Source organism: Pelagerythrobacter sp. Soil_C_18, from assembly GCF_057657235.1.
Genome location: NZ_JBDGIU010000001.1, coordinates 444,980 through 497,166 on the forward strand (window position 1 = coordinate 444,980; position 52,187 = coordinate 497,166).

Consider the following 52,187-nt stretch of genomic DNA (forward strand, 5'->3'; position numbering starts at 1 on the left):
CTTTTGGCAGAGGGAAATACGGCCGGATACGAAGAGAAATTCGGCAAGCTCTGACAAACACGAGAATGCGGCCTGGGAACGATTGGGTCTGCGACAGGTTAATTCGGTCAAATCCGGGCCTGCAGGACATCATGATGAATCATCCGCGTATTCTGGTTGCCGAGGACGAGTTCATCGTCGCGTTCGACTTGTGCGACACGGTCCAGGAGGCGGGCTACGAAGTAGAAGGTCCGCATTCGGAAATCTCCACGGCCATGCTTGCCGTCCAGAAGACTCGACCCGACCTCGCCATCCTCGACGTCGAGCTCGAGGATGGCGACGCCTTCCCGCTCGCGGAAGCCTTGATGGCGGAGGACGTGCCCATCATCTTCCACTCGGGCCAGTTCACGCCCGAGGAGGTCCGCAGGCGTTATCCGACAGCGATCGCCTGTTCCAAGCCCTGCCCTCCCAGCGTCATGCTTGCCAAGGTTCAGAAGGCGCTCGGCGTACACTGAGGCCGTTTCCCAAGGACAGCTAAGATCGGTGCCGCACGCGGCATCCTCTGCATTCTCCGCCTCGCATGCACGGTCGCTCGCGCCGGGCTTGCCGCTGCCGCGCAACCCTGCAAAGGGGAATGCGACAGTTACAGGAGAAACCATGGCCGGGATGGTGCCGTTCAGCTGGGAAGACCCGTTCGATCTCGACGGGCAGTTGACCGAAGACGAGCGGATGATCCGCGATGCCGCACGCGCCTTCGCTCAGAGCGAGCTGCAGCCGCGCGTGCAACAGGCTTTCCGCGACGAGGCGGACGCGCCCGAACTGTTCCCGCTGATGGGCCGCGCTGGCCTGCTCGGCGCCACGATCCCGGAGGAATACGGCGGCGCCGGCGCGGGCTACGTCGCTTACGGGTTGATCGCGCGCGAGATCGAGCGGGTCGATTCGGGCTACCGCTCGATGGCTTCGGTCCAGTCGAGCCTCGTGATGTATCCGATCCACGCCTACGGATCGGACGAGCAGCGGCGGAAGTATCTGCCCGGCTTGGCCAGCGGCGAACTGATCGGCTGCTTCGGCCTGACCGAGCCCGACGCCGGCTCCGATCCTGGCGCGATGAAAACTTATGCGAAGAAGGACGGCGACGGCTATTCGCTGTCCGGCTCCAAGACGTGGATCTCCAACGCGCCCTTCGCCGACGTCTTCGTCATCTGGGCCAAGAGCGAAGCGCATGGCGGCGCGATCCGCGGGTTCTTGCTCGAAAAGGGCATGGCCGGACTCTCGGCGCCGAAAATCGAGGGCAAGCTCTCGCTGCGTGCCTCGACCACCGGAATGGTCATGATGGACGAGGTCAAGGTAGGCGCAGACGCGCTCCTGCCCGAAGTGCAGGGCCTCAAGGGGCCGTTCGGCTGCCTCAACCGGGCGCGCTACGGCATTTCGTGGGGCAGCATGGGCGCGGCCGAGTTCTGCTTCCATGCCGCGCGCCAGTACGGGCTCGACCGGCAGCAGTTCGGCGTTCCTCTCGCTTCCAAGCAGCTCTACCAGCTCAAGCTAGCCAATATGATGAGCGAGATCGCCCTGGGCCTGCAGTCCAGCCTGCAAGTCGGAAGACTGATGGACGCGGGCCGGTTCGCGCCCGAGATGATCTCGATCGTCAAGCGCAACAACGTCGGCAAGGCGCTCGATATCGCCCGCGCCGCGCGCGACATGCATGGCGGCAACGGTATTTCCGACGAATATCAGGTGATCCGCCACATGGTGAACCTCGAAACGGTCAATACCTACGAGGGCACGCACGACGTCCACGCGCTGATCCTCGGCCGCGCGATCACGGGAATTCCGGCGTTCTGATGAAGCTCTTCGGATACTATCGCAGCTCGACGAGCTATCGCCTGCGGATCGCGCTGAACCTGAAACGGCTCGATTACGAGTACGTGCCGGTCAACCTGGTGACCTCCGAGCAGAAGGGCGAGGCCTATACGGCCCGCAACCCTTTCGGCAGCGTCCCGCTGCTCGAAGCCGACGGGCGCGACCGGGCGCAGTCGATGGCGCAGCTCGAATGGCTCGACGAAGCCTACCCCAAACCTGCGCTGCTGCCGGCTGACAGGGAGCAGCGCTTCACCGCGCGCGAGCTCGCCTATGCCATCGCCACCGAGACCCACGCGCCGAACAACCTGCAGGTCCTCAAGTACCTGAAGGAGCAGTTCGGTGCCTCTCAGGACCAGATCGATACCTGGTACCGGCACTGGCTCACGCGCACGTTCACCCCGATCGAGGCGCGCCTGGCGCAGCTCGGCACGGGCGATTTCCTGTTCGATAGACCCGGCCTGTTCGAGGTCGTGCTGCTACCCCAGGTCTACAACGCGCGCCGCTTCGCTCTCGACTTGAGCGCCATGCCGCACATCGTGCGGATCGAAGCGGCCTGCCTCGCGCTGCCCGAATTCCAGCGCGCCCACCCCGACAACCAGCCGGACAACCCCGAGCTTGCCGGCCCGGAAAAGGATTGAGACATGAAGCTTGCGACCCTCAACGACGGAACCCGCGACGGCAAGCTGATCGTCGTCTCCAAGGACATCACCCGCTACTGCGCGGCCGACAATATCGCGCCGACCTTGCAATACGCGCTCGACAACTGGGCGGAGATCGCGCCGAAGCTTGAGGTTCTCTACCGCGACGTCGAGCATCAGGCCGTGCCCTGCGAACGCTTCCACGAGCGCGAGGCACATTCGCCGCTGCCGCGTGCCTACCAGTGGGCAGACGGTTCCGCCTACATCAATCACGTGGAGCTGGTGCGCAAGGCTCGCGGTGCAGAGGTGCCCGAGAGCTTCTATCACGATCCGCTGATGTACCAGGGCGGGTCAGACGATTTCCTGCCGCCTCGCGCCGACATCCCGCTGAAGGACACGGCCTGGGGCTGCGACATGGAAGGCGAAATCGCCTGCATCGTCGACGATGTGCCGATGGGCACCACGCCCGAACAGGCAGCGAAGCACATCAAGCTGCTGATGCTGGTCAACGACGTCAGCTTGCGCGGCCTGATCCCGGGTGAGCTGGCCAAGGGCTTTGGGTTCTTCCAGTCCAAGCCGGCGACCGCGTTCAGCCCCGTGGCGGTGACGCCGGACGAGCTGGGTGACGCATGGAAGGACAGCGTGATCCACCGCCCGCTGATGGTCGACTACAACGGCGAACCGTTCGGGCGTGCCAATGTCGGCCAGGACGCGACCTTCAGCCTCGCCGACCTCGTCGCACATGCGGCGAAGACGCGTAATCTGGGCGCCGGCGCCATCATCGGCTCCGGCACGATCTCCAACCAGGACGCGGACGGCGGCCCCGGCAGGCCCGTCGCCGAAGGGGGCGCGGGCTATTCCTGCATCGCAGAGATCCGCATGATCGAAACGATTGCCCAGGGCGAAGCGAAAACGCGCTTCATGGCTCCCGGCGATCGCGTGGCGATCTGGATGGAGGACGAAGAGGGCCACTCGATCTTCGGCAAGATCGAACAGCAGGTGGTCCAGATCTAAGCCGCCATCGAGCGGGCGGCAGCGCGGCTCACACGCACTGAAGCAGCCGATGGCGGTCGTGCGTGCCCTCGGCGCGGTATTTCCAGCCGAGCGGTCCCTGCGCCACATGGACCCGGTTCCGCCCGGCCGCCTTCGCGGCATAGAGAGGCGAGTCCGCCGTCTGGAGCGCCAGAGTCGCGCTGCACGGCTCGCGCAAGTGCGCCAAGCCGATGCTCGCGGAAACGCCGAACATGCCGCCATCGGCGTCGCGGATCTGATTCTCGTTGATCGCTTCGCGCAGCCGTTCGCACACATCGGTCGAATCCGCCGCGGCATCATGCCGAGCGATCATTCCGAACTCCTCGCCGCCGAGGCGGGCGAAGAAGCACTCGTCATTCGACAGGCGCTTCATGATCCTCGCGACGTGCTTGAGCACGAGATCGCCGACATCGTGGCCGTAGCGGTCGTTGACCGTCTTGAAATGATCGAGATCGATGATCGCCAGCGAGAACGGGCGCTCATCCGCCACGGCCAGGGCCGGCTCCAGTTCCTTGAGGAAGGCGCGGCGGTTGGGCAGCCCTGTCAGGGGATCGGTAGAGGCATCGCGCATGGCCTGCAGTTCCTCTTCCTTGCGGACGGTTACGTCGCGCACGGTGACGACATAGCTGCCGGGAACCGCCTGCCCTCCCTCGACCGCTCGGACTTTCGCCTCGAGCCAAAGGGCCTCTCCGCCCTTCGTGACCGGGCGCTCGACGACCTTGGTCACTCCCGGCGCCGCTCCGGCCCGCGCGAGTGCATCCGCGATCAGCGGCGCATCGGCATCGTCGAAGAATATGGACAGTGGCAGGCCCTCGAGGTCGTCGGCTCCGCTGAGGCGCAGGCCCGCAGGAGAAGCGAAGCGGATCTGTCCAGTTTCATCCAGGCTCAGCAGCGCATCGTCCGAGTGATCGGAGATCATCCGCTGCAGCGCCTCGCGGTGCAGGATGTTCGCGTGGAGGATCTCCCGATGCTTGAGCGCCGTCGCCACCGGCAGCGACGCGAGCAGCACGACCACGAGGTAGAACTGCAGGAACATGGCCTTCTCCGCTAGCGCGACCGGCAGGGCCGCGAACGGACCGGCGCCAGCGATCAGCGAGGCTGAGGCTACGAGGGCAGTCAGCAGGACCGCGACCGATGCCCCGATCCGGCCGAAACGGAAGCAGGCGACCATCAGCGGCAGGATCGGCAGGAACAGGATGGGATAGGCCGTCTGGTAGAACGCGAGAAACGCGACCGCGACGCAGGCTAGCGAAAGAGCGGCGAGTTCCCCCCAGCTGCGCCGCGTGCGCAGCCGTGTAAACCCGACAGGTCTTCCGCGCGCGAGCAGGAGCGCGAGCGGCAGCGCCAGGAGCGTGCCGAGGCCATGCCCGGCGAACCATTCGATCGAATGATGCCCCCATACGCCCCCCACTTCCGCCGCAACGAGCCCTCCGCCCGGCAGCGACGCCAGACCGGGGCCAACGATTCCGCCGACTACGATAAGCTTCACGAAGCCGGACCAGTTTTCGAAGTAATCCCGCTCCGGACGCAGCCGCACGAGCAGCGCGGCGATGAGCGTGGCCTCGCACATGTTGACCAGTGCCAGCGGAATCGCGGCGTGCGGACCGAAGCCGAACAGTGTGGTCGCGCAAATACTGAGGCTGGCGAAGAAGATCACCGTGCGCGGCCATGCACGCGCCGGCACGCTAACGAGCAGCGCGGCGAGAATCGCGGTCCCGAACCAGACCAGCGCCAGACCGCCGCTGAAACGGGTCGAATAGATGGTGAGCGAGGTTACCGCGAAGAACGCGAGCGCGAACCCGAAGGTCCGCAAACCCGACTCCTCAACGCTGCGCTGAACCCCGGCCATTCCCCTTCATGGCCGCAAGCGGTTAAGAATTCGCAAGAGGAGGGGGAGGTCGCACCGCGCCGCGAGAAGGCGGCGCCGCCACGGGAAGTCGTGCCGCCCGGCTGGACGGGAGCCGGGCGGCACGACCTGCCCACAGCGAACTGTGGGCTAGGGGGCTCAGAAACCCATGCGGATGGTGCCGCGCAGAGTGAAGCCGACATCGTTGTGACGTTCCTCGGCACCGGCCTCGCCCGAGATGGTGAAGGCTTCGTCACCGCCGATCGCACGCAGGCGCGCATACCAGCCGTTGACGCTCTGCTCTGCCTGGAGGGTGAACGGATCGCCGCCTTCGAACTGGGCCGTGGTGTCGCCCAGTCCGCCGCCGAGAATCTCGCGCCAGCCGCCCTCGCCTTCGACGCGGAACCAGCTCGCGTCGCGAGCGCGCATGCCCTTGAGATCGACGCCTAGCGTCAGACTGCCGTTGACGGCAAACTCGTCGCTTGTTCGCTCGGCGACGGTGAGATTCAGGCCCGCACCACCGCCGGTGTCGGTGTAGCCGTCTTCCTTCAGCCGGACGTAGTCGACCACGACCGAGGGACGGAAGAAGAAGAACTGGCCGCCCCCTTCGAACGAGGCACCGCCCATGAAGCTGGTGACGGTGCCGTCCCATTCGCGTTCGACATCGCGCGAGATGGTGTCCTCGCCCACGGTGGCGTCGAAATAGCGCGTGCCTTCGAAATCGACCATGCCGATGCCGGCGCGGGCGAAGGTCTGCAGGCCGCCCCACTTGCCGACCCAGTGCGCCGCCAGCTCATAGGTGCCGGAGATGACCGAGCTGGTGTCGCCGATGTCGTGGCGGTTCCACAGATAGGTGATGGTGCCGCCGAATCGGCCGATACCGGTCGCGATCTCGGCACCTGCGGCAAAGCCCAGGCCGCTCTGGTCGTAAGCGGCGGTCTCGCCCTCGTCCTTGTTGGAGCCCCAGCCGCCGGCCTCGAAGATCAGGTGGATCTTGGACGAGGGCTCGATCGGCCCCTGAGGATCGGTAAGGAAGCGTGCCATGGTCCGCGTGCCGAGGCTGACGCCTTCGAACGCACCGCCGGCATGGTCCGGCAGCATGAGCGTGACGGTGTTGCGGAAGGCATCGCCGTCGGTGACGTTGAGAAACACGTCGGCGATCTCGTCATCCTCGCCGAGCGCGTCGAGGATCGCATCGTAAGCGCTCGCCTGCGACCGGTTCAGGCCAAGCTCCGTGGTGGTCTTGCGCCCGATCTCGACCGCCAACTCGTTGGCCGCTTCATCGGCGTCGATGGTGGCCTTGTACATGAAGGGGAGGAGCGTGTTGTCGCCCGTCAGTTCGTCCCCCACCTGCAGGTCGCCCGCGGTGAGCACAATGTAGCGCCCTTCGGCGCTGTCGATATCGGCGAGGCGGAAGCGCAGCTTGGAATCCTCGTCGAAGGTCGCTGTCCCGGCGACATCGATCAACGTGCCCTGGCCCGCGTCCTTGTCGAGCGTGACGTTGAGGATCGCGCCCGAACCGACCTCGAGCGAACCGATCGAAGTCGGGCTCGAAAGGTCGAGCACCCCGCCGCTCACGGTGACGGCGAGGCTCTCCGCATTGGTCAGCGTGCCGGAGAAGCGCGCCGACCCCGCCAGCGTCAGCACGTCCGCGCCGCCGCCGAAGTCAGCCGTTCCGTCGAATACCGACGAACCGGCGAGGCTCATCGTATCGCCGCCGCCGCCGAAGGTGACGGTGCCGGTCTGCTTGGCGTCGCCAGAAAGCGCGAGCTCGTTGCTGCCGGCGCCGAACGTCACGTTACCGCTGACCGTGCCGTCGGCGATCTCGAACACGTCGTCCCCTGCACCGAAGCGCACGTCGCCCTTGATCGAGGGCGCGTCCTTGCCCGTGGCAACCGCCGTCTGGCGCACGGTCGCGCCCGTCGCATTGGCTGTCAGATCGATCGCGACGTTGCGGTCGGAATCCTCGTCGGCACCTCCAGCGGAGATCGCACCGCTGTTCTCGACCAGCTCGACCCCGCCGCTGCGGTCGAGGATCGCGGTCGCCGCGCCGTCCTTGCCGGACACTGTCGCCTTGATCGTGCCGCTGTTGCGAATAGTGGCAACGTCGGCGCCTTCGTCGATCACAATTGCGGTTGCGATCGAATCCTCGGTCTTGCCGCTGCTGGCGCCGATCGTGCCCGAGTTGCGGATCTCGGGGACCGTTGCGTCGGCGCCGATGCGCAGCGCGGTGGCGCTCGCATCGACCGACTTGGCAGCGATCGTGCCGGAGTTCGCAATGCCGCCTGCGATGCTCACCGCACCGCCGCGGCCGCCGATCACCAAACCGTTGCCGTCGACGCCAGCATAGACGCCGTCGCCAGTGATCGTCCCTTCAACGATTACGCCGAAGTTGTTGCCGCTCCCCGCAACCGCACCGATCGCGATGTCCCGGTCCTCAGCGCCGATCACCATCGCAGGGGCTTCGCCGGCCGAGACAATCGCGGCCGTACCTTCGTTGGCATCGGGGATCCCGTCCTTGTCCTCGTCGGCATCGTCCTTGTCAGCGTCCTTCGGTGCAGCCGCCAGCACGATGCCGCCAGTGACATCGCCTTCGATCACCAGCGCCGATCCGCCCTGGAGTTTGTCATCGGCATCGAGCTTGGAGGCATTCGATGGCGGCGTGGGATAACGATAGCCGGTCGAGGAAACCTGCCCCTGGACCACCATTGCGCCGTCAACGTCGCCTGCGAAGTGCGCGCCGACCGCGCCTTCGCCCTGAGCGGTCACCTTGCCGGCCAAGCGCACGTCGCCTGTGATGTCCTGCGCGCTAACGGCAACCGAGTTGCTGCCGAGCACACTGGTCTCGCCATTGTGCGTGAAATCGCCCGTCAGCGGCCCACCCAGCGCAATGCCGGCCGAATCGTTGCCTTCGACCACGATCTTGCCGCTGTTGGAAATGTCGCCGGTGTGCGCACCCAGCGTGCGAATGCCGGCGCGTCCGGTGCCGACTGCGAACGGCCCGTCGAGATCACCGTCCTTGTCGATGTCTTCGGGCGTGTAGGTCTCGTCGATCGTGATCGTGCCGGAATTGACGATGTTGCCGGTCGTGCCTGCTGCGGCCGCGATGCCGGTCGCGCCGTTGGCATTGGTGATCTTGATCTCACCCTCGTTGGTGATCCCGTGGTTGCTGTCCATCGTCGCAGCCGTGCCGCTGCTGACGACGACAGAGCCGTTCTTGTCGATGCGGATCGAATCGGGCGAGCCGTTCTTGATCGTCGAGGTTCGCACTGGCTGGGTGCGATCGTCCGAGATCACGGTCTGGGCGGAAAGCGGCGTGGCAAGTGCGGCGATCGCAGTCGTCGCAAGCAGGTAGCGGTGCATGAGTCCTCCGGTCCTTTGTTGACCAGCAGGACGGAGCCGTCAGACGCCAACCTTGGAGCGGCAGTCAAAAATTTTGCTAAAACGCGAAGTCGAGCCCCAGGCGGAAGGTTCGCGGACGCAGCGGCGTGATCTGTTCGCGCCCGATCTCGAACGGGGTGCCCAGCGCAAAGCGGTTGCCTTCGGCGTCGAAGATGTTGGTCACGCTGAACGTCAGCCCCATCCGCTCGCGCCCGACGCGCGCGGTGAGGCCGCTGTCCAGATAGTCGCCCTGCGGATCGCCGAGCTCGGGCCCGACACCGAGCCGCGATTCGCCGACGTAACGCGCCCACCCTCGCGCCGTGAGGACGAGTTCGCGGCCGATCGCATGCTCGTAATCGAAACCCGCGCGCGCGTTGACGTTGGCGATGTTCGGCACCTGACCGATCTTTGTGAACAGGAAATTGCGCGGGCTTTCGATCCGGCTGCGATTCCAGGAGAGGCCCGCCTCGAGGCGCAGGTCTGGGGTCACCGCCACGCCGCCGGAGAAGCTCGCCGTCCAGACCTGCCCATCGCCGATGTTGGCAGTGGTCGGCAGCCCGAAGGGGTCGATGAAATCCGCCTGGATGTCGCGCCAGCGGGTAAAGGAGAGGCTACCGGAGAGATCGAACGGCCCCGCCCCGGGCCGTCCGTGCCGCGCGCCGATCTCCAGCGTGGCCGTCCGGTCGCTGCGGAAGCGGCGGACGAACTCGCCGTCGATCGCGAGTCCGCCGGGCCGGAACCCCTCCTGATACTTGATGTAGAGCGCGGTTTCGGAAAGGAGGTTCGCAGTGACCGAGGCGGAGGGCAGGAACACCGTCTCGTGCCGCTGCGCGGTCACTTCGGAACGGGCGAGCGCGATCATCGGATTCACGTCCTCGCCCGCGCCGCCGAGCTCCGATCGCGTGACGCGGCCGCCGGCGGTCGCCACCAGCCCCTCGCGCAGGCGATAACTCGCCTCGCCGTAGAGCGTCGCCTCGTCCACCCCGTTGCGCACGCCGGTGCTCGCGCGCATGACTTCCGCCGCATCGAAACTGCGCGTCAGGCGGGTGCGGTTGTGCGTGAAGCTGGCCCCCACGACCCAGCCGAATCGGTCCTCCATCGGCTGCCACAGCCGCGTTTCGTTGGCGATCATCTGCGAATCGTTGTTCTGGATGAATACGCGCGTGGGCTCGTCGGGCTCGGTCGCATCGTACCGCTCCTGAAGCTCTTGATCGACCACGCCGGTGGACGACCGGAAGCGGATCGCGCCGAACTCCCCGCTGACGACGATCTGGCCGTGCAGGTAGTCGGCGTCGAAGCCTTCGGTCACCCGCGCGGAGCGCGTCAGTGGCGGACCATTGCGGTCGGCGTACTGGCTGTCCTCGCCATCGATCCGCTGGGCAAGCCCGATCAGATCGACCGTCCAGCCACCGCCCAGGTCGGCACGGGCAAAGGCGCGCCCGCCGTAGATGCGCGTGCGGTTGACGTCGTCGCGGCCGAGCAGCGGCTTGTCGATATAGCCGCCCTGGCTCTCGGCATCGACGACCAGCCGCAGCGTCGCGGCCTCGCCCGCGAGCGGAAGGTTCATCACCGCCCCCGCATCCGCTCCAAGCGCCCCGTGGGTAGTCGCCGAGCCGCCGAGGCTGGCGGAGGCGGAGACGACGCCGGGCTCGGGCGCATTGGGCACGAGCCGGATAATTCCGCCGAGCGATCCGGCCCCGTAGAGCGTTCCCTGCGGCCCCTCCAGCACCTCGACCTTCTCCATGTCGGACAAGCGGAGATCGGGGTCGGGGGAGTTGTAGCTCAGCCGCAGGTCGCCGAGGTACTGCCCGACGGTGGCCTGCGTCGGCCCGGTGAAGCTGGAATCCGCTATGCCGCGAATGAACAGCTTGTTGCGTCCACTGCCGAGATAGGTGGAGGTGACGCTGGCGACCTGGTTGGCGATGCGCTCGCTGCCGCCCGGTCCGCCGAATGCCAGATCGTCGCCCTGGATGATCGTGATCTGCCCAGCGTAGTCGCGCAGGCGCACGTCGCGCTTGCTGGCGGAGACCACAATGGGCGGCCCCGCTGCAGGCGGCGGAGGGGAAGGCGCTTCGGCGCGTTGTCGCTGGCGGCGGGAGGCTGGCTTGCGCGCTGGCGCCTGCCTCTCGGCGACCAGACGCCAGCCCATCGCGCCGGCGCTGACGGGCCGTGCTCCGAGAGCGCGGGCAAGCCGGTGGACCGCCTCGCGCGCCGTGTAGGTACCGCGGATCGCCGGCACCCGGCGCGCGGCAAGCTCGGGGTCCGAGATGACGATGCTGGTGCCCGTCTGCCGTGCGATCGCGGCGGCCGCCTCACCCCCGCGCCCGGCCGGGGCGTTCACCCGCACTTCCTCCGCCTGTGCGGGGACCGCGGCCACCAGGGCGATCAGGGCTATCGGCAGGGATGCGCGCATCGTCAGGGTCGATCGATGATCCAGCTATCTCCTTCGCGGCGCACGGCGACGCCGAACAGCGGACCGATGGCCCGCGGATTCTGCTCTACCGGTGCGAGGGCGACGCTGCCCGTCACGCGCCGTTCTGCAACCGCAGGCGCGGCGGTAAATGCAATGCCGGTGCTGCTTGAAAGCTCATGCGCGATCTCCCCGAGCGTCGCATCGTCGAAGGTGAGCCGGCCATCGCGCCATTCGCCGATTCGCGCAACCGGCGCGGTGCCGAGACGATAGGCGTTGCTCCCGTCGGTGACGCTCAGCGTATCGCCCGGCTCCAGCCGCGCGAGCTTATGCTCCGGGTTCACCAGTACGACGCCTTCGGACACTGCCACGCTTGTGGTCTTGCCGATGCGCGCGACATCGAACACCGTCCCGGCATCGACCAGCGTATGCCCGCCGACATTGACGACGAACGGGTCCGCGTCGTCATGCCGCACGCTGAAAAGCGCCCGACCCTGTTCCAGCGTCGCGATGCGTGGGTCGTCGCGGTCGAGCAGGACCCGCGCCGCGCCGCCGAGCGTGACGTCGCTGCCGTCCGCGAGCGCCACCGTACGCGTCTCTCCGGCCGCCGTCTCGACGACGTAGCTCGTGTCGCGCAACTGGATGAAACCGAGCATCGCCACCAGCACGACCGACGCCGCGAGCGCCAGCCAGCGCCAGCCGCCGCGCGCGGGCGCTGGCTCGGGAACATCGTCGTTGGCGGGTGCGACGAAGCCCTCCTCCGCCGCATCCATCACCGCGGTCACTGCGCGGTCGTAGGCACGCGCATGCGCCGGGTCTGCCTCGAGCCAGGCGGTGAATCCGTCCCAGTCTTCGAACGAAGGGTCTCCCGTTCGCACGGCCCAGGCAATCGCTTCGTCGGTCATCCGTTCATCTTGCCTCATGGGGCCCTCTTCGCAGAGAAGACGGAGCCGAGCGTCTCAAGCCTCATCAATCCGCTCCTTGACCTCGAGGATAGCGCGGTAGGCGCGGCGCAGATCGCTCTCGACCGTGCTCAGGCTGACGCCGAACTCCTCGGCGACCTGCCGCTGCTGTACGCCGTCGATGCGGTGCCGGCGGAAGATCGCCGCGGGTCGCGGCCCCAAAGCGTCGAGCGCCTCGGCCACGAGACGGGCGTGGTCGCGGGCGATCAGCACGCGTTCGCCCGAAGGCGCGTCCGAGACGCCGGGCACCGTTGCTGCCGCCTCGCTCCAGTCCTTGTCGCGCCGGCGGGCCTGGCGTTCGGAACGGTAGCGGTCGATCATCAGCAGGTCGGCGGTGCGGTAAAGGTAGGCCACTGGTGCGGCGACGGGGCCGACCGCCGCGGTGGAGATCTTCAGCCAGATTTCGTGCAGCAGGTCTTCCGCGGCATCGCCCGCGCCGCGCGCGCGCAGGAAACGCAGCAGCCGCTCGCGGTTCGCGAGGAAGGCGGCTTCGAGACCGTTGGGCGCGCGATTGCTGGACACGGGACAAAACCAATGACGGCAGCGCGCGATAAGTCAAAATCCGCGTCGGGGAAAGGTGCGCGTCCGCATGCAAGGTTCGGTGCCAAGCCTTCACCTACCACTTTACGTACGCTTGTAGTGTTTCAAAAATCGGGTATGTTGATTCGCCACAGACCCCAAAGGGGCGGCGACAACGGGAAGAGCGATGGCCTGGGATTTCGAAACCGAGACCGAGTTTCAGGAGAAACTCGACTGGATGGAAGAGTTCGTCCGCGAAAGGGTCGAGCCGTTGGGCATGCTCGGCATCCATCCGTACGATGTGAAGAATCCCCGGCGCAACGCACTCGTCCGCCCGTTACAGGCGGAGGTGAAGGCGAAAGGCCTGTGGGCCTGCCATCTGGGGCCGGAGCTTGGCGGACAGGGCTACGGCCAGGTCAAGCTGGGCCTGATGAACGAGATCCTCGGCGGGGCGAGCTTCGCGCCGATCGTGTTCGGCTGCCAAGCGCCTGACACCGGCAATGCGGAGATCATCGCGCACTACGGCACACCAGAACAGAAGGAACGGTATCTCCAGCCGCTACTCGAGAACGAGATCGTTTCGGCCTTCTCGATGACCGAGCCGCAGGGCGGGTCCGATCCGACCAATTTCGTCACCCGCGCCGAGCTCGACGGCAATCACTGGAAGATCAACGGCGAGAAGTGGTTCTCGACCAACGGCAAGTGGGCCGACTTCCTGATCGTCATGGCCGTGACCGATCCCGAGGCGCCGCGGCATGAGCGGATGAGCATGTTCATCGTGCCGGTCGACACGCCCGGCGTGGAGATCGTGCGCAACGTCGGTGTTTACGGCCAACAGGACGGTTCGGAGAGCTACATCCGCTATACCGACGTGCGCGTGCCGGCGGACCACCTGCTCGGCGAGCGGGGCGGCGCTTTCGCCATCTCGCAGACGCGGCTCGGCGGCGGGCGGGTGCATCACGCGATGCGCACCGTCGGCAACTGCCGGCGCCTGCTCGACATGATGAGCAGGCGCGCGGTCAGCCGGAAGACGCGCACCGGCACGATCGCCGACTATCAGGCGGTGCAGATGCAGATCGCCGACAGCTATATCGAGCTCGAGCAGTTCAAGCTCTTCGTGCTCAAGACCGCGTGGATGATCGATAAGTATCAGGATTACCGCAAGGTGCGGAAGGACATCGCGGCGATCAAGGCGCTGATGCCCAAGGTCTATCACGACATCGCAGCGCGCTGTGTCCACATTCACGGCTCGCTCGGCGTGTCGAACGAGATGCCCTTCGTCAGCAATCTCGTCGCCTCGATGGTGATGGGCATCGCGGACGGCCCGACCGAGGTGCACAAAGTCACCGTCGCGAAGCAGCACCTGCGCCAGTACCGCGATGTCGCGGACCCGATCTTCCCCGACTATTCGCTGATCCACCGGCGCGCCGCGGCGCAGGCCATGTACGAGCATGCCGTCGACGATCCGCTGGAGGAACTCACTGACGCAGCGGAGCAGGCCGCATGACCACGGCGAGCGCCGCGCAGGACAGCGCCGCTCGCACTGCCGCGGCCAGCACGCCGCCGATCGGCTTCGGCACGCGCATCAGCTATGGCGCGGGCGCGATGGCGAACGGCGTCAAGGGTGCCGCCTTCTCGAGCTACCTGATGCTCTATTTCAATCAGGTGGTCGGCGTGCCGGCGGCGATCGTCGGCACCGCCCTCGCCTGTACCCTGCTGATCGATGCCATCGTCGATCCGTTCCTGGGTCGCTGGGCCGATGTCAGCCGCTCGCGCTGGGGCCGGCGGCATCCGTTCATGTATGCGGCGGCAATCCCGACGACGATCTTCTTCTTTCTCACCTGGTTCCCGCCCCAGGGGCTGAGCCACCTCGAACTCGGTTTCTGGATATTCGCCTTCGCCTCTGCGACCCGCGCAGCGATCAGCGCGTTCGAGATCAACGCTTCGGCGATGGCGCCCGAGATGACCGGCGACTACAACGAGCGCACCCGGCTGTTCTCGCTCCGCTACTGGTTCGGCTATGCCGGCGTTTACGGCTTCACCGCCTTCTCACTCGCGTTCATCTTCATCGAATCGCCCGAGTATCCGCGCGGGCAGCTCAACCCGGCGAGCTACGCCAACTTCGCTGCGCTTGGGGCCGTGCTGATCTTCCTCGCGATCCTGATCTGCGCGGCCGGCACGCACAACCGCATCCCTTACCTTCGGCAGGCCGATTCCACCGAGGGAAAGCCCAAGCTGCGCCTGCGTGATCACGTGGCCGAGATGTTCGCCGCCTTCCGCAATCGCGCCTTCCTCGCCATCTTCGGGTTCGGCGTGTTCAAGTACACCGCGATCGGCCTCTACAGCGCGATCACGCTCTATTTCAGCACCTTCCTGTTCAAGCTGAACACCGCGCAACTCGCACTGCTCACGCTCGACAGCCTGGTGGCGGCAACACTGGCGGCTCCGTTGGCGCCGATCTTCTGCAGATGGTTCGGCAAGCGGAATTGCGCGATGGTCTTCGCCGTGGTCGGCGTCGCCATGGGCCTCACGCCGCTGCTTCTGAGCCTGTTCGGGCTGTTCTTTGAACCGGGGCACCCCCTGTTGGTGCCCGTGTTGTTCGCTATCGGCGCGATCTACGGCGCGATGGTCGCCGTCTCGCTCATCGCCACGAGCGCGATGCTGGCCGACGTGGTGGAGGAAAGCGCGGTCGAGACCGGCCGGCATACTGCGGGCACGTTCTTCGCCGCATCAAGCTTCATGCAGCAGTGCTCCAACGCGCTCGGCCTCTTCATGGCCGGGCTGGTTCTCTCATGGTCGCAGTTTCCCGAGCAGGCCGATCCGGCGACGATCCAGCGCTCAGTGGTGGACAGTCTGCTGATTCATTACATTCCGACCGTCATTTCGCTCTGGACAATCGGGGCGCTGATCCTTCTGTTCTATCCGATCACGCGCGCACGGCACGAGCGGAACATCGAGATCCTTCGAGCCCGGGAAGCCGAGGCGCTCGAACAACAACAGCGCGATGCGCCCCTGGGCGGCCCCGCCCGGTAATCGAGGAGAAAAGCATGGCCACCCAGCCCGACGTGCCACCGCCAAGTGAGGACGATGCCTTCCGCGAGGAAGTGCGCGATTTTCTGGCCGAGAACTTCGCGCCCGAGCTCAAGGGCAAGGGCAGCGCGCTTGCCGGCGTCGATGGACCGACGGAGGAAGGCGCGGCGCAGAAGACATGGCGCGAGGCGATGGGCAGCCGCGGCTGGGGCACGCCGACCTGGCCGAAGGAATACGGCGGCGGCGGGCTATCGCGCAAACAGGCGGCCATCCTGAACGAGGAAATGGCCAAGGCCGGCGCCTACAATCCGATCGGCGGCATGGGCGTGATGATGTTCGGCCCGACCCTGCTCGAATACGGCAGCGAGGCGCAGAAGAAGAAGCACATCCCGCCGATCTGCCGGGGCGAGATCCGCTGGTGCCAGGGCTATTCTGAGCCGAACGCCGGCTCCGACCTCGCCAACCTGCAGACCACCGCCGAGGACAAGGGCGACCATTACCTCGTCAACGGCCAAAAGACCTGGACCAGCGGCGGGCAATGGGCCGACAAGTGCTTCTGCCTCGTGCGCACCGACAAGAGCGACAAGCACAAGGGCATTTCCTTCCTGCTGATCGACATGGATTCGCCGGGTGTCGAGGTCCAACCGATTCAGATGATCAGCGGCATGAGCCCGTTCTGCGAAACCTTCTTCACCGACGTGAAGGTGCCGAAGGAAAACCTCGTCGGCGAGGAAGGCCAGGGCTGGACCATCGGCAAGCGCCTGCTTCAGCACGAGCGCACCAACCTCTCGGGCGGCGGCAGCCTGGCGCGAATGATGGGCGCCAGCCTGGCCGACATCGCGAAGAAGTACGTCGAAACCGACGAGAGCGGCGCGATCACCGACAAAGTCCTGCGCGACCGGATCGCCGATTTCGAGATCCGCTGGAATGCCTTCCTCCTCACCGCGCGCCGCGCGACGGAGGAAAGTAAGGCCGCCGGCGGCGTCTCCGAAATCAGCTCGGTGCTCAAGAAACTCGGCACCAAGCTCGGGCAGGAGCGGGCCGAGTTGATGATCGAGATCATGGGCCTGCAGGGCCTCGGCTGGGAAGGCGAAGGCTTCACCGAGGCCGAGCTCTCCGGCGTGCGCGCCTGGCTCTTCGGCAAGGCGACCACGATCTACGGCGGCTCGACCGAGATCCAGAACAACATCATTGCCAAGCGCGTGCTTGGCATGCTCGACCACCAGTAAGAGGGCGCGAAGAACATGGCGGTTCTCAACGAAGAACAGGAAATGCTGCGCGACATGGCGCGCGAGTGGGCCACGAACGAAAGCCCCGTGGCGGCCTTCCGCAAAGTCCGCACGAGCGGCGCGCCCGAAGCTTTCGATCGCGACGCGTATACGGCAATGGCCCAGATGGGCTGGACCGGCATCATCGTGCCCGAGGCACACGGCGGGTCGGATTTCGGCTGGCTCTCGGCCGGGCTGGTGATCGAGGAGTTGGGCAAGACGCTGACCGCAAGCCCGCTCGTCGCCACGACCCTCGCGGCCGCGGCGATCGTGCTCGGCGGCAGCGAGGATCAGAAGGCGAAATGGCTGCCGAAGCTCGCGAGCGGCGAAGCGATCGGCACGCTCGCGATCGACGAGGGGCCGCATCACAACCCGGCGAAGATCGCCGCGAGCGTATCGGGTGGGAAGCTTTCCGGCACCAAGGCCTTCGTCCACGAGGCGCATAGCGCCGACCTCTTCGTGGTCGCGGCGGCGGATGGGCTCTACCTTATCGAGAAAGGTGACGGTGTGTCTCTCTCGACGCGCAAGCTGACCGACCAGCGCAGCCATGCCGAGGTGACGTTCGACGGCGCGGCGGCGGATGGGCTCGCCGGCGGCGGCGACAGTCTGCTAGAGGATGTGCTCGATCGTGCGCGTATCCTGACCGCCTGCGAAATGCTCGGCATGGCGCAGGCGGTGTTCGACACCACGCTCGCCTATCTGAAGCAGCGCGTGCAGTTCAATCAGGTGCTCGCCACCTTCCAGGCGCTGCAGCACCGCATGGCAGACCTGCTCGGCGATCTCGCCATGATGCGCTCGGCAGTCGAAGGCGGCCTGCAGGCGCTTGACAGCGGCTTTGGTGTCGCGCGGGCGGCCACGATCGCCAAGGCGGAGGCCAACCGCGTGCTCCACGCGATCAGCCGCGAGGGCGTGCAGCTCCACGGCGGCATCGGCATGACCGACGAATACGACATCGGCTTCTATCTCAAGCGCGCGCGCGTGCTCGAGGCAAGCTGGGGCAGCACCTCGTACCTGCGCGACCGGTTCGCCCGGATCGGCGGCTATTGAGGCATTGGATCCGCTTGAGGATCCCGAAGGTCTCTCCGATACGGCCAGCGTCCAACGACGGGCGCTGGCCGATCATGCGCGGTTCGTCGACGAGAACCTGAAGCGCAACTACCGGGCGAACTTCATCCACGGCGTGCTGGGCATGACGGGCTTCCGCCTGATGTACGCTCCGACGATCATCCCCGCCTACCTGATGCTGCTGACAGGGAGCGCGGCGGCGGTCGGTCTCGGCAGCGCCCTTCTCCAGCTCGGTGCGACGATCAGCCCGATCGCGAGCGGTGCGCGGATCGAGCATCGCAGCCATATCCTGCCCTACGCGATTCGGGTCGGCTCCCTGATGCGGGTGCAAATCCTCGGGCTCGCGCTGGCTGCCTGGTTCCTGACCGGCAACCTGCTGCTGGTCGCGACGTTCGCCTTCTTCGTACTGCTCGGCTTCTTCACCGGGGCGCAGCGCGTCGCCTTCCAGATGTTGATGAGCAAGCTGATCCCGATCAGGAAGCGTGGACGGCTGCAGGGCTATCGCAATTTCGCGGGCGGGCTGATTGCGGCGGTTCTCGCCTGGGTGGCCGGCAACTGGTTCATCGCCGGCGACTGGCTGGGCAACGGCTACGCGACGACGTTCCTCTTCGCCTTTCTGCTTACGAGCGCGGGGCTCGTCGTGCTCAAGACGATGATCCGCGAACCCCCGGCGCCGGTGTCGCGCCCGCAGATCCCCTGGCGCGACCGCATCCGCGAATTTCCCGAGCTTCTTTCGGACCGGGACTTCGCGAACTTTCTCGGTGCACAGAGCTTCGCCACGATGGCGCGGGTCGGCGCGCCGTTCTGGACGATCTATGCGGGCGTCCTGCTGGGACTCGACGGCGCACTGATCGGCGGTCTCAGCTTCGTGTTCCTCGGCTCGGACACCGTTTCGAACATCGTCTGGGGCCCGTTGGGGGACCGCTTCGGCTTCCGCATCGTCTACGCGCTGTCGCTGCTCTGCTCGATCGGCGGGGTCACCCTGCTGATCTTCGCTGAAACTGCCATGCCGGTCTACGGCGCCTTCATCCTGCTCGGTTTCGGCAGCTCGGGATGGATGCTCGCGGCAAGCACGATGGTGCTCGAATTCGGGCGCACCGAGGATACCCCGATGCGGCTCGGCTTCGTGACCACGGTCGAAGGGGTAATCGCGGCGTCGGGCCCGGTGCTCGCTGGCCTGTTGGTCGCCGCGCAGGGTTTCGCGCCCCTGTTCGCCGTCGTGCTGGGAGCGCTGGTGATCGCGTTCTTGCTGCTCGTCTTCCGGGTGCGTGAGCCGCGGAATCTCGCGGAAGGCTGATCAGTCGGCGGCCGTTGGCGCGAGAAGGCCGGACGAGAGCGCAGAAACATAGGTTTGGATGGCCAGTTCAGGGTCGCCGAACCGCTCGGCCCAGTTGCGCGCCTCGTAGGCGCTGTTGAGCGTCGACATGATGATCTGGCTGGCGACCAGCGGATCGATCGGGCGCACCGAGCCATCCGCAATTCCGTCGATCAGCATCCCGGCAAAGCGCCGCGCCAGCCGGTTGGAGCGCGTGACCACATCGACCCTTTGATCGCTGTCGAGGGACTGGAGCGCGGTCGTGCGTAGCAAGGGCATGGCGTCGAAGAACTGCACGTCGAGCAGCTCGCGCAGCACGCTCGACAGCCGCGTCCAGTAGTCTGCCTCTATCGTCTGCCCGGCCATCTGCACGGCGGACAGACGATCGTAGCTGCGCTGGAAGCAGGCGAGCACGAGATCGTCCTTGGCGTCGTGATGGTGGTAGAAGCTGCCCTTGGTCACGTTGAGCGACTTCGCGATCCGATTGACCGACGCGCCGCGGTAGCCGCGCTGGTTGATCATCACGGTGGCGGCGCGCAGGAACTCGTCGTTCTGGCTTGGCTTGGCCGCTTCCTGCGTGCGCCAGCCGCCGTCGGGTAAAGGCCGAGGGGACCAGCGATCCGGTTCGGCCGGAATGCCGTGCGCGAGGATGTCGAACATCCGCTCTTCAACTCGCGGGAAATCGAGCGACGAATAGCGCAGCGACCACACGGGCCACCACATCATCGCCTCCAGCAATATGTGCGCACGGGCGGAAAACAGCGCGTGTTCGCGATCGGATCGCGCCTCTCCAAAGAAACCGCGCACCAGCTTCACCACCGTGCGGTAGCGCGCGAGCAGCGGCGCCTGCGCATCCGCATCGAGCGTGCGGATTTCGGACAGCGCCGTCACCAGCCCTTTCTCGCCGCCCCGGATGCGCCGCCGCAGCGCGACATGCTCGGCGATATAGCGGCGCATGCGCGAGGCCGGATCGGGCGCCGCCAGCGCATCGCGCGCCATCTCTTCCATCAGGTCGAGCGTCGCCTCGTAAACCGCGACGACGAGCTGTTCCTTGCGCGAGAAGTAATACGTGATGCTCGTGGCGTTGAGGCCGATCGCGCGCGCGACATCGGACAAGGTCGTCGCCTTGACCCCGACCTCGTTGATCAGCACCGAAGCGGCATGGATGATGGCCTGGCGCTTCTCACCAAACCGCCTCGTCTCGGCACTCTTGCTCGCCATTGCGTCCCCCATGTCAGGCCCGTTACAATAGCGCGGGCGAAAGTGCCAACAGCCCCGGGGCTTCGTACACGCTAGAACAGCGTAGCCAGATCTTTCTTCAGGATCTTGCCGTTCGCGTTGCGCGGCAGCGTGTCCTCGGTGAATACCACGCGTACCGGCACCTTGAACTTGGCCAGCCGGCCAGCGACCCAGGCCTGGAGTTCCTCCTCGCTCGCCGTCGTGCCGGGGGCCAGGTGGACCACGGCGGCCGGCTCCTCGCCGAGCTGCGGGTGCGGCAGGCCGATCAGTGCGGCATCGGTCACCGCCGGGTGATCGTAGAGCACGTTCTCGATCTCGGACGAGTAGATGTTCTCGCCTCCGCGGATGATCATGTCCTTCGCCCGGTCGACGATGTAGCAGAAGCCTTCCTCGTCGAGCCGCGCGAGATCGCCGGTCCTGACCCAGCCGTCCACGAATGTTTCGGCGGTCGCCTCCGGATTATTCCAGTAGCCTTTCACCACCATCGGCCCGCGGGCCCAGAGTTCGCCGACCTCGCCGGTGGGCATCTCCTGCGTGCCATCCTCGTTCATGATCTTGAGGTCCGCGACGGCGACCGGCGGGCCGCAGCTATCAGGCCGGTTGAGGTAGTCCTCGCTCGAATGGCCGGTGACGGTCGCCATCGTCTCGGTCATGCCCCAGCCGTTGCCGGGCAGCGCGCCGAAGACCTCGCGAATCTTGCGAACGAGCTCCGGCGCCGAGGGCGCCCCGCCGTAGCCGATCGCCTCGATGCTCGACAGGTCGTAGTTCTTGCGGTCGGGATGCTCAATGAGCTGCCAGGCGATCGTCGGCACGCCCCCGGTCGAGTTCACCTTCTCGCGCTCGATGATCTCGAAGGCTTTGATCGGGTCCCACTTGTGCATGAAGATCATGGTATGGCCGGCGGCGATGTTGCCCATCAGGCCGGCGGAGCAGGCCGTGACGTGGAACAGCGGGATAACGGTCAGCCCCACCTTGTGCGTAGGTTCGGGTATCTCCTCGCCCCGGCGCAGCACCGCGCAGGCGGCGTTATAGCCGCTCGACATGATGTTGGTGCACAGGTTGCGGTGCGTTCCGAGCGCGCCCTTGGGATTGCCCGTGGTGCCACTGGTGTAGAAGATCGTTGCGTCATCCTCGGGCGCGATGTCGACCACGGGCAATTCCATCTGCGGCAGATCGGCGTAGCCCTTTGGCGTGCCGATCACATTTTCGAGCCGCTCGGCGCCCTCGGGATCGCCCTGACAGCGCGAGACGAAAACAGTCTCCAGAGCGGGGCACTCGGCGCGATGGGGCGTGATACGCTCCCACCGCTCGTCGTCGCAGACGAGCAGCTTCGTGCCGGAATTGCTGAGGCCGTAAGCGAGCTCCGGGCCGGTCCACCAGGCGTTGAGCGGCACACAGATCGCACCAATCGTCACTGCAGCGAAGAAAGCCACCGGCCATTCGGGCAGGTTCCGCATCGCCACGGCGACGCGGTCGCCCTTTACCACGCCGCGCGCCTGGAACTCGTGCGCCAGCTTCGCGACCGCACGGAACCATGCGTCATAGGTGACGCGCTCGTCCTCGTAGATCGTGAACTCGCGGCTGCCATGCATCCGCCCGACCATGGCGATTGCCCGCAGGTTCGGCGGGGCGTTCTTCCACACGCGCGTCGGCACGCCGCGAATGTCGATCGTCTCCATCTCGAAGCGTTGTCCAGGCGCGGTGAGGATCGCCTTGCATTCCTCCCGCGTCCTCGCGGGCCAGCCCGCGGGCGGTGTCCAGCCGATGGCGGAGGCGAGATCCTTTGCCTGCGTCGCCATGATCAGAGCACCTCGAACAGGCCGGCAGCACCCATGCCGCCGCCGACGCACATGGTGACAACGACATGCTTCACACCGCGGCGCCTGCCTTCGATCAGAGCATGGCCGACGCAGCGCGCACCGGTCATGCCGAAGGGATGGCCGATAGAGATCGATCCGCCGTTGACGTTGAGCCGGTCGTCCGGAATGCCGAGCTCGTCGCGGCAGTAGATCACCTGAACCGCGAAGGCCTCGTTCAGCTCCCACAGGCCGATATCGTCGATGCCGAGTCCGAAACGCTCGAGCAGCTTGGGGATCGCGAAAACCGGCCCGATGCCCATTTCGTCGGGCTTGGCGCCTGCCACCGCCATTCCAACGTAGCGGCCGAGCGGCTCGAGCCCGCGCGCCTTGGCGATCTCCGCCTCCATCAGCACCGAAGCGGCCGAGCCGTCCGAAAGCTGGCTAGCATTACCGGCGGTAATGCAGTGCCCCTCCCCCATAACGGGCGCGAGCTTCGCCAGCCCTTCCAGCGTTGTATCCGGCCGATTGCAGTCGTCCATGGTGATGGTGACGTCGCGCTGGCTGATCTCTCCGGTCGCCTTGTCGGTCACGTTCATCGTTGTGGCGATCGGTACGATCTCGTCGTCGAACCTGCCCGCCGCCTGCGCCGCCGCGGTGCGTTGCTGCGACTGGAGCGAATATTCGTCCTGCGCCTCCCGGCTGATGCCGTAGCGCTTGGCGACGGTCTCGGCCGTGCCGATCATCGGCATGTAGATGTCGGGATGCATCTTGAGCAGCTCTTCATCGCGCTGCGTGTTCGGCTTGCCCGAGCGAAGGGACGTGATCGATTCCACCCCACCCGCGACACAGACGTCCATGCGGTCGACAATGATCTGCTTGGCCGCCGTCGCAATGGCCATCAGGCCGGACGAGCACTGCCGGTCGATCGTCATCCCTGCGACCTCGACCGGCAGCCCGGCGCGCAGCGCGATCTGTCGGCCGATGTTAAAGCCCTGCTGGCCCTGCTGGTTGGCGGCGCCCATGATCACATCGTCGACCTCGCCGCCTTCGATACCGGCACGCTCGACCGCGGCGGCGACCGACCATGCGCCGAGTTGCACGGCATGAGTCGCGTTGAAAGCGCCGCGCATGGCCTTGGCGAGCGGAGTACGGGCGGTGGATACGATGACGGCGTCGCGCATTCGGGCAATCCTCTGTTCGTTTCGTCTTGTGCGATTCTTTGCCCGCGATTTATGCAGAAGGGGCGCTGCGTGGCAAGGTGCAACTGGTTGTTTTCTGAATTTCAGGTATGAGGCTTCAAAAGAGCGAAAAATCGTCTATCAGCAGCAGTCAGAAAAAGAGGTATGCCGAAAACGGCACGATACGGGAGAGATCATGATCGAATTGACGGATGCGGAAGCGCTCGGCTTCGACAAGGCCCGGCTCGCCCGGATCGACGCCTTTCTCGATGCGCAATACATCGAGACGGGACGCCTGAAGAACGCCCAATTGCTCGTCGCTCGCGAAGGTAAGCCGGTACACCACGCGCATTTCGGGGTTTTGCGCGACGATGGTGCGCCGATGCGCGACGATGCGCTGTTCCGCATCGCCAGCATGACGAAGCCGATCACCTCCATCTCATTCATGCAGTTGGTCGAGCAATGCAAGGTGGCGCTGGAGGACCCGGTGAGCCGGGTGATTCCCGAGTTCGCAAACCTGGGCGCCTACGCAGGCGGCGGCGGCTCGTTGCCTTTCGCCCCGATGCAGCGCGGCAGACCGATGCGCTTCGTCGATCTTCTCACGCACATGTCGGGGCTGACCTACGGCTTCCAGAACCGCAGCAGCGTCGACGCCGCCTATCGCGCGGCGGAGCTTGATCTCTCGCGCGGCAAATTCACCTCGGACGAATACGTCGCCGCGCTGGCCGAGATTCCGCTCGAGTTCGAGCCCGGTTCGCGCTGGAACTACTCGGTCTCGACCGACGTGCTCGGCATTGCCGTCGAGCGCATTTCGGGGATGCGACTAGGCGACTATTTCCGCCAGCACATCTTCGAACCGCTGGGGATGACCGACACCGCCTTCCACGTTGCCGCGGGTGAGGCGGACCGCCTCGCGGACGCCTATGGCTACCGTCCGGGCAAGGCGCCGCGACTGGTCGACCGTGCTGCGGAGAGCCGCCTGCTCGAGAACGGCAAGTTCGACAGCGGCGGCGGTGGCCTGATCGGCACGGCGACCGACTACCACCGCTTCTGCACCATGCTGCTGCAGAAGGGCGAACTCGACGGCGCGCGGATCGTCGCACCCAAGACCCTCGACCTGATGACCGCCAACCACCTGCCCGGCGGTGCGGATCTCACACAGATGAGCCAGAGCCTGTTTTCCGAAGCGAACAACGCCGGCACCGGCTTCGGCCTCGGCTTCGCTACGGTGATCGATCCGGCCAGGACGCTGATGCCCGCGAGCAAGGGCGAATTCTACTGGGGCGGCGCTTACTCGACCGCCTTCTTCGTCGATCCGCTCGAGAAGATCACCGTGGTCTTCATGACACAGCTCTACCCCTCGTCCACTTATCCCATCCGCCGCCAGCTCAAGACGCTGATCTACTCGGCTCTGGCGGAAAGCTACGCATGAAGGAGCGCACAATGACTACGCCGATCCGCACCGAACGCCACGACAACGTGCTCGTCATCATCTCCGACAATCCGCCGGTGAACGCCCTCGGCCAAGCCGTGCGCGCCGGGCTCGCCGCCGGGATCGAGGAGGCGTTGTCCGACGACGGGATCGAGGCGGTCGTAATCCGCTGCGACGGGCGCACGTTCTTCGCAGGCGCGGATATCACCGAATTCGGGAAAGCGCCCAAAGGCCCCAGCCTGCCCGAAGCGCTCGACAAGCTGGAGGCAAGCGATAAGCCAGTGGTCGCCGCGATCCACGGCACCGCGCTGGGCGGCGGGTGCGAAGTCGCGCTCGCCTGCCATTACCGCGTGGCGGTGCCGAGCGCGAAGATCGGCCTGCCCGAAGTCAAGCTCGGGCTGATCCCCGGCGCCGCGGGCACGCAGCGCCTGCCGCGCCTGGTCGGCGCCGAAGCCGCGCTGCCGCTTGTCGCCACCGGCGATCCGATCTCGGCAAAGAAGGCGCAAGCCATCGGCCTGGTGGACAAGATCGTCGGTGAGGACAGCCTGGAGGCGGACGCGATCGCCTTCGCAAAATCGAAGATCGGCCAGCCGGTGCCGCGCGCATCGGAAGGAACGGCCAACCAAGACGGGGTGAAGAACCCCGCCATCTTCGACGATTTCCGCCAGAAGAACGGCCGCAAGATGCGCGGTTTCGATGCGCCTAACGCCGCGATCGAGGCGGTCAAGGCGGCGGGCGAGTTGCCCTATGCCGAAGGCGTGAAGAAGGAGCGCGAGCTGTTCGCCAGGCTGATGGGCGGCACGCAGTCGAAGGCGATGCGTCACTACTTCTTCGCGGAGCGCGCCGCGAACAAGATCGACGACGTTCCCGCCGATACGCCGCTGATTCCGATCAAGAAGGTGGGTGTGATCGGCGCCGGCACGATGGGCGGCGGCATCGCGATGAACTTCCTCAGCGCGGGCATTCCGGTGACAATCCTTGAGATGAAGCAGGAAGCGCTCGATCGCGGCACCGGCGTCATGCGCAAGAACTACGAGAACACGGCCAAGCGCGGCCGCATGACCGTGGAGCAGGTCGGCACTGCGATGGGTCTGCTGACCCCCACCCTGGATTACGCCGACCTAGCCGACTGCGACCTGGTGATCGAGGCGGTCTACGAGAACATGGACGTGAAGAAGGAAGTGTTCGGCACGCTCGACGGGGTGGTGAAGCAGGGCGCGATCCTCGCCTCCAACACCAGCTACCTCAACATCGACGAGATCGCGGCGGCCACCCAGCGCCCCGGCTACGTGCTCGGCCTACACTTCTTCTCGCCCGCGAACGTGATGAAATTGCTCGAAGTCGTGCGCGGCGCGAAAACGCGCGACGACGTGCTCGCAACCTCGATGAAGCTCGCCAAGAAGATCGGCAAGGTCGCCGCCGTCTCGGGCGTGTGCCCGGGCTTCATCGGCAACCGCATGCTCTCCAAGCGGCAGGAGCAGGCGAATCAACTCATCATGGAAGGCGCGAACTACTGGGACGTCGACGACGTTCTGCTCGAGTTCGGCTTCCCGATGGGCCCGTTCCAGATGGGCGACCTCGCCGGCATCGACATCGGCTGGCACCGTGATCCGTCGAAGGTCACCACCGTACGCGAGGCGCTCTGCGCCGTGGGCCGCTTCGGCCAGAAGACTGGCAAGGGTTTCTACGACTACGACGAAGCGCGTAACCGCACGCCTTCCGACGAGGTCAAGACAATCATCGCCGATTTCGCCGCCAAGGAAGGGCATGCACAACGGGATATCTCCAAGGACGAGATCCGCGAGCGGCTGCTCTATCCGATGATCAACGAAGGCGCGAAGATCCTCGACGAGAAGATGGCGCAGCGCGCGAGCGACATCGATGTGGTGTGGATCAACGGCTACGGCTGGCCGATCTACACCGGCGGTCCGATGTTCTGGGCCGATACGATCGGGCTCGACACGGTCGTTGCCGGGCTGGAGAAGCACGGCCTTCCGGTCAGCGACTATCTGCGCGGCAAAGCCGCGCGCGGCGAAACCTTCAACGGCTGACGCGATCACACTCGAACTCGCCAGATAACCGCCCCATTTGCGCCGCAGGCGCAAATGAGGCGGAGGCAGGCCCAGCAACCTTCCCGCCCGTGCATACATTGTTCGAATTCAGGGTATGAGTGGCAAGTCGAAACCAATCGACCGCCCCACGCGCCACCGACGCTTCCGCCCACGAAAACACCCTCTCAAGACGAGGTACGTGACGGGCGATCGGGCATTTTCCTCGACAACCGAGTCATCAATAGTGCCCGCGCGGCATGTTTTCAGAGGCATGGTCCGGGCATTCTTCGAAAACATCGGCGAGCTGCAGAGGCACATTCATTTCACAAAAGAGCTTGACAGGAGTGTCCCGAAATACTCCACTTTCGATAAGTGGGTATGTGCCTGAGAGCACAACCCACAGGAGAGGAGAGGAAGATGAGAAAACACGGTCTTCGGTACACGTGCGCCCTGTCGGCTCTCGTTATGGGAGTCGCCGGCGCCAGCCCGGTCATGGCGCAAGCCGAGCCTCAGGAGCCCCCGCAACGCGCCGCGCCTGAAAACCCGGTCATCGTCGTCACGGGCTCGCTCATTCGCGGAACGCCTGAGGACGCGGCCCTGCCGGTTGACGTAATTTCGCAGGAAGAGCTGATAAATCAGGGTTCGCCCACCGCGGTCGACCTCCTCAAGAATCTTCCGGGTTCGAGCGGCGTTCTCGGCGATTCGAACCAGTTCGACTCGCGCTCCCAGGGGTCAGAAGGGGTGTCCACGGTGAACCTGCGCGGTCTCGGCCCCTCGCGCACCCTTGTCCTGCTCAATGGTCAGAGGCTCGCCAATACGCCGATCGGGGTGCCTTCTGTCGATGCCAACCTGCTGCCCTCCGCAGCAATAGGGCGGATCGAAGTGCTCAAGGACGGCGCGGCCGCGACTTACGGCTCCGATGCGATCGGCGGCGTGGTCAACTTCATCACCAACAAACAGCTCGACGGCTTGGTACTCAGCGGCGATTACCGCTTCATCGAGGGCTCCGACGGAGACTGGACCGCTTCGGGCGCGTTCGGCCACGATGGCGACGGGCTGCGCGTACTCGCGAGCTTCGGCTACCAGCACCGCTCTCCGCTCGCGGCGAGTGAACGTGACTTCGCCATTCGCCCCTACACCGAGAACCCCGCGGGCGGTTTTACCGAAGGCGGGAACCCGGGTGCCTTCTTGCCTTTCGCCTTCTATCCCGGAACCTTCGTTGGCCTAACCGGCGGCTTCGAGGTCGACCGCGGGTGCGATGACCTGGGCGGCATTCCGGTCAACAACTCGACCCCCACGGATATCGACAGCGCAACCCGCTGCGCCAGTCAGTACACGCCGTTCGATCTGCTGGTGGAGAAGGAAGACCGCTGGCAGGCCTATCTGGAAACCGAAATCGACCTGACAGACCAGATCGTGGCAGAGTTTTCCGGCCTGCTCGGGCACACTTCGATCTCGGCCAACTCCTCACCGAGCTACCTTATTCTCAATACGCCAACCCCCGGCCTGGCGAACCCCATCGGCTCGCAGTTCTGGGTTCCGCCCAACAACCCGGGCCTGATCGCCTACCGTGAGGCCAATCCGGACCAGTTCCCTTCGGGAGCAAACAGCGCGCTCCTTGCAGCGGGCGTGTTCCGAACAGCCTTGCTCGGCGGCAATCCGCTTTTCCGGGATCAGAACGGGATCGAAGGCGCCGCACCTGCGACCCGCGACGGCGAATCGATGCGCTTTACCGGCGCGGTGCGCGGAAGCCACTCGGATGCATTCAACTGGGAACTGAGCGGCACCTGGCACAAGTACATCCGCGAATCGACAGGCTACGACACGATCATCGACAGGGTGCAACTCGCGTTGCGCGGCCTTGGCGGCGAGAATTGCGACCCCCTGACCGGTACGCCCGGCGTGGGTCCCTGCATGTTCTACAACCCGTTCTCGAACGCGATCGAGGGAAATCCGGCGACCGGCGAGACCAACCCGGGCTACAACGCAGCGGTCGCCAACGATCCCGCGGTCTTCGACTACTTCACAAAGAAATCGTCCAGTCGCATTTCGAACGAGCTCAAGGTCGCCAACCTGGTGTTCAGCGGTAATACCGGGATCAGCCTCGGCGGGGGCAACGGGATAGGCTATGCCCTCGGCGCCCAGTATCGCCGCAACGACTACGACGCGGCCTACGGCCCGTACAACAATCTCGACATCTACCCCTGCCCCGGATCGCTCGATTTTGGCGTGGAGGACTGCGCACGCCCGATCGGGTTGTTCGGTTTCCTCGGCTCCGACCAGCCCAACTCCAGTATGCAGGAGGTCTACGCCTTCTTCGGAGAACTGCAGATCCCGATCGGGGATCGGATCGATATCCAGCTTGCCGCGCGCTACGAGGACTATGGCGGGTCCGTCGGCTCCACCTTCGACCCGAAGGCAAGCGCTCGCTTCCAGATAACGGACTGGCTGGCCTTGCGGGGATCTTACCAGACCACATTCCGGGCGCCGCCGTCCACCTACCTTACTGCCGGCGACTACCTCACCTCGCTGCAATTCGTTGGCGGCTCGTTCCGCGCAGTGCGTGTGAACGACGACCCCTCGCTCATTCCCGAGAGCGCGGAAAGTTACGGAGGTGGCGTGCTGCTGGAGCTCGGCGGTTTCCGCGCCAGCGTCGACTACTGGCGCTACGACTTCTCCGACGACATCGTTGCCGAGCCGCTATCAGGCCTTCTCAATTCCGTGTTCAACAGCACGGACGGATCGAGCACGCCCGGCACTGCGGTGGCGGACTGCTCCAATCCACTCGCGAGCCGCTTCACCTTCTCCGGCGGGCCGGCGGAAGGCGGCTGCGGTACGCTTGCGCCGACACTGGCCGACGTGACGACGATCGACACGTTTTACACCAACGGCGCAGGCCTCTCCACCTCCGGACTCGACTTCATGGCGAGCTATCGTGATGACTTCGGCTCTCGCGGCACCTGGGGTCTGGGCGTCACCGGCAGTTACGTGATCGATTTCCAGACCAACGACTTCTTCATCGGGGAGGACCTCGTTCAACCGGGCTTCTCGGCGGTCGGCAAACTCAACTACCAGACGACCGCCTATCCGCTGCCCGAAGTGAAGCTGAACGGGTACGTGGACGTGGGCTGGGACCGCCACAACGCGCGGCTGACCGTCACCCATATCGAGGGATATACGGATCAGCGGCTTGCACCGGGCACCCCGGGCTATGACATCCCAAGCTTCACGACGCTCGATTTCACGATGCGGATCGGGCTGCCGGCTGAAACCGATCTGACGCTCTCGGTCCTCAACCTGCTCGACAAGGATCCGGGATTCGCCGCCCTCGATTACAGCTACGACCCCTTCACCGCGAACCCGCTGGGTCGCAACTTCAAGATCGGAATCCGCAAGGCGTTCTGAGCATCTTCTGCTCGGACTGGCGGACGGGAATGCCGGAGACTGCGTGAACGACCAGACTGCGATTGATCTCGCCTCCCTCCTCGCGCCGAGCGAGGCGGGGGGCGACGGACGCTGGACCGGCGCACCCGGCCCGGCGATGGGGCCGCGCCTGTTCGGCGGGCAGGCGATTGCGCAGGCGTTGATGGCCGCCGCGCAGGAGGAAGACGCGGATCGCCTCGCGCATTCGCTGCACTGCTATTTCCTCAAGCCTGGGATGGCGGACGAGCCGGTCGACTATCGGGTGACGCACCTCACCGCCGGGCGCAGCTTCGCCACCCGCCGGATCGAAGCGGCCCAGGGCGACTTGCTGATCTTCTCGATGATCGCTTCGTTCCACCGGCCGGAGCCGGGCTTCCGCCACGCGCTCGAATGCCCCTTCCCGCTCGACGTGGAGGCCGCGCTCGCCGGCCTCGGCGAGTGGAAGCAGCGTCGTGCGGAGCCGGACGATCACCCGATCGCCGACCGCCTCCAGCGCCGCCCGATTGAGATCGTGCCGCTGGATCCGTCGGCGGTGTTCGGCCGGCGGCCGCGCGAGCCGCGAACCGCCTCGTGGATGCGGATGCGGCTGCCCGCGCGCGCGGGACCGGCCATGCAGCGCGCGCTGCTCGCCTACGCCTCCGACATGCTGTTCCTCCGCACGGCGATGTTGCCGCATGGTATTCGGCCCGGCGGATACGAAGTTCAGGCGACCAGTCTCGATCATGCGGTCTGGTTTCACGAGACACCGGACTTCGACCGCTGGCACCTGTTCGTCGCCGACAGCCCCTGGGCCGGGGGCGCCCGCGGCCTCAGCCGCGGACATTTCTTCGCCGAGGACGGCCGGATGATCGCAACCGCGCAGCAGGAGAGCCTGATGCGGCCGCGCGGCGAGGCGCTGGAGCGCCTCATGCAACAGGACGGCGACGCATGAGCGAGGGTCGATACGCGGACCTCGACGGGGCCGCACTCGATCGCTGGCTGAGCGAGGCAGCGCCCGGGCACGGCGCGGTCCTCTGCATCGAGAAGTTCCCCGGAGGTCAGTCGAATCCGACCTACCGCGTCGAAACGCAGCGCGGGCCGCTGGTCCTCAGGCGCAAGCCCTTCGGCAAGCTGCTTCCCTCCGCCCACGCGGTGGAGCGCGAGCACCGGCTCATTTCGGCCCTTCACCCCGCCGGCGTGCCGGTCGCGGCGCCGGTGGCGCTGTGCGAGGATCCGGAGATCATCGGCGCCCCGTTCTATTTGATGGAGCTGGTCGAAGGCCGCACCTTCTGGAGCGGCGCCTTACCCGACTGCGCACCCGAAGAGCGCGGCGCGATCTACCGCGCGATGATAGACACGCTGGCCAAGCTCCACGCAGTCGACCCGGTCGCGGTGGGCCTCGGCGACTACGGTGCGCCGGGCAACTACTTCGCGCGCCAGGTCGGACGCTGGACCAAGCAGTACCGCATGGCCCAGACCGACGACATCCCCGAAGTCGAGCGGCTGATCGAATGGCTGCCCGCGACCCTACCGCAGCAGGATCGCACGTCGATCATCCACGGCGACTACCGCATCGACAACATGATCTACGCGCCTAACCGGCCGGAGATTCTCGCGGTAATCGACTGGGAGCTCTCGACACTCGGCGATCCGCTGGCCGACTTCGCCTATCTCGCGATGAACTGGGCCATGCCGCATGGGGAGCGCGGCGCGCAGCTCGGCGGGCTCGACCTTCCCGCGCTGGGCATTCCCACGCTCGAGGAGGCGACCGAGCGCTATTGCGAAGCGACCGGCCGCACCTCGGTCCCCGATCTCAACTGGTTTTTCGCCTACAACCTGTTCCGGCTGGTAGGGATCATCCAGGGAATCAAGAAGCGCGCGATCGACGGCAACGCCTCGAACGCCAACGCCGAGGCCGCGGCCGCGCGCATCGTCCCGCTCGCGCAGCAGGCCTGGGCCTTCGCCGAGCAGGCGGCTGTCTGACAAACAAGGAGACTTTACGCGATGTCGCTATTCGATCTGACCGGAAAGGTCGCCCTCGTCACTGGTTCAAGCCGCGGGATCGGCCGCGCGATCGCCGAGGAACTCGCCGCCCAAGGGGCGAAAGTGGTGATCTCGAGCCGCAAGCAGGAAGCCTGCGACGAGGCCGCGGCGGAGATCAACGCCGCCCATGGCGACGGCACGGCGACTGCGATCGCCGCCAGCATCTCCCACAAGGTGCAGTTGCAGGACCTGTTCGCGCGCGCGAAGGAGCAGCTCGGCCCCGTCGACATTCTCGTCTGTAATGCTGCGAGCAATCCCTACTACGGCTCGATGGACGGGATCGAGGATGAGCAGTTCCGCAAGGTCCTCGACAACAACATCCTCTCCAACCACTGGCTGATCCAGCTCGCCCTGCCCGACATGCGCGCAAAGGGCGACGGGGCGATCATCGTCGTCAGCTCGATCGGCGGCCTGCGCGGTTCGCCGACGATCGGCGCCTATAACGTCTCCAAGGCGGCGGATTTCCAGCTCGTGCGCAACTATGCGGTCGAGAACGGCGAGCACGGCATCCGCGTCAACGCCATCGCGCCGGGCCTGGTGAAGACCGACTTCGCCCGCGCGCTGTGGGAGAACCCGAAGGCGCTCGCCGCGACCGAGGCGCGGCTGCCCATGCGCCGGATCGGCGAGCCGCGCGATATCGCGGGCGCGGCGGTCTACCTCTCCTCGCCCGCAGCCAAGTGGACCACGGGCCAGATGATCGTCGTCGACGGGGGCGCAACGATATGAGCGCACGGCTCGCCGGAAAGGTCGCCGTCGTCACCGGCGCCGCCTCGGGCATCGGCCGCGCGAGCGCGCTATTGTTCGCGCAGGAAGGCGCCCAGGTCGTCGCGTTCGATCGCGCTGAAGTCGTGCACGAGACAGCCAATGCCGTGCGCGCCCACGGCGGCTTGGCAGTGGCGGTAACCGGCGACGCGGGCGCCGAGGCCGATATCGAGGCGCTCGTCGCGACCGCCCGGAGCGAGTTCGGCGCGCTGCACCTGTTCTTCGCCAACGCCGGCATCACCGGCGGCGTGCGCGGCGGCTTCTTCGATGCCACGCCGGAGGACTGGGCGGAGGTCCTGCGCGTAAATCTGATCGGACCGTTCCTCGCGGTCAAGCACGCTGCGCCCGCGATCCGCGATTGCGGCGGCGGAGCGATCCTGTGCACTGCCTCGGTCGCCGGGCTGCGCTCTGGCGCCGGCCCGGCGCAGTATTCGGCGAGCAAGGCGGGCGTGATCAATCTGATCCAGACCGCTGCCCAGCAGCTTGCCGGCACCGGCGTACGGATCAACGCCGTGCTTCCCGGTCTCACCGAAACGGGCATGACCCGGCCGCTCTACGAAGGTGCCCGCGCGGCGGGCAAGGAAGACAGGATCGGGCAGTTGAACCCGCTCCTGCGCGGCGGCCAGCCGGAGGAGATCGCGGCCGCGGCGCTGTTCCTGTTGTCGGACGAGGCCAGCTACGTCAACGGGCAGGCACTGGCGGTCGATGGCGGGCTGTCGAGTTCGCATCCGACCTCACGCCCGCCGGGCGATCCGAACCGTCCCAGCTCCTAGAGTGTCAGCCGATCAGGAGCCGCACGAGCCGTCCCCCGTCTTCTCCCACTGGTAGGCAGCGACGGTTTCGCCGCGAGGCTGATAACGGATCGTCAGCGTTTCACTGCCCCGCAGTACCTCGAGCGTGAGAAACGCCTCCTGGTCCGCCTGGAGGCCGTCCTGCGAGAACGTGTTGGTGATCACATCTCCTTCGCGCAGGCCCGCCTTGTGCGCTTCTGAGCCGGGCTTCAGGCCCCGCACGGCGCGCGGGTCGCTCAGCAGCGATGCAGGATCGAACCCGAGATCGAACCGCCGTAGCGGGCGTGTGGTGCGCTGGAAGCACGGACCGAACGCATGCGAAGGCGGCAGAACCGTCCCGCCCGCCAGCATGGCCTCGAAATCGTCGATCCCCGCCTGGCCGAGCTCTGCCCGGAGCAGGCGGCGCCAGAGCGCCTCGTCCATCGGGCGCCCGGCCCGGCGCTCCGCCAGCATCGCGCGCACCACGTCGTCCAGCGACCGCTTGCCGGCCGACGCTTCGCGGACTTTCGCATCGAGGCTGGCGAAGTAGAGCGAGCCGCGGTCGTAGGGCAGAACCCGGATGCGCGTATCGCGCCAGAAGCCCGCCGGGATCTCGGCATTCGGCGTCGCGATCATCACGTTGGTGTAGTAGCGCCCCGCCGTCTTGTTCAGATCGTCGAGGAACGCATTGGCGTCGATCAGCCCTGCGCGATAGGGCAGCATCCGCTGATAGTGGACCGCGAGCCCTTCGCCGAACCAGCTCCGGTCCAGGCCACCGGGGCGATCCATCGACTCGTCGAGCGAACGGACCCAGGCATGCAGCATCTCGTGCGCGAGAAGGCCGCGCAGGTCGTCGATCTCGGACTTGGGGCCATAGGTGAAGGCGAAACTGTCGGTCAGGCCGATGCCACTGCCGGGATTGTCCGGGTTCGGGCGGGCGAAGACACCGAAGCTCGCGGCGGCCTCGCCGAAGAACTCGCCGTAGAAACCGTGCAGCCCCGCAGCCCACTTCATAAGCTCGTCGGTCGAGAACGGCGGATCGCCGGCCCAGCCGGCAAAAAAACCGCCACTGTCCGACCGGTACGTGCCCGCTCGGCCCCCGACGTAGTAGGTTGATGCGATCCGTGCGGGCGCAAGCGGCTCGGCACTTTGCGCATCGCCGATCCCGAAGCTGGACACGCCGGTAGCGCCCGGCCCCATGGCCGAGAGATCCCAATCGACCGTCACCCGCCGGGCAGTCTCGTCGACGGGCAGGATGAGGAACGCGTTTCCGGCGCCCGAGAAGCTGCCGTGGCCGGTGCGCAGTTCGTATTGCGGGCGGCTGATGAACGGACGGGCGGCGTCGATCGTGACGCGATAGCGCAGCGTCAGCGGCCCTTCGATCGCGCGGTCGGCATGCCAGAGCCGGGTGCGGTTGGAATCGTCCGTCGCCTTGTCAGTCGGAGTCAGGGTCACGGCGCCGCGCGCGTCGCGTGCGGTCAGCCCCTCGACGTCGTTGGCGCTGGTGACCACCGTGTTGGCCTCGATCGGCAGTTCGACGATCGGGCTTCCGGGGGCACCCTCGACACCTTCGGCGATGACCGTGAGGTCGAGCGCGGGAATGGCCCCTTCGGCGTTCGCGGCCTCGGGGCGGATGGTGATCGTAATCGCGGGCGCTTCGACGGGCGGCGCCGCGAAGGCCGGTGCCGCGCCGAGCGCGCAGATCGTCAGCAGAATTCCCCTCACCGCCTTCTTCTCCCATTCGTTGCGCGGCGAATCTACGGCATCGCCGGTGCATGATCGCAGTCGTTCTCCGACCGGCCCGATCAGGCGCAGCATAGACTATGCGTCTCGCTGGAGGCGCCCCAGGTTACAACGACGGAAGCGGCAGGCGATGCGTGCACTTGATCTCGGACAACGTCGCGGTCGAGCGGACGTCCTGCACCCCGGGAAGGCGCAGGAGCGTGCGGAAGGTGAAGGCCTGATACCAGCCCATGCTGGGCGCCAGCACTTTCAGCATGACGTCCATCTCGCCGAACAGCGTGTAGGCTTCCGTGATCTCCGGTATGTCCTCGATCGCCTGCATGAACCGGTCGCGCTCCTCGTCGGTCAGCCGGCCCATCTGGAGCTGCGCGAAGATATACATGCTCTCGCCCAGCTTCTCGCGGTCGAGCACGGCCACCTGCGCCTTGATATATCCCTTCGCCTTGAGGCGCTGCATCCGGCGCCAGCACGGGGATTGCGACAACCCCACGCGCTCGGCGATCTCGCTGGACGATTCCGATGCGTCGACCTGCAGGCGGTCGAGGATCTTGAGGTCGAGGCGGTCGAGTTCATTTGCCATCGTTATGCTCCGGATTCCGGGAGAGCGCATCATTCATGCGTCAGTCTTAGAAAGCAGGGAACCTTCAGGCAAGTTTTGCCGCCCTTCCGGAAATAGGTTCGCCGGGGAGGATCAATGGACCGGAACGACCTGACGATAATCGACGCGGCCGAAGTGCGGCGGCGGCTGGATTACCCCTCGTGCATCGATGCCATGCGTGAGGCGATGCGCGCGCTCTCCGCCGGGACGACGCGCCAGTTACTGCGGACGATGATCTCGCTCGGCGAGGCACGTACGTTCGCCCAGATGCCCGGCGCACTCGGCACCCACGACATGTTCGGCGCCAAGCTGGTCAGCGTCTTCGGCGATCCGGCTGCGCCCGGGCGGCGGCGGCACCGTGGGGTGATCGTCCTGTTCGAGCCCGAAGAAGGCAAACCGGTCGCGATCGTCGATGCGGAGGAGATCACTCATATCCGCACCGCCGCGGCGACTGCGATGGCGACCGATGCGCTCGCCCGTGAGGACGCCAGCACCCTGCTGGTCGTCGGCACCGGCGGGCAGGCGCGCACCCATCTCGAGGCCCTGCCGCAAGTCCGGCCCTTCCGCCGGATCCTGATCTGGGGGCGCGATCCCGCCAAAGCCGCAGCGCTTGCCGCCGACTATTCGTGCATCGAGGCGCAGGCGGTCGAGGATCTGCCCGAAGCCGTGGCGGAGGCAGACGTGGTTTGCACGCTGACGGCCGCATCGCAGCCAGTTCTGCAGGGCAAATGGGTTCAGCCGGGCACACACGTCAACCTCGTCGGCTCCAGCGGCCCCGGCCCAGTAGAATGCGATCACGAGATGGTCGTGCGCGCACGCTATGTCGCGGACAGCCGCGCCTCGGCCCTCGACGCGGCTGCCGAATTCCTTGACGCCCGTGCGGCGGGCCTCGTCGGCGACAATCACATCGTCGGCGAAATCGGCGAAGTCCTGCTCCGCACGGTGGCTGGCCGGATGAGCGCGGATGACATCACCCTTTACAAGTCGCTCGGCCATGCGGTGCAGGACCTTGCCGCCGCCGCTCATGTCTATCGGAGCCTGAACACTTGATGCGCCATTATTCCGTCCGTGCCCTCCTCGCTGCATCCACCCTCCTCGCTGCCCTGCCGGCACATGCCGAAACGGTGCGCTGGTCGGTCGTCACCAGCGGCGAGAAAGTCGGCTTCGTCGAAGCGGACGAGCAGGGCTCCACAGTCAGCATCAGCTACGACGTCAAGAACAACGGCCGCGGCCCCACCACGACGGAAGAGATCGAGCTCGGCGCAGACGGCCTGCCCGTGCGCTGGGCGATCGATGGCACCTCCACCTTTGGCAGCGAGGTGCGCGAACGGTTCGCACGCGACGGCCAAACTGTCCGCTGGACCGATTCCACGGGCACGCAGGAGAGGGAACATGCCGCCACCGCGCTTTACATCGCGCAGAACGGCAGCCCCTGGGCGCTCGGCCTCTACGCCCGCGCGCTCCTGAAGGACGAGGATCAGCGCATGGCGGCGCTTCCCGGCGGCGAGCTGCAGCTCGAGGCGCTGGGTGAAACGGAAGTGCAGGGCACGACCTACCGTGCCTTCTCGATCAGCGGCATCGATCTGTCGCCCGAACTGATCCTGCTGGACGAGCAGGGGCGCCTGTTCGCCCGCATCGACACCGACGGCGCGACGGTACGCGAAGGTGCCGAGGCGACCGTACCGGAGCTCACCGAACTGGCGACGCGGCTCACCGCCGAGCGCTTCGCCGCGCTCCAGAAGCGGTTCGCGCATACACTCAACCGCCCGATGCGCATCCGCAACGTCCGCGTGTTCGATCCGAAAGCCGGCACCCTGAGCGAGCCGGTCTCGGTCGTCGTGTCGGGCGAGCGGATCGCAGGCATTCACCCCCTCGACGCGCCCGCCACCCCGGGCGAGATCGTCGTCGACGGTAAAGGCGGAACTATCCTCCCGGGCCTGCACGACATGCACGCCCACGTCTCGCCCCAGTCGGCCCTTCTCTATCTTGCAGCCGGGGTGACTTCGATCCGCGACATGGGCAACGACAACGCGTTTCTTGACGGGTTCATGGAACGGATCGAGGACGGAACTGTCGCCGGGCCGCGCATCGTGCGCAACGGTTTCCTCGAAGGGCGCAGCAGCTATTCCGCCCGCAACGGCATCATCGCGGAGAGCGAGGCCGAGGCGGTCGAGGCGGTGCGCTGGTACGCGGCGCGCGGCTATTGGCAGGTCAAGATCTACAACTCGATGAATCCCGACTGGATTCCTGCGGTGGTCCGCGAGGCGCGCCGCCTGGGCGTAGGCGTGACCGGGCACATCCCGGCCTTTACCAATGCCGATACGATGATCGCCGCCGGATACGACGAAGTGACCCACATCAACCAGCTCATGCTGGGCTGGGTGCTCGATCCGAAGGAAGATACGCGTACCCCGCTGCGCCTCACTGCCATGCGGCGGACGGCCGATCTGGACCTCGCCTCGCCCCGCGTGCAGCAGACGATCGAGGCGATGGCCGCGCACGACATTGCGCTCGACCCGACCGCCGTGACGCTCGAACTGCTGATGCTGAGCCGCGACGGCCAGCCGAGCCCGGCGGTGGCGAACTATATCGATCATTTGCCGATCGCGCTCCAGCGCCGCCGGCGCCAGGGGATAGCACCGATCGAGACACCTGCCGATGCCGCCGCTTACGAAGGCTCGTTCGTCAAGATCAAGGAACTGATCAAGCGCCTGCACGACCGCGGCGTGCGCATCCTGCCCGGCACCGACGACGCGACCGGCCTGTCCCTCCACCGCGAACTGCAGATCTATGGCGAGGCGGGGATCGCGCCAGCGGAAGTGCTCCGCCTCGGCACGCTGGCGCCCGAAGTCTACATGGGCCGCGATCAGAATCTCGGCTCGGTCGAGCACGGCAAGTACGCGGACTTCCTGCTTCTGCCAGGCAATCCGCTCGAGGACCTGCGCGAGTTGCACCGGATCGCGATGGTGGTGAAAGGGGGAACGATCTACTTCCCGTCCGAGATCCACTCGGCGTTCGGCGTGAAGCCGTTCGCCGAAGCGCCCGCCATCCCCGGGCTGGAATAAACGCCGGCGAGGGCAATTACCGCCCTCGCTGCTTCACCAGATAGTAGATCACGCCCACCGCAAGCCAGCCGCCCAGCAGCGCATAAGGCCGCCAATCCGCCTCGAAGCCGACCGCGATCAGCGCCAGCGCGCAGAGCGCCCCAGCAATGGCCATCACGCGCATCCGCGCCGCGGGCGGGCGAAAGCCGGCCTGCGCATGGAGCTCGGGATGGTGACTGGCCACGCGCGCAGCCGACAGGCAGATGCTGGCGTACTTGAGCAGGTTTGGAATGTTCACCGCGAGGAACAGGAAGGTCAGCTCCATCGGCAGGAACAGCCCGACGCAGCCGATCCCGAATACGGCGAGCAGCGCGATATGCGGCGTGCGCCAGCGCGGATGGATGCGGCCGAGCGCCTCGGGCAGCACGCCTGCCTCGCCCATCGCGAACAGGCTGCGGCTGAACATGGCGAAGATCGCGTTGAGCGACTTTCCGATCGACAGCACGGCCGCCAGCGCGATCACCGGCACCGCCAGCGGCCCCATGAATACGCGCGCGGCGTCGAGGATCGGCGCCTCGCTCGCTGCCAGCGCCGGGCCGCCGAGCAGGCCAAGCGCGACGAAGCCGACCGCCAGATAGAGCAGGGTCGCCGACCCGATCGACAGGGCAATGCCGAGCGGAATGTTGCGGCGGCTGTTCGACACTTCTGCCCCGGCTTCGGTCGCGGCCTCTATCCCGAAGAACAGGCCCATCAGCAGCGGCGCCGCAGCGATCACTCCGTTCCATCCGTCCGGCATCAGAGGCTGGAGCCGGTCGAGCGACACTTCAGTCGCCCCGCCCCAGACCACGAAGACCGCGAACAGCACGAGCATCGCCGAGAGCAGGATCTTCTGCACGCGCGCAGCCACGTCGATGCCGAACCAGTTGGCCGCGAGCACCAGGACCATAACGACGAACATCGTCGGCTTGGTCGGCAACGGTATCAACATCGAGCCGTAGCGGACCAGCACCAGCGCCAGCACCACGATCGCGCCCATGTTGGCGATGATCCGCGCCCATGCGATGAAGAACCCCACCGCCGGGTGCAGGAACCGCGCCGGCCAGGCGAACGAGGCGCCCGACACCGGAACCGCAGAACCGAGATAGGCATAGCTGACCGCGATCAGATACATCGGCAGCGCCGCCACCAGGACCGACAGCAGCATGCCCGGCCCCGCGATCGCCGCCGCAGGGGCGATGGCCGAGAAGATCGAGACGCCGACCGCCGTGCCCAGTCCGAGCGCTACGACCCCCCAGAGGTCGATCCGCGCGGCAAGTCCCTTCTCGCCAGCATTCGTCACTGCGCGGTATCTCCCTCGATAAACATGCGTATGTCGCCGATCATCTGCTGCCAGCTTTTGTCATCCGAATAGGCCACATGACCCGCGCGGTAGACGCGGTCGACGATCCGCTCGCGATCGGCATCCGATTGCGCGATCAGATGGTCGGCCGCGCCCACGGTGGTCGTCAGGTCGTAGAGACCGGTGCCGATGAACAGGCGGAAGTTCGGATCACGCTCCATCGCCTGCTCGACGGTCGCCATGAACGGCCAATCGTTGAACGGCGAATCTCCGGACCCGTAGGCCCATTCGCCATCGGTGCGGGCAATGACACGATAATTCTCCGCCCCTGGAACGCCGCGGCTCGTCAACTCGGAAACCATCGCCGTGCCGTACAGCGCGGAGACGGGCGAGAACGCATCGGGGCCGACGGTGAGGCCGGCATCGGGCGCACGCGGCGCGGTGTAGCGCGCGTCGTAGCGGCCGAGAACCACGCCCTCGCCGCGCAGCAGCTCGACCCGGAATCGCTCCTTGGAGAGCTTCAGGTCCCACTCCAGCCAGCGGTCCTCCGCGATGCCCGTCAGTTCCCCAAGCCGCCCTGCGATCGCCCGGCGGGTCTCATCGTCGAGCGCGCGGCCGCGATAGAGAGCTGCAAGGTACTCGGGCCCGAACGCGCTTGCCGCCTTGGCCGACGCGACCGGATCGCACGTGCCGATCCGCCCGTGAAAGCAGGCGATCGCCGCCAGCGTGGGCAGCGCCACCGGATAAGTGACGACGTTGTCGGGCCGCTGCGAGGTCTCGATCATGTTGAGCGCTTGGCCGATCAGCAGCACGCCGGCGAGCCGCACCTCGGGCGCGCGGTTGTGCAGCGCCTCGATCATCGCGGTCGCACGGATCGTTCCGTAGCTTTCGCCAAGGACGTAGATCGGCGCGTCCAGCCGGCCGTTGGCGCGCAGCCATGCGAGGACCGCCTGCGCCACGGCATCGGCGTCCCCCTCGACTGAGCGGTACCAATCCATGTCCGCACCGACACCGAACGCGGAGAAGCCGGTGCCCGGCGGGTCCAGCAGAACCAGGTCGGCCATGTCGATCAGCATGTCGGAGTTGGCGCCGACCTCCGCCTCCGCCGGCAGAGGCGCGGCAGGATCCTGCGGCACCCGGGCGCGCACCGGCCCCAGAGCGCCCATGTGCAGGAACGAGGCCGAGGCGCCGGGGCCGCCGTTGAACGCGAAGAGCACCGGCCGATCGGCCGCGCCGCGGGCCACGTAGGCCATGTACCCGACGCTCGCGTCCCCCGGGCGATCCGGACTCCAGACGGCGATCTCGCCGACCTCGGCGGTGTAGGCGATCGTCCGTCCGGCAACCGCCGCCTCACCCTGCGCGCGGTGGCGGACGTCCTGTGCGGCCGTCATCGAAGGGAGAGTCACCGCCGCGGCGAGCGCCGCGAAACCCAGAACCTTCCTGCAGGCGCGCACCACGTCCATTCTCAGCCTCCCCCGCGTCGATGCTCGCCGAGCGCTCGATAGCGCTTGAGACCGTCGGTCAATGCCTGCAGCCCGTAATCCACATCCGCCGGCGCATGGGCGAAGCCGATCCGGATGTGGCCCGGCGCGCCGAAGTGCTCGCCAGGCACGACCACGACCCCGCACCGGTCGGCCAGCCACTCGGAAAAATGCTCGGTATTGTCGATCCCCACCGCGCGCGGGAAGGCAATGCATCCGTGCGGCGGCAGGCGCCCGGCCATCAGCCCTTCGGCGTGCCAGTGCGCGTGGTACGATTCGATGATCGGCCGCGCCTGCTGCAGCATGCCCTCGCGATAGCTCTCGAACCGATCGCGCTGCTCGAGCACGAGCGCCGCGACCGCATGCGCGAGGTTGGAGATGCCGAATTCGACTTCCCGGTTCAGCGCGCGGACTGGCTCCATCACGCTCGGGTGGGCGACGATCCAGCCGCACCTGAGCGTGCTGAGGCCCCAGATCTTGGTCAGGCTGCTGACGCTGACCAGCGCCGGAGACCAGGTGCCCGAGGCGGCAGGGCTGAATTCCGAGCCCGCATATTCACCGTAAACCTCGTCCACCACCACGATCGCGCCGCGCGCCTCGGCCATCCGCGCAATCGCGGCCAGCACTTCCGGCGCGATCGCCATACCCGAAGGATTGTGGAGGTTGGACAGCAGGATGAGCCGCGTCTGCGGCGTCATGGCGCGCTCGACCTCCTCCGGGTCGATCGCGAAATCGTCGCCCCGGCGGACGAAGCGATCGACCGGCTTGTTCAGCGACCGGGCGACGGTGTCGAAGATATCGAAGCCCGGCGTTTCGACGAGGATGCGGTCGCCTGGCGAAAGCAACGCCCGGTACAGCAGCGACAGCGCGCCGGTCGCGCCGGTCGTGCACAGTACCCGATCGCGCTCGACCTTATAGCGCGCCGCGAGCTGGTCGATAACATAGGGATTTCCGCCGGCGAACGCGCTGGCGTAGCGCGTCGTCACCGTCTTGCCGAAGGCCTCGCGGATGATCTCGTGGAGCAGTTCGGCGGGTTCGGGCACCGAACTTTCGAACAGGCTGATCAGCAGGTTGCGCTCCGACCGCACCTTGCGGATCACATCGCGCACCCACTGGCTGTACGAGCCGAAGCGCGGGGCAGGCAGCGCCCCGCCCGGACCGCTGCCCGGCGCGTCTTGGTCGAACCGGATCATGCCTTGCCTTCTTCCTGTTCGAGACGCGCCGGGCGCGCTGCGCCCGGCCGGATGCAGTTCGCAGCGATCACTTGAGGCGGATCTTCACCCCGACGAAGAACCGCCGGCCGAGGATGTCGCCGTAGGCGATCTGCGGATAGGACGGCGCCTTGTCCGTCAGGTTGTCGATACCGCCGCGAAGGACGAAATCGCCGAGGTCGAGCTGCGCCGAAACATTGTGCACGGTGTTGCCTTCGAGGATTGGATTGGGATTGTTCTCGATCGTGGCGTCCGGCCCCGCACGCGTTTCCCCGCGATAGTCCGCCTGATAGGTCAGCCGCAGCGGCCCCTTGTCGTAAGCGAGGTTGAACCGTCCGACCCATTCTGGCGTGGTGTAGGTATCGTCTTCCCGCACGAAGGTCGTGCCGGTCACCGAACGTTCGAGCAGCGTGTTGTGCGTCGCGGTCACCCCCAGCCGGATACGGCCAAGGTCGTCGCCGCCGAACCACTCGCCGGGACGGAAGGAATATTCCACCGCATAGACCTCGCCGCGATACCGGATCTCGCCGGCATTGATCGTGGTCGTGGTGCCGGTAACGATGGTGCCGCCCGAGCTGACGCCGTTCGGCGCCGCGAGACGGGAGAAAGCTGAGCACATCGCAGGATCGGGCGACGGATCGTCGAAGCACGTTGCCGCGAAATCCTCGGTCGTGAACAGCGACAACCCATCCTCTAGGTCGATCTCCACGCGGTCGGCGGTGATCGTCAGGCCCGGAATGAAGCTCGGCGCGAGGACGATGCCATACGTGAACGTGTCCGAGATCTCGTTGCGCAGATCCGGATTGGCGCGCGAAGTGATGAGCGCCCGCTGGAAGCTCTCGGAGCCACTCTGGAAGCGAGCGAGCCGCTCTTCGGCCGACAGCCCAGCCCCAGCGCCATCGGCTTCAACGCCGTAGCCTGGGTTAGCCTCGAACAGCGCGAGGCAGTTCGCGCGGCGAACGTCCGGATTGGGCCCACCCACGATACGGTCCGCGTCGCAGGGATCGATACCTGCGGCATCGAGCCCTTCGCTCGTGGGAACGAGCAACTGGGTCAGCGTCGGCGCCCGGAAGTTGCGGCTGCGCGAGGCGCGCAGCGTCACGTCGCGCACCGGCTGCCAGCGCACGCCGAGATCCCACACGTTCTCCTTCCCGGCGAGCGAGTTGTCGACGTAGCGGAACGCACCCTTCGCCTCGAGCGAGTGAACCAGCGGAAGCGTGAAGCCTTCGCCAACCAGCGGGATCAGCAGTTCGCCCGACAGCTCGTCGGTGTTGTAGCTGCCCGACTGCGGAACCTGCTGAGCGCCGGCGCCGAAGGAGCCCTCGAGGTTCGCTTGCAGCGGATCGAAACGGGCGCTCTCGTCGCGGTGCTCGTAGGCGGCGCTGAACTGCACGTCACCCGCGGGCAGCGTGAACAGCGAGCCACCGAGGGTCGCGAGGAAATCGACCTGCTCGTTGGTCCAGTCGATCCCGGCGATGGTGCTGACGTACTCGCGCGCCTCGGCGCTGACGTTGCCGTGGCCGAACGGATTGATCGGCGCGCACGAGGGGTCGTCGTTCGACGGATCGGCGTCGGCGTTGATCGCGCAGACGATCTGCCCGCCCGAACGGACCGCGTTGATCGCGTTGTCGAAACGGCTGTTGACGACTTCCCAACTGCGACGCTGACCGTCGACCCGCGAGTAGCTGCCCGAGATGTCCCAGTAGAACTCGCGGTCGCCTACGTCGAAGGTGCCGTCGAGGCCGAGTACCGCGCGGTAGGTTTCGGTCTTGGTGCGCTGCGACGGGTCGGGGACCAGGTCGAGGAACAGCTTAGACAGGAACAGCGGCCGCCCGCCGGCGAAGGCCGGGCTCGCCTCGATCAGCGCCGCGCGGGCCTGATCGGTGAGGAACGGGTTGTCGACGGTGAATGCGATCGGCCCCGCGTAGCTGCCGGCGTTGAGCACCGTGCGGCTGTTGCCCTGCGGGATCTCCGTACCCTCGGTCTTGGCGTAGAGCAGCTCGGTCGAGAGTCGGATGCGGTCGGTCACGTCGTAGTGGCCGACCATGGCGCCGGTCAGCCGCTCCACGCCGGTGCGCAGGCCGGCGAGCTGCTGGTAGGGGAAACCGTCACCACCGCTGGCGAAGGGAATGCCCGCGAGCGCGCCCGTATCGTAAGGCACGATCGATCCGTCGGGTGCGAACTGGATCGGGTGGCCGTCGAGCTCGGTCAGGAAGTTCGGCGGCGGCGCGGGGTTGGTGAAGACGACGCCGTTGGCATTGAACGGCCAGAAGCGGGCGTTGAAGATTTCCTCGACCGAGGGAATACCGTCGCCAGGCCCGGTATCTTCCGGATTGTTGACAGTCAGCCGCCCGAGGTTCGACAGCGGGCGGTCGGTGAAGCGCAGGATCGGCGAACTCGACCAGCCCACGTCGACCGCGATATTGCCGCGGCCGGCGGCGAAGTCGGTCCCCGCCGTGCCGCGCAAAGCGTAAGTCTCGTAGTCGCCGCGATCGCTGATCCCGGCCTGGGCATCGAGCTCCACGCCCGTGAAGTCGTCCCGGAGGATGTAGTTGACGACGCCCGCGATGGCATCCGAGCCGTAAACCGCGGCACCGCCGCCCTGATAGACTTCGACCTGCCTCAGCAGTCCCAGCGGAATGATGTTGGAGTCCACCTGCGCGTCGCCGACGCCGCCACTGCCGATGCCGGAGGTCGAAGTGACCATGCGGCGCCCGTTGATCAGCGTCAGAGTGCGCCCGGGCCCGAGGCCGAAGAGGTTGGGGAACTGCTGCCCCGAACCGCTCGACTCGCCGCTGCCGTCGGCCTGGTTGAGCTGCGGGACGACGGACGGCAGGTCGTTCAGCGCCTCGGCGGCGCTGACGTAGCCGCGGTCCTCGACATCCTGTTGCCCCACGTCGATGATCGGGGAGGCGGTGGTGACGTTCTTGCTCCGGATCCGGGATCCGGTGACGACGATCTCCTGGACCTGCGCCTCGCCCGCCGCTTCGCCCACGACCGGGCCGCCGATGGTTTCGTCGGTGTCCTGCGCGTGAGCGGCCCCGCCGGCCAGTATCGCGGCGGATGCGAGCAGCCGCGCCATGGTGATGGTCATCCTCGTACGCATCCTGCTTCCCCTTCGAATTCGGTCTTGTTGTTCCATTTTCGGAAATCGCGCCGAAGGATATGCCGATGGACTGGATTGCGGTTGTCGTTCTCTACCGATCCCAGCCGGGCTGAGCATTGGTTTCGGTGAAAACCCGGTGTGCAGCGTGAAAATTATTCCTGCTTCTCACCCGCGAGGAATGCGGCGATGTCGCGTCCGAATGTTACCGCCACGGCCGGCTCGTCGTACATCATGTGCCCGCCGGGATAGCAGTGGAGCGCGAACCGTGCAGCGACCGCCGCCGGGAGCGCCGACACCGTCGCCTCGTTCGCCGCACAGCTATTGAGAGAGTCGTAGAACCCTGCCGCAACGAAGGTTTGCATGTCCGGCATCTTCTCCATCGCGCGCAGAGTCCATGGCTGAGAGGGACTGGGCGGCCCCTCCCCGGCCATCGCGCGGGCGAGCGATTCCGGCGTGATCGGCGCCTGATCGTACTGCCACTGCGCGCCGACGGGCAGCTCCTCCACCTCGATCCCGGCGTAATGCCCCTCGGCATAGTGCAGACGCTCGCGGTAATAGCGCAGGACCGCGGCGCCCGCCGGCGTCGGATCCGCACCGTCGGTTACGCGCATGTCGAAGACGTCGAGCATCTGCCCACTGTCCCCGAGCAGTTCGGTGCGGAACGTGCGCGGCGATACCCAGAGCGTCTCGGGATCGACCGCCTCCGGCGACAGGCCCTGGAAGGCCGCGACCCGCGTACGAATCGCCTTGCGCAACTCGGGCGAAAGCGCGACCGGATCGGCCAGCGCGGGCGCATAGTCGGCGCGCGCAAATCGCTCCGCCTCCTGCAGCACCTGCTCTACGTCGCCCTGCAGCTCAGGCGCCAGTTTGCCATGCGCCAGCGCGGTCGCGGCGCGGTTGGGCAGCGAGAGCGCGCGCATCAGATGGCGGTCGGGTAGGTCGCCCAGGGGAATGCCGCCCGAGATCAGCGCAATCCCGGCGACCAAGTGGCCCCGGTCGGCCAAGGCTTCGGCGACGCCGCCCGCCCGCCAGGTCCCGAAGCTCTCCCCAACGAGGAAGATGGGTGCGCCCGTGCGGCCGCTGGCTTCGAGCCATGAGAGAATAAAATCGGTCGTTGCGGCGATGTCGGCGGTCGTCGAGTAGAACCCGGCAGCATCGGTCTCGCTCTGGGCACGGCTGAAGCCCGTGCCGACGGGATCGACGAACACGAGATCGCTGACGGCCAGCGGGCTGTCGGGGTTCGCCTCGGCCCGCCCCTCGCGGATGCGCACCGGACCCAGCGCCGAGAAGTGGAGAAGCCGCGAATCCGCGCCGGGGCCGCCGTTCCACACGAAGGCGACCGGGCGCTGCTCGGCCTCCGCGGAAGCGAGGTAGGCGGTATAGAATATGCGGCCCTGTGCATCGCCGCCGTTGTCGACCGCGATGGTCCCGGTACATGCGAGATAAGAGAGCGCGCCACTCTCCTGACGGGTTTCCACCGCGTCGGGCGGACACGCGGCGACCGCCGCCGCCGGGAGCCATGGACTCGTCAGCAGGAGGATGACTCGCAAAATCGATTTAACGCGCACGACGAAGCTCTCCCGCAGCGATCACCGGATCCTAGAGCTGAAGGCGGGAATAGATTATTCGCAATCGCATGCCCGAGAGGCAGCGGTTCACCGGCCCTTCCGATTTTGGGGCAATGGGAACGCCGTGTTCTATGCGCCGCTCGCAGCGTACAATCCCGACATGACGCAATCGGGGAACGGGCTGGAGATGTCGCGCCGTGCGGTGCTGACGGCAGCCGCAGCGCTTCCGGTGGCGGCGAGTGCCGGCGTACCGGGAGGATTGCCCGACAGATCCGTATTCGACGTCGAGGGCACCTATCTCGATTCCGGAACCATGCATCCGCCTGCGCGGGGTGCCCGGGCAGCGGTGGCCGACTACTTCGCGCGCCGGGGCACGGCGGCCGATTACCCGATGAGCGCGGTGGAAGAGCGGGTGAAGGAACGCTTCGCCCTCCTCGTCGGCGCCTCGCCGGCAGAACTCGCCTTCGTGCAGAGCACGACCGCGGGCGAGCAGATGGTCATCGACGCGCTCGACCTGCCCCGCGCGGGCGGGCGCATCGTCACCGACACGCTCCACTTCTTCGGGTCGTTCTATCTCTACGAGGAACTGTCACGTCGGGGGATGGACGTGGCCTGGCTGCGGCCGCGCGATGGCCGGATCGCCATCGAGGACTACGAACGCGCGATCACCCCCGGGACCCGGCTGGTTTCGCTGTCGCTGGTCTCGACCTACAACGGCTTCGAGCACGATCTGAAGCGCGTGTGCGAGATCGCCCATGCGCGCGGCGCGCTGGTCTATGCAGACATCATCCACGCCGCCGGCGCGGTGCCGGTGGATCTCCACGGCAGCGGCGTCGATTTCGCCGCCACCGCCAGCTACAAGTGGCTCATGGGGGATTTCGGGATTGGCTTCCTCTATGCGCGTGCCGACCGGATGGACCGGCTGACGCGCAAGCGCTTCGGCTACTACGGCCTCGCGCGCTTCACTCCGCACGTCTACCCGCTGGACACGCCGGGCGAGACGATCGCCGACGTCGCCGCGCGCGACGATGCGGAGGGCATGTTCGCCATGGGCACACGGTCGCACGCCGGCATCGTCCAGCTCGACTGGTCGCTCGGCTACCTGCTCGACCTCGGCATCGATCGCCTCACCGCGTGGCGCCAGCCCCTGCTCGACCGCCTGCGCGCCGGGCTCGAGGCGAAGGGCTATTCGGTGGCCACGCCGCCGGGCTGCCGCGCGCCGCTGATGACCTGCGTCCTTGCCGATGCGCGCGCCAAGCTGGGCGAGCGGCTGACTCGCGCCGGGGTCCAGATCACGCTTTCGAAGAACCGCTTCCGAGTGTGTCCTTCGATGTTCAATGGGGAGCAGGACATCGATCGCCTGCTCGACGCCTTACCGCGCACATAAGAACGCGCGGCCGTTTCCGGGGAGAAAACGATGCCGTTCCGCCGCTGCCTCTTGTCCGTCCTGCTCGCCACCGCTGCCACGCCGGCACTGGCGCAGGATGCCGATGCGCCGATGTCGCCCGCCTTCCTGCGCGCGATGGAGCCGATGGTCCCACGCGAGGAAGCGACGAGCCGCGTGGTCGCGACCGATCACGACATCGTGCTGAGTGGCCAGCGGATCGCCTACCGCGCACTCGTCAGCGAACAGCCGCTGCCGGGCCAGGACGGTGAGCCCGCCGTCGTCGCGGTCACTTACGCTTACGTGGCCGAGGGCCTGGGCGACGCGGCGACGCGGCCGGTGCTGTTCGTGTTCAACGGCGGCCCCGGCGCATCCTCCTCACCGCTCCACATGCATGCCTTCGGCCCGCGCCGGATCCTCGGAGAGGGGGCCGACATGCGCCTGGCCGACAACGCGCACAGCCTGCTCGACGTCGCGGATCTTGTGTTCATCGATCCACCAGGCACCGGCGCGAGCATGCCGATCGAGGGCGCCGACGCCGCTTCGTTCTGGGGCGTCAAGGGCGATGCGCAGGCCGTCATCCGCATGATCGACGAATGGAAACGAGCCAACGGCCGCCTCGCTTCCCCGACCGTACTGGTGGGGGAGAGCTACGGCACGGCGCGCGCCGCCGCGATACTAAACGAGCTGCAGGGCGCGGAACATCCGCTTCCGGACGCGGTCGTACTACTGTCGCCGTCCCTGGGGTGGACGGACGGTCCGATCCTGTCACAGGTAACCACTCTGCCAACTTTCGCGGCCGTCGCCTGGTATCACGGCGCTATCAATCGTCAGGGACGCGATGTCGCAGACCATTTCGCGGCGGCGCAGCGCTTCGCCGAAACCGAGTATGTAAGCGCGCTGGCACAGGGGCCGCGCCTTCCCACGGAAGAGCAGCGTCGCGTTGCCGAAAAGCTTTCGTCCCTGATCGGATTGCCCGCGGATCAGATCGCGGAGGAGCGACTGCGGATCGGCAAGCTCGACTTCATGCTCTCGCTACTCGGCGAAAAGGGGCTGCGCACCGGCCAACTCGATGCGCGAATCACGCGATCGATCGAGGAATCCAAACTGCGGCCGCCTTTCGACGATCCCTCGATGTCCCTAGGCAGCGACGGGCCGAACGTAATCGAGCGCTATCTGGCCGACGAACTCGGCTACTCGCTTCCAAGCGCCTATCGCAGCCTCAACCTCGGCATCAACTTCCAGTGGAACTGGGGCGAAGGCTACGGCGGGAGCTACCGCGCGGCCACCTTTGCGCCTTATCTCGCCACCGCGCTCGATGCCGATCCTTCGATGCGGCTCTTCGTGGCGGGCGGCTACTACGACATCACCACCCCGGTTCATGCCGGGCCGTTCGCGCTCGATCAGGCAGGGGTGTCACGGGAGCGCTATGTCCTGCGCGGCTATCCCGCCGGGCACTCGATCTTCGAGGACGAGGCACAGCTCGCGAACTTGGCCGCGGACCTGCGCGCTTTCGTTCGCGGTGAGATCCAGCCGATGTGATGGATATGGGTATAAGGGTCCCGGCGGTCTGGCCCGAGCCGTCGCCTCTGGACCGTCAGTAGCAACCGTCTTCTTGCAGGGCACGGCGAGGTTGCTCGCAGCGAGGTTGTCACCACAGGAGATCCGCGCCTTACCGGCTGCGCAGTCAAGCCGAGCGCTTTGATCAGCTTGAGCGGCCGATGCTCCGCCATTGTTCACGCGATGCCTCGGGTGGCACGCACTCGTCAGGTCAAGCGCTCTCCCTACGCCGACCTTGATAAGGCCAGGCACAAAAAAAGCCGCCTCTTTCGAGACGGCTGCTGCTTCGGATGGTTGCGGGGGTTGGATTTGAACCAACGACCTTCAGGTTATGAGCCTGACGAGCTACCGGACTGCTCCACCCCGCGGCACCTGTATGTCGCCTCCGGCGACGGTCTGGCCGCAGCCCCTTGCGGGGCCGATCGGCACGGCATCGATGACAAAAGCCAAAGACGCCAAAAGGGCCTCCCCCGGACGGGGTGGCCCTCTGACTTGCGAATGGGTTTTACCGCGCTCCGCCGGCTACAATGCCTGGCGACGACCTACTCTCCCAGCGCTTGAGCGCTAGTACCATCGGCGCTGCCCGGTTTCACGGCCGAGTTCGAGATGGGATCGGGTGGGTCACAGGCGCTAAGGTCACCAAGCAATGAAGCTGGCGGACGCGGTTTTTAAATCGATGTCTGGCTGATCATCCTCTTACATCGAGGACAATCCATTCAGGACTGTCGTTGATGGTGGGATTCAACAAGCGCGAACAGAACTATTAGGACCGGTTAGCTCCACGCATTACTGCGCTTCCACACCCGGCCTATCAACGTGATGGTCTATCACGGTTCGATGATTGCTTATCTTGAGGGAGGCTTCCCGCTTAGATGCTTTCAGCGGTTATCCCGTCCATACATAGCTACCCTGCTGCACCGCTGGCGCGATGACAGGTACACCAGAGGTATGTTCACCCCGGTCCTCTCGTACTAGGGGCAACTCCTCTCAACAATCGACGCCCACGGCAGATAGGGACCAAACTGTCTCGCGACGTTCTGAACCCAGCTCACGTACCACTTTAATTGGCGAACAGCCAAACCCTTGGGACCTGCTCCAGCCCCAGGATGTGATGAGCCGACATCGAGGTGCCAAACGATTCCGTCGATATGAGCTCTTGGGAATCATCAGCC

The 52,187-nt window shown here is 66.3% G+C and carries 36 protein-coding genes, 1 tRNA gene and 2 rRNA genes (2 of these 39 running past the window's edge); 21 read left to right on the top strand and 18 right to left on the bottom strand.

What is annotated here, in order from left to right:
• The 5 genes from AC3A5N_RS01930 to AC3A5N_RS01950 form a co-directional block, all read left to right on the top strand.
• On the top strand, positions 1-54 hold the end of the coding sequence (locus AC3A5N_RS01930; protein ID WP_487735624.1) for a hypothetical protein. The gene continues 534 nt to the left of window position 1, outside the view; only the last 54 of its 588 coding nucleotides appear in the window; the start codon falls outside the window, past its left edge; its stop codon occupies positions 52-54.
• A 77-nt stretch (positions 55-131) separates the two neighbouring features.
• The gene (locus AC3A5N_RS01935; RefSeq protein WP_487735625.1) at positions 132-494 is read left to right on the top strand and encodes a response regulator; all 363 of its coding nucleotides are present in this window, start codon (positions 132-134) and stop codon (positions 492-494) included.
• A 151-nt stretch (positions 495-645) separates the two neighbouring features.
• Positions 646-1,821, top strand: a complete 1,176-nt coding sequence (locus AC3A5N_RS01940) for an acyl-CoA dehydrogenase (RefSeq protein WP_487736304.1) — start codon at positions 646-648, stop codon at positions 1,819-1,821.
• Entirely contained in the window at positions 1,821-2,477 is a 657-nt protein-coding gene (gene maiA, locus AC3A5N_RS01945) for a maleylacetoacetate isomerase (RefSeq protein ID WP_487735626.1), read from the top strand. Before AC3A5N_RS01940 ends, maiA begins: the two co-directional genes overlap by 1 nt.
• Positions 2,478-2,480: 3 nt before the next feature.
• Positions 2,481-3,491, top strand: a complete 1,011-nt coding sequence (locus AC3A5N_RS01950) for a fumarylacetoacetate hydrolase family protein (protein WP_487735627.1) — start codon at positions 2,481-2,483, stop codon at positions 3,489-3,491.
• Positions 3,492-3,519: 28 nt separating this feature from the next.
• Here the strand turns inward: AC3A5N_RS01950 and AC3A5N_RS01955 are convergent, their stop codons facing one another.
• The 5 genes from AC3A5N_RS01955 to AC3A5N_RS01975 form a co-directional block, all read right to left on the bottom strand.
• Positions 3,520-5,358: a GGDEF domain-containing protein gene (locus AC3A5N_RS01955; RefSeq protein WP_487735628.1), complete on the bottom strand. Its 1,839-nt coding sequence runs from the start codon at positions 5,356-5,358 to the stop codon at positions 3,520-3,522.
• 156 nt (positions 5,359-5,514) lie between these two features.
• On the bottom strand, positions 5,515-8,718 hold the full coding sequence (locus tag AC3A5N_RS01960; protein WP_487735629.1) for an autotransporter outer membrane beta-barrel domain-containing protein: 3,204 nt from the start codon (positions 8,716-8,718) through the stop codon (positions 5,515-5,517).
• A gap of 76 nt (positions 8,719-8,794) precedes the next feature.
• Positions 8,795-11,149: a TonB-dependent receptor gene (locus AC3A5N_RS01965; RefSeq protein ID WP_487735630.1), complete on the bottom strand. Its 2,355-nt coding sequence runs from the start codon at positions 11,147-11,149 to the stop codon at positions 8,795-8,797.
• Positions 11,150-11,151: 2 nt separating this feature from the next.
• On the bottom strand, positions 11,152-12,069 hold the full coding sequence (locus tag AC3A5N_RS01970) for a FecR family protein (RefSeq protein ID WP_487735631.1): 918 nt from the start codon (positions 12,067-12,069) through the stop codon (positions 11,152-11,154).
• A gap of 36 nt (positions 12,070-12,105) precedes the next feature.
• The gene (locus AC3A5N_RS01975) at positions 12,106-12,630 is read right to left on the bottom strand and encodes an RNA polymerase sigma factor (RefSeq protein WP_487735632.1); all 525 of its coding nucleotides are present in this window, start codon (positions 12,628-12,630) and stop codon (positions 12,106-12,108) included.
• 184 nt (positions 12,631-12,814) lie between these two features.
• Here AC3A5N_RS01975 and AC3A5N_RS01980 point away from each other — a divergent pair, with 184 nt between their 5' ends.
• From AC3A5N_RS01980 to AC3A5N_RS02000, 5 genes are read left to right on the top strand one after another with little or no spacing between them, the layout of a single operon-like run.
• Complete coding sequence (locus AC3A5N_RS01980; protein ID WP_487735633.1) at positions 12,815-14,134, top strand: acyl-CoA dehydrogenase family protein; 1,320 nt, start codon at positions 12,815-12,817, stop codon at positions 14,132-14,134.
• Entirely contained in the window at positions 14,131-15,660 is a 1,530-nt protein-coding gene (locus AC3A5N_RS01985) for an MFS transporter (protein ID WP_487735634.1), read from the top strand. Before AC3A5N_RS01980 ends, AC3A5N_RS01985 begins: the two co-directional genes overlap by 4 nt.
• A gap of 14 nt (positions 15,661-15,674) precedes the next feature.
• Entirely contained in the window at positions 15,675-16,886 is a 1,212-nt protein-coding gene (locus AC3A5N_RS01990; protein ID WP_487735635.1) for an acyl-CoA dehydrogenase family protein, read from the top strand.
• A gap of 15 nt (positions 16,887-16,901) precedes the next feature.
• On the top strand, positions 16,902-17,972 hold the full coding sequence (locus AC3A5N_RS01995) for an acyl-CoA dehydrogenase family protein (protein ID WP_487735636.1): 1,071 nt from the start codon (positions 16,902-16,904) through the stop codon (positions 17,970-17,972).
• Between the two features lie 4 nt (positions 17,973-17,976).
• On the top strand, positions 17,977-19,287 hold the full coding sequence (locus AC3A5N_RS02000) for an MFS transporter (RefSeq protein ID WP_487735637.1): 1,311 nt from the start codon (positions 17,977-17,979) through the stop codon (positions 19,285-19,287).
• On the opposite strand, the gene AC3A5N_RS02005 is transcribed toward AC3A5N_RS02000, so the two are convergent.
• From AC3A5N_RS02005 to AC3A5N_RS02015, 3 genes are read right to left on the bottom strand one after another with little or no spacing between them, the layout of a single operon-like run.
• Positions 19,288-20,538: a TetR/AcrR family transcriptional regulator gene (locus AC3A5N_RS02005; protein ID WP_487735638.1), complete on the bottom strand. Its 1,251-nt coding sequence runs from the start codon at positions 20,536-20,538 to the stop codon at positions 19,288-19,290. It abuts the gene before it with no gap.
• A gap of 59 nt (positions 20,539-20,597) precedes the next feature.
• The gene (locus tag AC3A5N_RS02010) at positions 20,598-22,343 is read right to left on the bottom strand and encodes a class I adenylate-forming enzyme family protein (RefSeq protein ID WP_487735639.1); all 1,746 of its coding nucleotides are present in this window, start codon (positions 22,341-22,343) and stop codon (positions 20,598-20,600) included.
• A 2-nt stretch (positions 22,344-22,345) separates the two neighbouring features.
• On the bottom strand, positions 22,346-23,524 hold the full coding sequence (locus AC3A5N_RS02015) for an acetyl-CoA C-acyltransferase (protein ID WP_487735640.1): 1,179 nt from the start codon (positions 23,522-23,524) through the stop codon (positions 22,346-22,348).
• Positions 23,525-23,717: 193 nt separating this feature from the next.
• Here AC3A5N_RS02015 and AC3A5N_RS02020 point away from each other — a divergent pair, with 193 nt between their 5' ends.
• The 7 genes from AC3A5N_RS02020 (at position 23,718) to AC3A5N_RS02050 (ending at position 33,984) form a co-directional block, all read left to right on the top strand.
• Positions 23,718-24,953: a serine hydrolase domain-containing protein gene (locus AC3A5N_RS02020; protein WP_487735641.1), complete on the top strand. Its 1,236-nt coding sequence runs from the start codon at positions 23,718-23,720 to the stop codon at positions 24,951-24,953.
• A gap of 11 nt (positions 24,954-24,964) precedes the next feature.
• Positions 24,965-27,004, top strand: a complete 2,040-nt coding sequence (locus AC3A5N_RS02025; protein WP_487735642.1) for a 3-hydroxyacyl-CoA dehydrogenase NAD-binding domain-containing protein — start codon at positions 24,965-24,967, stop codon at positions 27,002-27,004.
• Between the two features lie 417 nt (positions 27,005-27,421).
• Positions 27,422-30,409 carry a TonB-dependent receptor domain-containing protein gene (locus AC3A5N_RS02030; RefSeq protein WP_487735643.1) on the top strand — a complete coding sequence of 996 codons (2,988 nt, stop codon included), beginning with the start codon at positions 27,422-27,424 and terminating at the stop codon, positions 30,407-30,409.
• 43 nt (positions 30,410-30,452) lie between these two features.
• Positions 30,453-31,358 (top strand): acyl-CoA thioesterase, encoded by a 906-nt coding sequence (locus AC3A5N_RS02035; RefSeq protein ID WP_487735644.1) that lies wholly within the window; start codon positions 30,453-30,455, stop codon positions 31,356-31,358.
• A complete protein-coding gene (locus AC3A5N_RS02040) occupies positions 31,355-32,389 on the top strand; it encodes a phosphotransferase family protein (protein ID WP_487735645.1) in 1,035 nt (344 codons plus the stop codon). Before AC3A5N_RS02035 ends, AC3A5N_RS02040 begins: the two co-directional genes overlap by 4 nt.
• 21 nt (positions 32,390-32,410) lie before the next feature.
• A complete protein-coding gene (locus AC3A5N_RS02045) occupies positions 32,411-33,175 on the top strand; it encodes an SDR family NAD(P)-dependent oxidoreductase (protein ID WP_487735646.1) in 765 nt (254 codons plus the stop codon).
• Positions 33,172-33,984: an SDR family NAD(P)-dependent oxidoreductase gene (locus AC3A5N_RS02050; RefSeq protein ID WP_487735647.1), complete on the top strand. Its 813-nt coding sequence runs from the start codon at positions 33,172-33,174 to the stop codon at positions 33,982-33,984. Before AC3A5N_RS02045 ends, AC3A5N_RS02050 begins: the two co-directional genes overlap by 4 nt.
• 12 nt (positions 33,985-33,996) lie before the next feature.
• Here the strand turns inward: AC3A5N_RS02050 and AC3A5N_RS02055 are convergent, their stop codons facing one another.
• Both AC3A5N_RS02055 and AC3A5N_RS02060 read right to left on the bottom strand, forming a co-directional pair.
• On the bottom strand, positions 33,997-35,799 hold the full coding sequence (locus tag AC3A5N_RS02055; RefSeq protein ID WP_487735648.1) for a M61 family metallopeptidase: 1,803 nt from the start codon (positions 35,797-35,799) through the stop codon (positions 33,997-33,999).
• A 31-nt stretch (positions 35,800-35,830) separates the two neighbouring features.
• Positions 35,831-36,304 (bottom strand): Lrp/AsnC family transcriptional regulator, encoded by a 474-nt coding sequence (locus AC3A5N_RS02060; RefSeq protein ID WP_487735649.1) that lies wholly within the window; start codon positions 36,302-36,304, stop codon positions 35,831-35,833.
• Between the two features lie 114 nt (positions 36,305-36,418).
• On the opposite strand from AC3A5N_RS02060, the gene AC3A5N_RS02065 reads away from it, so the two are divergent.
• Together AC3A5N_RS02065 and AC3A5N_RS02070 are read left to right on the top strand one after the other, a co-directional pair.
• Entirely contained in the window at positions 36,419-37,372 is a 954-nt protein-coding gene (locus tag AC3A5N_RS02065) for an ornithine cyclodeaminase family protein (protein WP_487735650.1), read from the top strand.
• The gene (locus AC3A5N_RS02070; protein ID WP_487736305.1) at positions 37,372-39,387 is read left to right on the top strand and encodes an amidohydrolase family protein; all 2,016 of its coding nucleotides are present in this window, start codon (positions 37,372-37,374) and stop codon (positions 39,385-39,387) included. Before AC3A5N_RS02065 ends, AC3A5N_RS02070 begins: the two co-directional genes overlap by 1 nt.
• A 16-nt stretch (positions 39,388-39,403) precedes the next feature.
• Here the strand turns inward: AC3A5N_RS02070 and AC3A5N_RS02075 are convergent, their stop codons facing one another.
• The 5 genes from AC3A5N_RS02075 to AC3A5N_RS02095 all read right to left on the bottom strand — a co-directional run bounded on the left by AC3A5N_RS02075 (position 39,404) and on the right by AC3A5N_RS02095 (position 48,071).
• Complete coding sequence (locus tag AC3A5N_RS02075; RefSeq protein WP_487735651.1) at positions 39,404-40,705, bottom strand: APC family permease; 1,302 nt, start codon at positions 40,703-40,705, stop codon at positions 39,404-39,406.
• A complete protein-coding gene (locus AC3A5N_RS02080; protein ID WP_487735652.1) occupies positions 40,702-42,168 on the bottom strand; it encodes a S10 family serine carboxypeptidase-like protein in 1,467 nt (488 codons plus the stop codon). Before AC3A5N_RS02080 ends, AC3A5N_RS02075 begins: the two co-directional genes overlap by 4 nt.
• Positions 42,169-42,170: 2 nt before the next feature.
• The gene (locus AC3A5N_RS02085) at positions 42,171-43,379 is read right to left on the bottom strand and encodes a pyridoxal phosphate-dependent aminotransferase (protein ID WP_487735653.1); all 1,209 of its coding nucleotides are present in this window, start codon (positions 43,377-43,379) and stop codon (positions 42,171-42,173) included.
• A gap of 67 nt (positions 43,380-43,446) precedes the next feature.
• A complete protein-coding gene (locus AC3A5N_RS02090) occupies positions 43,447-46,503 on the bottom strand; it encodes a TonB-dependent receptor domain-containing protein (RefSeq protein ID WP_487735654.1) in 3,057 nt (1,018 codons plus the stop codon).
• A gap of 152 nt (positions 46,504-46,655) precedes the next feature.
• Positions 46,656-48,071 carry a S10 family serine carboxypeptidase-like protein gene (locus AC3A5N_RS02095; protein WP_487735655.1) on the bottom strand — a complete coding sequence of 472 codons (1,416 nt, stop codon included), beginning with the start codon at positions 48,069-48,071 and terminating at the stop codon, positions 46,656-46,658.
• Positions 48,072-48,195: 124 nt separating this feature from the next.
• Here AC3A5N_RS02095 and AC3A5N_RS02100 point away from each other — a divergent pair, with 124 nt between their 5' ends.
• Together AC3A5N_RS02100 and AC3A5N_RS02105 are read left to right on the top strand one after the other, a co-directional pair.
• Positions 48,196-49,458: an aminotransferase class V-fold PLP-dependent enzyme gene (locus AC3A5N_RS02100; protein ID WP_487735656.1), complete on the top strand. Its 1,263-nt coding sequence runs from the start codon at positions 48,196-48,198 to the stop codon at positions 49,456-49,458.
• Positions 49,459-49,488: 30 nt separating this feature from the next.
• Positions 49,489-50,997 (top strand): S10 family peptidase, encoded by a 1,509-nt coding sequence (locus AC3A5N_RS02105; protein ID WP_487735657.1) that lies wholly within the window; start codon positions 49,489-49,491, stop codon positions 50,995-50,997.
• A 309-nt stretch (positions 50,998-51,306) separates the two neighbouring features.
• Here the strand turns inward: AC3A5N_RS02105 and AC3A5N_RS02110 are convergent.
• The 3 genes from AC3A5N_RS02110 to AC3A5N_RS02120 all read right to left on the bottom strand — a co-directional run.
• A tRNA-Met gene (locus tag AC3A5N_RS02110) sits at positions 51,307-51,383 on the bottom strand.
• A gap of 161 nt (positions 51,384-51,544) precedes the next feature.
• Positions 51,545-51,659, bottom strand: a 5S ribosomal RNA gene (gene rrf / locus AC3A5N_RS02115).
• Between the two features lie 99 nt (positions 51,660-51,758).
• Positions 51,759-52,187: ribosomal RNA gene (locus AC3A5N_RS02120) — 23S ribosomal RNA — on the bottom strand; it runs 2,364 nt beyond the window's last position.

Coding starts and splice junctions, on each gene's coding strand:
- AC3A5N_RS01935 (WP_487735625.1), top strand. CDS start 132: ATGATGAATCATCCGCGTATTCTGGTTGCCGAGGACGAGTTCATCGTC.
- AC3A5N_RS01940 (WP_487736304.1), top strand. CDS start 646: ATGGTGCCGTTCAGCTGGGAAGACCCGTTCGATCTCGACGGGCAGTTG.
- maiA (WP_487735626.1), top strand. CDS start 1,821: ATGAAGCTCTTCGGATACTATCGCAGCTCGACGAGCTATCGCCTGCGG.
- AC3A5N_RS01950 (WP_487735627.1), top strand. CDS start 2,481: ATGAAGCTTGCGACCCTCAACGACGGAACCCGCGACGGCAAGCTGATC.
- AC3A5N_RS01955 (WP_487735628.1), bottom strand. CDS start 5,358: ATGGCCGGGGTTCAGCGCAGCGTTGAGGAGTCGGGTTTGCGGACCTTC.
- AC3A5N_RS01960 (WP_487735629.1), bottom strand. CDS start 8,718: ATGCACCGCTACCTGCTTGCGACGACTGCGATCGCCGCACTTGCCACG.
- AC3A5N_RS01965 (WP_487735630.1), bottom strand. CDS start 11,149: ATGCGCGCATCCCTGCCGATAGCCCTGATCGCCCTGGTGGCCGCGGTC.
- AC3A5N_RS01970 (WP_487735631.1), bottom strand. CDS start 12,069: ATGAGGCAAGATGAACGGATGACCGACGAAGCGATTGCCTGGGCCGTG.
- AC3A5N_RS01980 (WP_487735633.1), top strand. CDS start 12,815: ATGGCCTGGGATTTCGAAACCGAGACCGAGTTTCAGGAGAAACTCGAC.
- AC3A5N_RS01985 (WP_487735634.1), top strand. CDS start 14,131: ATGACCACGGCGAGCGCCGCGCAGGACAGCGCCGCTCGCACTGCCGCG.
- AC3A5N_RS01990 (WP_487735635.1), top strand. CDS start 15,675: ATGGCCACCCAGCCCGACGTGCCACCGCCAAGTGAGGACGATGCCTTC.
- AC3A5N_RS01995 (WP_487735636.1), top strand. CDS start 16,902: ATGGCGGTTCTCAACGAAGAACAGGAAATGCTGCGCGACATGGCGCGC.
- AC3A5N_RS02005 (WP_487735638.1), bottom strand. CDS start 20,538: ATGGGGGACGCAATGGCGAGCAAGAGTGCCGAGACGAGGCGGTTTGGT.
- AC3A5N_RS02010 (WP_487735639.1), bottom strand. CDS start 22,343: ATGGCGACGCAGGCAAAGGATCTCGCCTCCGCCATCGGCTGGACACCG.
- AC3A5N_RS02015 (WP_487735640.1), bottom strand. CDS start 23,524: ATGCGCGACGCCGTCATCGTATCCACCGCCCGTACTCCGCTCGCCAAG.
- AC3A5N_RS02020 (WP_487735641.1), top strand. CDS start 23,718: ATGATCGAATTGACGGATGCGGAAGCGCTCGGCTTCGACAAGGCCCGG.
- AC3A5N_RS02025 (WP_487735642.1), top strand. CDS start 24,965: ATGACTACGCCGATCCGCACCGAACGCCACGACAACGTGCTCGTCATC.
- AC3A5N_RS02030 (WP_487735643.1), top strand. CDS start 27,422: ATGAGAAAACACGGTCTTCGGTACACGTGCGCCCTGTCGGCTCTCGTT.
- AC3A5N_RS02040 (WP_487735645.1), top strand. CDS start 31,355: ATGAGCGAGGGTCGATACGCGGACCTCGACGGGGCCGCACTCGATCGC.
- AC3A5N_RS02045 (WP_487735646.1), top strand. CDS start 32,411: ATGTCGCTATTCGATCTGACCGGAAAGGTCGCCCTCGTCACTGGTTCA.
- AC3A5N_RS02050 (WP_487735647.1), top strand. CDS start 33,172: ATGAGCGCACGGCTCGCCGGAAAGGTCGCCGTCGTCACCGGCGCCGCC.
- AC3A5N_RS02055 (WP_487735648.1), bottom strand. CDS start 35,799: ATGCTGCGCCTGATCGGGCCGGTCGGAGAACGACTGCGATCATGCACC.
- AC3A5N_RS02060 (WP_487735649.1), bottom strand. CDS start 36,304: ATGGCAAATGAACTCGACCGCCTCGACCTCAAGATCCTCGACCGCCTG.
- AC3A5N_RS02065 (WP_487735650.1), top strand. CDS start 36,419: ATGGACCGGAACGACCTGACGATAATCGACGCGGCCGAAGTGCGGCGG.
- AC3A5N_RS02070 (WP_487736305.1), top strand. CDS start 37,372: ATGCGCCATTATTCCGTCCGTGCCCTCCTCGCTGCATCCACCCTCCTC.
- AC3A5N_RS02080 (WP_487735652.1), bottom strand. CDS start 42,168: ATGGACGTGGTGCGCGCCTGCAGGAAGGTTCTGGGTTTCGCGGCGCTC.
- AC3A5N_RS02085 (WP_487735653.1), bottom strand. CDS start 43,379: ATGATCCGGTTCGACCAAGACGCGCCGGGCAGCGGTCCGGGCGGGGCG.
- AC3A5N_RS02090 (WP_487735654.1), bottom strand. CDS start 46,503: ATGCGTACGAGGATGACCATCACCATGGCGCGGCTGCTCGCATCCGCC.
- AC3A5N_RS02105 (WP_487735657.1), top strand. CDS start 49,489: ATGCCGTTCCGCCGCTGCCTCTTGTCCGTCCTGCTCGCCACCGCTGCC.